The organism is Pseudomonas sp. NPDC087614 (assembly GCF_044743485.1).
Lineage (GTDB): Bacteria > Pseudomonadota > Gammaproteobacteria > Pseudomonadales > Pseudomonadaceae > Aquipseudomonas > Aquipseudomonas baetica_A.
The window spans coordinates 1-53392 of sequence record NZ_JBIUWN010000041.1; the positions used below are offsets into that span (position 1 = coordinate 1).

At 59.5% G+C, this 53392-nt stretch carries 41 protein-coding genes and 2 pseudogenes; 29 read left to right on the forward strand and 14 right to left on the reverse strand.

All coding sequences use genetic code 11. The features are described from left to right. The 7 genes and pseudogenes from ACIOWA_RS16360 to ACIOWA_RS16390 all read left to right on the forward strand — a co-directional run. Positions 1-84, forward strand: a pseudogene (locus tag ACIOWA_RS16360) (type VI secretion system tube protein Hcp); the annotation flags it as partial. 132 nt (positions 85-216) lie between these two features. Further along, entirely contained in the window at positions 217-2259 is a 2043-nt protein-coding gene (gene tssI / locus ACIOWA_RS16365) for a type VI secretion system tip protein TssI/VgrG (RefSeq protein WP_401160736.1), read from the forward strand. Then, positions 2249-2989: a DUF4123 domain-containing protein gene (locus ACIOWA_RS16370; protein ID WP_401160738.1), complete on the forward strand. Its 741-nt coding sequence runs from the start codon at positions 2249-2251 to the stop codon at positions 2987-2989. Before tssI ends, ACIOWA_RS16370 begins: the two co-directional genes overlap by 11 nt. Continuing rightward, complete coding sequence (locus tag ACIOWA_RS16375; RefSeq protein ID WP_401160740.1) at positions 2986-7992, forward strand: RHS repeat-associated core domain-containing protein; 5007 nt, start codon at positions 2986-2988, stop codon at positions 7990-7992. Before ACIOWA_RS16370 ends, ACIOWA_RS16375 begins: the two co-directional genes overlap by 4 nt. Beyond that, positions 7992-8303 (forward strand): hypothetical protein, encoded by a 312-nt coding sequence (locus tag ACIOWA_RS16380; RefSeq protein WP_339538879.1) that lies wholly within the window; start codon positions 7992-7994, stop codon positions 8301-8303. The genes ACIOWA_RS16375 and ACIOWA_RS16380 overlap by 1 nt, the downstream gene beginning before the upstream one ends. A gap of 484 nt (positions 8304-8787) precedes the next feature. Continuing rightward, positions 8788-9354: pseudogene (tnpC, locus tag ACIOWA_RS16385) on the forward strand (IS66 family transposase); the annotation flags it as partial. 379 nt (positions 9355-9733) lie between these two features. After that, positions 9734-10561 (forward strand): glycosyltransferase family 2 protein, encoded by an 828-nt coding sequence (locus tag ACIOWA_RS16390; protein ID WP_401160742.1) that lies wholly within the window; start codon positions 9734-9736, stop codon positions 10559-10561. A gap of 406 nt (positions 10562-10967) precedes the next feature. Here the strand turns inward: ACIOWA_RS16390 and ACIOWA_RS16395 are convergent, their stop codons facing one another. Genes ACIOWA_RS16395 through ACIOWA_RS16405 form a run of 3 tightly spaced genes read right to left on the reverse strand, consistent with a single transcriptional unit; the run spans position 10968 to position 15146 of the window. Then, a complete protein-coding gene (locus tag ACIOWA_RS16395) occupies positions 10968-12035 on the reverse strand; it encodes a lipocalin-like domain-containing protein (protein ID WP_339432502.1) in 1068 nt (355 codons plus the stop codon). Next, positions 12025-14496, reverse strand: a complete 2472-nt coding sequence (locus ACIOWA_RS16400) for an FtsX-like permease family protein (protein ID WP_401160744.1) — start codon at positions 14494-14496, stop codon at positions 12025-12027. The genes ACIOWA_RS16395 and ACIOWA_RS16400 overlap by 11 nt, the downstream gene beginning before the upstream one ends. Then, complete coding sequence (locus ACIOWA_RS16405; protein WP_339495840.1) at positions 14493-15146, reverse strand: ABC transporter ATP-binding protein; 654 nt, start codon at positions 15144-15146, stop codon at positions 14493-14495. The genes ACIOWA_RS16400 and ACIOWA_RS16405 overlap by 4 nt, the downstream gene beginning before the upstream one ends. Positions 15147-15305: 159 nt before the next feature. Between ACIOWA_RS16405 and ACIOWA_RS16410 the strand changes: the two genes are divergently transcribed. Beyond that, positions 15306-16247: a YncE family protein gene (locus tag ACIOWA_RS16410; protein WP_221729568.1), complete on the forward strand. Its 942-nt coding sequence runs from the start codon at positions 15306-15308 to the stop codon at positions 16245-16247. A gap of 16 nt (positions 16248-16263) precedes the next feature. Here ACIOWA_RS16410 and ACIOWA_RS16415 read toward each other — a convergent pair whose 3' ends face one another. Then, positions 16264-17961, reverse strand: a complete 1698-nt coding sequence (locus tag ACIOWA_RS16415; protein ID WP_401160746.1) for a sulfatase-like hydrolase/transferase — start codon at positions 17959-17961, stop codon at positions 16264-16266. 390 nt (positions 17962-18351) lie between these two features. On the opposite strand from ACIOWA_RS16415, the gene ACIOWA_RS16420 reads away from it, so the two are divergent. The 17 genes from ACIOWA_RS16420 (at position 18352) to ACIOWA_RS16500 (ending at position 37113) form a co-directional block, all read left to right on the forward strand. After that, complete coding sequence (locus ACIOWA_RS16420) at positions 18352-19704, forward strand: UDP-glucose/GDP-mannose dehydrogenase family protein (RefSeq protein WP_339432506.1); 1353 nt, start codon at positions 18352-18354, stop codon at positions 19702-19704. Next, positions 19701-20738, forward strand: coding sequence for an NAD-dependent epimerase (locus tag ACIOWA_RS16425; RefSeq protein ID WP_401160748.1), 1038 nt, complete (start codon positions 19701-19703; stop codon positions 20736-20738). The genes ACIOWA_RS16420 and ACIOWA_RS16425 overlap by 4 nt, the downstream gene beginning before the upstream one ends. A gap of 18 nt (positions 20739-20756) precedes the next feature. Next, positions 20757-21503 (forward strand): sugar transferase, encoded by a 747-nt coding sequence (locus ACIOWA_RS16430; protein WP_339432508.1) that lies wholly within the window; start codon positions 20757-20759, stop codon positions 21501-21503. Beyond that, positions 21503-22150, forward strand: a complete 648-nt coding sequence (locus ACIOWA_RS16435) for a CpsD/CapB family tyrosine-protein kinase (RefSeq protein ID WP_339465650.1) — start codon at positions 21503-21505, stop codon at positions 22148-22150. The genes ACIOWA_RS16430 and ACIOWA_RS16435 overlap by 1 nt, the downstream gene beginning before the upstream one ends. 21 nt (positions 22151-22171) lie before the next feature. Then, positions 22172-23197 (forward strand): polysaccharide biosynthesis/export family protein, encoded by a 1026-nt coding sequence (locus ACIOWA_RS16440; protein WP_221729562.1) that lies wholly within the window; start codon positions 22172-22174, stop codon positions 23195-23197. A gap of 17 nt (positions 23198-23214) precedes the next feature. Continuing rightward, complete coding sequence (locus ACIOWA_RS16445) at positions 23215-24810, forward strand: Wzz/FepE/Etk N-terminal domain-containing protein (RefSeq protein WP_339495844.1); 1596 nt, start codon at positions 23215-23217, stop codon at positions 24808-24810. Beyond that, on the forward strand, positions 24807-25898 hold the full coding sequence (locus ACIOWA_RS16450) for a glycosyltransferase family 4 protein (RefSeq protein WP_401160751.1): 1092 nt from the start codon (positions 24807-24809) through the stop codon (positions 25896-25898). The genes ACIOWA_RS16445 and ACIOWA_RS16450 overlap by 4 nt, the downstream gene beginning before the upstream one ends. Next, positions 25895-27265: an O-antigen ligase family protein gene (locus tag ACIOWA_RS16455; protein ID WP_339432512.1), complete on the forward strand. Its 1371-nt coding sequence runs from the start codon at positions 25895-25897 to the stop codon at positions 27263-27265. Before ACIOWA_RS16450 ends, ACIOWA_RS16455 begins: the two co-directional genes overlap by 4 nt. Then, on the forward strand, positions 27262-28230 hold the full coding sequence (locus tag ACIOWA_RS16460; protein WP_401160753.1) for a glycosyltransferase: 969 nt from the start codon (positions 27262-27264) through the stop codon (positions 28228-28230). Before ACIOWA_RS16455 ends, ACIOWA_RS16460 begins: the two co-directional genes overlap by 4 nt. Then, positions 28223-29359 (forward strand): glycosyltransferase family 2 protein, encoded by a 1137-nt coding sequence (locus tag ACIOWA_RS16465; RefSeq protein ID WP_221729557.1) that lies wholly within the window; start codon positions 28223-28225, stop codon positions 29357-29359. The genes ACIOWA_RS16460 and ACIOWA_RS16465 overlap by 8 nt, the downstream gene beginning before the upstream one ends. A gap of 13 nt (positions 29360-29372) precedes the next feature. Further along, the gene (locus tag ACIOWA_RS16470) at positions 29373-30374 is read left to right on the forward strand and encodes a polysaccharide deacetylase family protein (RefSeq protein ID WP_339432515.1); all 1002 of its coding nucleotides are present in this window, start codon (positions 29373-29375) and stop codon (positions 30372-30374) included. Beyond that, complete coding sequence (locus ACIOWA_RS16475; RefSeq protein ID WP_401160756.1) at positions 30371-31678, forward strand: oligosaccharide flippase family protein; 1308 nt, start codon at positions 30371-30373, stop codon at positions 31676-31678. The genes ACIOWA_RS16470 and ACIOWA_RS16475 overlap by 4 nt, the downstream gene beginning before the upstream one ends. Next, positions 31675-33597, forward strand: coding sequence for a hypothetical protein (locus ACIOWA_RS16480; protein ID WP_401160758.1), 1923 nt, complete (start codon positions 31675-31677; stop codon positions 33595-33597). Before ACIOWA_RS16475 ends, ACIOWA_RS16480 begins: the two co-directional genes overlap by 4 nt. Before the next feature lie 67 nt (positions 33598-33664). Then, a complete protein-coding gene (locus ACIOWA_RS16485; RefSeq protein WP_401160760.1) occupies positions 33665-34354 on the forward strand; it encodes an N-acetyltransferase in 690 nt (229 codons plus the stop codon). Positions 34355-34358: 4 nt separating this feature from the next. Further along, entirely contained in the window at positions 34359-35543 is a 1185-nt protein-coding gene (locus tag ACIOWA_RS16490; RefSeq protein WP_401160762.1) for a GNAT family N-acetyltransferase, read from the forward strand. Next, positions 35515-36306 carry a ChbG/HpnK family deacetylase gene (locus tag ACIOWA_RS16495; RefSeq protein WP_401160764.1) on the forward strand — a complete coding sequence of 264 codons (792 nt, stop codon included), beginning with the start codon at positions 35515-35517 and terminating at the stop codon, positions 36304-36306. Before ACIOWA_RS16490 ends, ACIOWA_RS16495 begins: the two co-directional genes overlap by 29 nt. 114 nt (positions 36307-36420) lie before the next feature. Further along, positions 36421-37113 (forward strand): N-acetyltransferase, encoded by a 693-nt coding sequence (locus tag ACIOWA_RS16500; protein WP_339432521.1) that lies wholly within the window; start codon positions 36421-36423, stop codon positions 37111-37113. Between the two features lie 41 nt (positions 37114-37154). Here the strand turns inward: ACIOWA_RS16500 and ACIOWA_RS16505 are convergent, their stop codons facing one another. Further along, positions 37155-37961: a class I SAM-dependent methyltransferase gene (locus tag ACIOWA_RS16505; protein ID WP_339432522.1), complete on the reverse strand. Its 807-nt coding sequence runs from the start codon at positions 37959-37961 to the stop codon at positions 37155-37157. A gap of 116 nt (positions 37962-38077) precedes the next feature. Further along, positions 38078-38977, reverse strand: coding sequence for a LysR family transcriptional regulator (locus tag ACIOWA_RS16510; protein ID WP_401160767.1), 900 nt, complete (start codon positions 38975-38977; stop codon positions 38078-38080). Between the two features lie 160 nt (positions 38978-39137). On the opposite strand from ACIOWA_RS16510, the gene ACIOWA_RS16515 reads away from it, so the two are divergent. After that, a complete protein-coding gene (locus ACIOWA_RS16515) occupies positions 39138-40157 on the forward strand; it encodes an alpha/beta hydrolase (protein WP_401160769.1) in 1020 nt (339 codons plus the stop codon). Positions 40158-40248: 91 nt separating this feature from the next. Here the strand turns inward: ACIOWA_RS16515 and ycaC are convergent, their stop codons facing one another. From ycaC to ACIOWA_RS16540, 5 genes are all read right to left on the reverse strand, one after another. Next, positions 40249-40875 (reverse strand): isochorismate family cysteine hydrolase YcaC, encoded by a 627-nt coding sequence (gene ycaC, locus ACIOWA_RS16520; RefSeq protein ID WP_339432525.1) that lies wholly within the window; start codon positions 40873-40875, stop codon positions 40249-40251. Positions 40876-40944: 69 nt separating this feature from the next. Next, the gene (locus ACIOWA_RS16525) at positions 40945-42783 is read right to left on the reverse strand and encodes an amidohydrolase (RefSeq protein ID WP_401160771.1); all 1839 of its coding nucleotides are present in this window, start codon (positions 42781-42783) and stop codon (positions 40945-40947) included. Between the two features lie 30 nt (positions 42784-42813). Then, entirely contained in the window at positions 42814-43440 is a 627-nt protein-coding gene (locus tag ACIOWA_RS16530; protein WP_339495856.1) for an antibiotic biosynthesis monooxygenase, read from the reverse strand. After that, positions 43433-43849: a DoxX family protein gene (locus tag ACIOWA_RS16535; protein ID WP_339432529.1), complete on the reverse strand. Its 417-nt coding sequence runs from the start codon at positions 43847-43849 to the stop codon at positions 43433-43435. The genes ACIOWA_RS16530 and ACIOWA_RS16535 overlap by 8 nt, the downstream gene beginning before the upstream one ends. Positions 43850-44085: 236 nt before the next feature. Then, positions 44086-45009 (reverse strand): LysR family transcriptional regulator, encoded by a 924-nt coding sequence (locus ACIOWA_RS16540; protein WP_221729543.1) that lies wholly within the window; start codon positions 45007-45009, stop codon positions 44086-44088. 357 nt (positions 45010-45366) lie between these two features. On the opposite strand from ACIOWA_RS16540, the gene ACIOWA_RS16545 reads away from it, so the two are divergent. After that, on the forward strand, positions 45367-45819 hold the full coding sequence (locus ACIOWA_RS16545) for an AraC family transcriptional regulator (protein ID WP_339432530.1): 453 nt from the start codon (positions 45367-45369) through the stop codon (positions 45817-45819). Between the two features lie 8 nt (positions 45820-45827). Here the strand turns inward: ACIOWA_RS16545 and ACIOWA_RS16550 are convergent, their stop codons facing one another. Next, the gene (locus ACIOWA_RS16550) at positions 45828-46397 is read right to left on the reverse strand and encodes a flavodoxin family protein (protein ID WP_339432531.1); all 570 of its coding nucleotides are present in this window, start codon (positions 46395-46397) and stop codon (positions 45828-45830) included. A gap of 357 nt (positions 46398-46754) precedes the next feature. On the opposite strand from ACIOWA_RS16550, the gene ACIOWA_RS16555 reads away from it, so the two are divergent. Next, the gene (locus ACIOWA_RS16555; protein ID WP_401160774.1) at positions 46755-49562 is read left to right on the forward strand and encodes an ATP-binding protein; all 2808 of its coding nucleotides are present in this window, start codon (positions 46755-46757) and stop codon (positions 49560-49562) included. Here ACIOWA_RS16555 and ACIOWA_RS16560 read toward each other — a convergent pair. Then, complete coding sequence (locus tag ACIOWA_RS16560; protein WP_401160776.1) at positions 49527-50996, reverse strand: ATP-binding protein; 1470 nt, start codon at positions 50994-50996, stop codon at positions 49527-49529. The genes ACIOWA_RS16555 and ACIOWA_RS16560 overlap by 36 nt on opposite strands. 90 nt (positions 50997-51086) lie before the next feature. After that, positions 51087-52037 (reverse strand): GlxA family transcriptional regulator, encoded by a 951-nt coding sequence (locus ACIOWA_RS16565; RefSeq protein WP_401160778.1) that lies wholly within the window; start codon positions 52035-52037, stop codon positions 51087-51089. Positions 52038-52256: 219 nt separating this feature from the next. Here ACIOWA_RS16565 and ACIOWA_RS16570 point away from each other — a divergent pair, with 219 nt between their 5' ends. Continuing rightward, complete coding sequence (locus ACIOWA_RS16570) at positions 52257-52979, forward strand: pirin family protein (RefSeq protein WP_401160780.1); 723 nt, start codon at positions 52257-52259, stop codon at positions 52977-52979. Positions 52980-53392: the final 413 nt, after the last annotated feature.

The following is a 53392-nucleotide window of genomic DNA, read 5'->3' on the forward strand; positions in this document are numbered from 1 at the left end:
CAGTTCACCTACCGCAAAATCACCTGGACCCACGAAGTATCCGGTACTTCGGGTTCCGATGACTGGCGTGCTCCAGTCGTTTAATTACGGCTGATCGTTACAAGCATCGGCCAGCTCTGCTGGTCGATGTTGTTTACGCCCCTCCAGAATTTCGCGTACGTTGACCCGCTTTTGCGGCCGTCGACGAGCGCCGCTGTACAGCACGAGGAACAAGGGATGTTCGCGCCGGCCAATGAAACTCACTTTGCCCTGACCATCGAAGGGCTCTCCGCCGATTTTCAGGTGTTTACCCTCACCGGCCGGGAAGCCATCAGCCAGCCTTTTGTCTTCGAGGTGGAGCTGGTCAGTGAAAAACCGTCGCTGGACCTCGAGACCCTGCTGCACAAACCGGCCTTCCTGCAACTGTCGCCCGACGGCAGCGGCATACACGGCCAGATCTACCGCGCAGCGCAAGGTGATTCCGGCAAACGCCTGACCCGTTATTCGGTGACCCTGCGCCCGCAACTGGCGTACCTCGCGCACCGCGTCAACCAGCGCATCTTCCAGAACCTCAGCGTGCCGAAAATCATCGGCATGGTTCTCGAAGAACACGGCATCCAGAGCAACGCCTACGATTTCCAGACCCACTCGATTTACCCCGAGCGCATTTATTGCGTGCAATACGACGAGTCAGACCTGCACTTCATCCAGCGCCTGTGCGAAGAAGAAGGCATTCACTACCACTTCCAGCACAGCGCCACGGCGCACAAGCTTGTTTTCGGCGATGACCAAACGGTGTTCCCGAAACTTGCGCCTGTGGCCTATCAGCAAGACTCCGGCATGGTCGCCAGCGACCCGGTGATCAAGCGTTTCGACCTGCGCCTGGAAACCCGCACCAGCCGCACCACACGCCGCGATTACGACTTCGAAAAACCACGCCTGACGCTGGAAAGCGAAAACCGTGGCGACGCCCTGCCCGACCTCGAAGACTACGATTACCCGGGCCGTTTCATCGACCGCGAGCGCGGCAAACACCTGGCCAAACGCGCCCTCGAACGCCACCGCAGCGACTTCCAACTGGCTGAAGGCAAGAGCGATCAGCCGTTGCTGGTCAGCGGCCATTTTCTGGCCCTGACCGAGCACCCAAAAGCCAAGTGGAACGACCTCTGGCTGCTCACCGAAGTCCTCCACGAAGGCAAACAGCCGCAAGTGCTGGAAGAATCGGTGACCAGCGACACCACCGCGCTGAAAGACGATTTCCATCAGGGCTATCGCAACCGCTTCCAGGCGACCCCGTGGGACCTGCCGAACCGTCCACCGCTGCGCCACCCGAAACCGCGCATCCTCGGCAGCCAGAGCGCCGTGGTCACCGGCCCCAAAGGCGAAGAAATCCACTGCGACCAATACGGCCGCGTCAAAGTGCAATTCCATTGGGACCGCGAAGGCCAGGCTGACGACAAAACCAGCTGCTGGCTGCGTGTCTCCAGCGCCTGGGCCGGCGCCCAATACGGCGGCATAGCCATCCCGCGCATCGGCATGGAAGTGCTCGTCACGTTCCTCGAAGGCGACCCCGACCAACCACTGGTCAGCGGCTGCCTGTACCACAAGGAAAACACTGTCCCCTACGCCCTGCCCGCGAACAAGACCCGCAGCACCTTCAAAACCCTGAGCTCAATGGGTGGCAGCGGTTACAACGAACTGCGTATTGAGGACAAAAAAGGTCAGGAGCAGATCTACCTGCACGCCCAGCGCGACTGGGACGAGAACATCGAGCACGACCAGAAGATTCGGGTCGGCAATGAGCGTCACGACACCGTCGAGAAGAACAGCTACACGGAATTCAAGGCCGAAGAACACCACACGGTTTACGAAGACCGAAAAGTTGAAGCTCGGGCCAACGATCACCTGACCGTGGGCGTGAACCAGCACATCAAGATTGGCACCGGCCAATTCTTCGACGCCGGCCAGGAAATCCACCTGAGCAGTGGCATGAAAGTGGTGCTTGAGGCAGGTGCGGAACTGACGCTGGTCGGCGGTGGCAGCTTCATCAAAATCGATGGCGGCGGCGTGACCATGAGTGGGCCGGTAATCAATATGAACTCCGGCGGCAGCCCCGGCAGTGGCACCGGCGCCGCGCCACTGATGCCCGGCATCCTGAAACAGGCCGACGCCGACAAGGCCGGCCAAGTGCTGACCCCGGCCCAGATCAACACCCTCAAACGCAACGCGCCATTCTGCGAAGAATGCGAAAAATGCAAGGCAGGTGCCTGTGCCATCTGATCGACTGACACCCAAGGATTGGCTGGCACAACAGCCGCTGCAGACTGGCGAGCGTTTGTATCTGGTCATCAGTGCGGCGAGTGATGCCGAGCCGCTCAAGCCGTTCTATCAGCAAGATGACGCACCACAACTGCAGCCTATTTGGAGTGGAACGCCTTACGCCGATTGGCTTCCCGTGATGCCGTATCTCGCCGAGATCACTCCCAATGCCAGTTTTCTGCAATGGATTACCGAAACCGATACATTGGATTGGGGTTGGCTAGCTGTATCCACCAGCCCGCCGGAAACGGTGCTGGAACATTTGCGCAGTCTGACTCAGGTAAAAATGCCGGACGCTACTGACGTGTTTTTCAGATTCTGGGATGGTCGACATCTTCATCCGATCATCGAAGGGTTAGGTGCCACGGCAGGTGAATTGCTGCCAGTGTTCCAACGCTACCTGATCAACGGACAGACTCTCGAAGTCGGCAGAAGAGCAGTGCCACCCGCAAAAGAGTGGCCCTGGTGGGAGATCCCCAAAACGCTATTGGATGCCCTCGCGAAAAAGGACCACACCACCGTCGTAGATAACCTGATGCAGTGGCTGTCAGAAGATTGCCCCGAGTTGTATTTCGAATTCCCCGAAGCCAACTTGCGCAGAAAGGTTGAGCGCTTCGTGCGCCAGAACCCAAACACAGAAGAAATGGCAGAGCGTCTCGCCGCACAGCTGACAAAGGAAGTCACGTCATGAATACCCCGATTGGTACCCTGGTCCTGCGTGTGCTGGACGCCAAAGCGCCTGACGTGAGCCTGATTCTCAAAGACTTCAAGAACTGTCTGAGTGAATACAAAGACTGGGCGGACGGTTTCTGGACCGGCTGGGCACTGGATGTCGACCAGACCTTCAAGGTCGGCAACGAAGTCAGCGTATCCGAGCGAAAAACCAAGACCGGCGCAGTGGAAACTTACGCGACCTGCCCGCTGGTGGGTGACTTCACGCTGATTCACATGTTCGAATCGGCGCGATTCGTGCCTATTGGCAATACCCCGGTGAAACTGGAGCCGGTCACCAAAGGCACCTTTTACGACGACGTTACCGGACCGGTCATCGAAACCATGATCGGCCCGAGCGGTATCAAAGTGATCGAGGGGGCCAAGAAGGGTCAGACCTATCGCATCACTTTTTTCCCCAACGTATCCCAGAGTGACGTCAAGGCGCTCTATGACTCCTATCAAGGCGTTATCGGCAAGCTTGATGGCTGGCTGCAGAGCGAATGGTCGAGCAAGTTTCAGCCGCAATGGGCCAGTTACTCTGCAGCGGATCGCACCGGGCGTTCGGTGATTTTGCTCAAACGAGCCCTGGAGGGGTTTGAAAAGGCTCTGTTGCAGCTGTGGGATGACATCAAAAGCCTGTTCGAGCTGCTCGCCAATCCGAGGAAAAATTACGAAAAGCTGAAAAAGTACCTTTCGGACGTCGAGATCGACAAACTCTATGCAGCCTCCAAGGAGTCGATTGCTTCAGGGCTGTTGATCCTCAGCGACGAGCCGCTGATGTTCGTCTACGTCTCCGCCATTGTTGCTTGGGTCGGCATGCTACCGCCGCAGGTAGTTGTCGACGTGATGACTGCCATTGCCTCGGAATTCCTGATCAACGTACTGGTGGGCATCTGCCTGACAGGTGGCGCCGGACTGGCCGTGAGAGCGGGCACCAAAGTCCTCTCCACCGTCAAATCCGGAGAAGCCATCAAGTATCTTGAAGACCTCGCGTCTACCTTGATGACACTCAGCAACAAACACGCCCTGCCCGCCCATGCGGAAGTGTCGAAGACAATCATCGCCAGTGCCAAAAATGTGCCAATGAAGCCTGCCAAAACCGCAGCGCTGAAAATCGATGAAGCTACCACTGAAGCGCCAAAGGCTGGCTCGCGCAAGGCTGAACCCAAAAGTCAGGTAGAAGGGTTACCGTCACAAAAACAACTGCCTAAAACTGCAGATACTCCGAAACAGGAAGTCAAAGACGCCTCTTCGTTCCCAAGGGACAAGAAAAAGAACCAATCCACTTTGCAACCTGAGGAAAAAGTCGACGACGTTCCCGATCAGTCCAAGACTCCCGACGATAAAAGCGCAACCTGCGCGAAGAAAACCTGCACCAATGGCTGCCCGGTCTCGATGGTCACCGGTGAAGAACTGCTAACCATTACCGACGGTGAACTCGGTGGCCTGCTGCCGTTCAACTGGACTCGTCTCTACCGAACCAGCGCAACTGAAATCGACTGTGGTCTAGGCTATGGCTGGAGTCACGCCCTCGCTCAACGGGTGGACATCAAAGGCGACGAGGTCGTGTGGACCGATCACGAAAATCGGGTCACCACTTTTCCGATGCCCAGCTTACAGCGCCCGGCGATCAATAATAGTCTTTCGGCAGCCGCCATCTTCATTGGCGATGATGCGTCCGAACTCATACTGACCCAGGCCGGCGAAAAGCCGCTGTTCTATCACTTCCGCTTCAGCAGCAAAGGCGCGACGTTGATCGCCATCAGCGACAACTACGACAATCGCCTGCACATCACGCGTGACATCCATGGACGCATCAAGCGCGTGGATAACGGCGCTGGTCGTGCCCTGCTTGTCCGATACAACCTCAAGCACATTGTCGCCATCGACTATCAGCAGTTCCTACCGGCGGACAATCTCGAGGACGGCTGGAACACAGTTCAGACGCTGACCACCTATGAATACGATGCTCAACATCGATTGATCAAAGCCACAAACGCTCTGGGAGAGTCCGAGCGTTATGCCTACAACGAGCAAAACGTCATTCTTGAGCGGCAACTCGCCGGGGGCGCAAGCTTTTACTGGGAGTGGGAAAAGGAAGGCAAGTCCGCACGTTGCATCCATCACTGGGCCAGCTTCTCTCAGATGGATGCGCACTATGCGTGGGATGACAAAGGCAGCGTCACCGTTACCAATGCCGATGGAAGCGAAGAGGTCTATACGCACGATGACAAGGCGCGACTCGTCGCCAAAGTTGATCCGGACGGTGCCGAGCACTTAAAGGCCTATGACGACAAAGGCCGACTGATCGCCGAAAAAGATCCGATGGGGGCGGTTACGGAGTATCAGTACAACGAAGCTGGTCGATTGATCGCGGTGATACCGCCAGAAGACGCGCCGACCACCTACGAGTACTACAAGGGCTTTGTCCGTGTGGCGAATCGCGGTACCGCCAAATGGATCTACTGGCGTAACAACCAAGGTGACATCACTGAGCAAGTCGACCCGGATGGTAACTCGACGCATTACACCTATGATCGCCAAGGACGCCTGCTGGAGATCCGCCATCCCGACGGCAGCCGCCACCAGCTGGGGTGGAATAACCTCGGTCAATTGCTGGAGGAGCGCCTGCCCGATGGCGGCCAGCGCAAGTACCGCTACGATGCGCTCGGTCGCCAGATCACACGTCAGGCCGAAACCGGAGCGATTACTCATTATCAATGGGATGCCGCCAATCGACTGGCACAGATCACTCTGCCCGGCGGTGCTACCCGTGCATTCACTTACAACCCATACGGCCGCGTCACTGCAGAACGCGACGAACTGGGGCGCATCACTCGCTATGAGTACGCCGACAATCTTCATTTGGTCAGCCGTCGTATCAATCCGGACGGCAGCCAACTGCGTTATCGCTACGACAACGCACGCCTGCTGCTCACCGATATCGAAAACGAACGCGGCGAACACTATCAGCTCGATTACTACTCGAACGGGCTGATCCAGCAGGAAACCGGGTTTGACGGGCGTCGCACCGCCTATGAGTACGACCTCAACGGCAAACTGTTGAAGAAAACCGAGTTTGGTGACGACGGCAGTGAGTTGGTGACCGAGTATCAGCGCGATGCCTCTGGCCGCTTGCTGGTCAAAATCCTCGCTGATGGCGAGGAAATCCATTACAGCTACGATGCCTTGGGTCGCCTGGTAAACGTCGACGACGGCCACTGGCCCCTCGCCTATGAGTACGACGTACAAGATCGCCTGATCACTGAGCACCAAGGCTGGGGCACCACGCGTTACGAGTACGACAGCATTGGCCAACTGAACCATTGCCGACTCCCTGATGGCAGCACACTCGATTACCGCCATCTCTCCGGCGGCCGGCTGAGCAGCATCGACCTCAACGGCTCGCGCCTGACTACGCACCAGTTCGACGCTGGCCGCGAGCAGCAGCGCCAACAAGGCGTACTGCTTAGCCAATATCACTACGATGAACAGGGAAGGCTTCAAGCGCACACCGTAAGTCAGCAGGCTCGCAATCTGTTCCAGCGCCGCTACGCCTACGATGCAAACGGCAACCTGGCCGGCATCGATGACAGCCGCAAAGGAAACCGCAGCTACCACTACGACCCTCTGGATCGTCTGGTCAGCGTACGTGGCGCGACTCCGGAAACTTTCGCCCACGACCCAGCCGGCAACTTGCTCGGCCAAAGCGATCTGCCCACTGCAAACCTCGCTAACGTCAAAGGCAATCGCCTGCTTATGCAAGGCGACCGACATTACGACTACGACGCCTACGGCAACCTGAGCCGCGAACGCCGTGGTACCGGCCAGCAACTGGTCACCGAATATCGCTACGATTGCCAGCATCGTTTGATTGGAGTCAGCCTTCCCGGTGGCAGCACCGCAAGCTACAAGTACGACGCGTTTGGCCGTCGTATCGAAAAAACCGTCGATGGACACACCACTGAATTTCTGTGGCAAGGTGAACGCCTTATTGCCGAGAGCGCTGAAAATCGCTACCGCACCTACATCTACGAGCCAGGCAGCTTCCGCCCATTGGCAATGCTTGATGGCGAAGGCCCGCTAAAGGCAACACCGTTCTATTACCAACTCGACCACCTTGGTACACCTCAAGAACTCACCGACTACAGCGGTGAAATCATGTGGTCGGCGAGATACCGTGCATACGGCAACCTTGCGGCGTTGAACGTCAGCGAAATCGACAATCCGCTGCGCTTCCAGGGTCAGTACTTCGACGCCGAGACGGGCTTACACTACAACCGGCACCGTTACTACAACCCAAACACAGCACGTTTTCTGACGCAGGATCCGATCAAACTTGCAGGTGGATTGAATAACTACCAATACGCACCTAACCCAACAGGATGGGTAGACCCTTTGGGCCTAGATACTTGTCCTGGGGGAGATGGATGCAAGCCCCCCACCGGCATTGAAGATCCTATATCCAATTCGAGAGTAGACGACCTCACCAAAGCCCCTGAGGTAGCACAGTCCAAACCGGATTTCTACGTAGGTCCCTCGGGCCCGGACTCCACAATGCCCTCAACTGGATATCGATATATCCGATACAAAAATGATGATGGAACTCTTAACAAATGGGGTCAGGACGCAATAGAGACGAAGAGCCAGGGGGTAACCTACTTCGGATTCGAAAAACATGAATCAGGTAAAGACGCACGAAATGCATTTCAGGTTAAAGGGCCTGAACATGGACCGGACGAAAATGGTCCAGGCTCATGGAGCGATGGGCGCATCCGGGCAGAATTTGATACTTTGCAGCTCTACACTGACGGGAAGCCGAGAGCACGTGTTCCTTTTTGGAAGGGTGATACTGACGAATCCCAATTAGAGCCTTTAGCTGAGGCCTATAAAAAATACGGCGATGGAGGAGCGCAACAACTTCATCTCGATGGTAAGAAAGTTAACTTCGATAAAGTAGATATACTCCCGGAGGAGTAATGAGGACCTTTTACATAATTGCAAAAAATGATATGGAACCTACTATTCCGCATAGCTCAAGCTGGCCGAAAGTTATAGGCTACTCATTTACGGATAAGTATTTTTATTTATCGGAGGGTAAAGGCCATGGATTCGCAGCGAACGACATGCCTGAATCAAAAGCGAGGAGACCAGAGTGGATTGAGATATTTTTAGCTCTAGATGCAATCTGGTTCTTAGATCTAATCGACAACACAAACTTCACAAACGAAAAAGATTTTTTTGATAGAATAACTACAATACTTGGCAGTGTAGACACGATAGCTTTCTGATAAAAACATAAAAAATTCCAGAGTCAATGCAACCATCGAAAAATTAAAACTCAAAGTTACCAACAGTAGCAACATAATAAGTCTTCAGAGTCTCTTCTGAACGCACTCGCCGGAGCCCTTTAGTCGAGAACAACTACTGGCTATTTTAGGTCGAAATCAGTCGCTCGTGTACGGTAGCAATCGGCCAGTGTTACTTGCCTGACTGCAAGCCATGTGCAATAACGGAGTTTATAGACTAAAAAGAGCCGCGGTCTACGCGACTCTTTTCTTCTAGCCAGCTAAAAATCAAAGTGATTGTAACGAAATACTGGCACTCGTTGAATCTTGTTGTGTTGCCGCTGATGCGATTTTGACCCAGGCTGCCTGAATTCATTGATCTATCCAAATATTCAGCGAACGATGTGTTTACGCGGGATTTCACAGGCCGCATATAGGTCAGTCAAAATCAGCAACCTGGGTCAAAATCGTATCAGCGCTAACAGGGTGTTGGGCGCATGCTCGTCGCAAGTTCGTGGAAGCACAAAAAGTGCAGCCTAAAGGCAAGACAGGACGTGCCGACATCGCGCTGAACTTGATCAACAAACTGTATGGCGTAGAGCGTGATCTAAAGGATGCCAGTGACGACGATCGTAAAACCGGCCGTCATGATCGGAGTCTGCCAGTACTGGCTCAGTTAAAAAGCCGGATGAAAAAGACGCAGCCATAAGTTACGTCTCAGAACGCCTTGGGCAAGGCCATCGGCTATCTGGCAAGTAACTGGAACAAACTGGAGCGGTATATCGAGGAAGGCTATCTGCCAATCGACAACAACGCTGCCGAGCGCGCGATCAGGCCCTTCGTCATCGGAAGAAAGAACTGGTTGTTTAGCGACACACCCAAAGGCGCGACCGCCAGTGCTCAACTTTACAGCTTGGTCGAGACTGCCAAAGCCAACGGCCAAGAGCCCTATGCGTGGCTGCGCCACGCATTAGAACGGCTACCACTGGCGACCTCGGTTGGAGATTACGAAGCGCTGTTGCCGTGGAACTGCTCGCTGGTATCGCCCAGCTAAGCGCTCTACCCATCTTGTAGTCGGTGGGGTTTATGGAGCGCTTACTCAGTTTTGAGGTGTGTTTGAGGTAGCGAAACAGCAAGCGCTCAACGGCGCCGGCGAGACGTGCATAGCGTTTGCGCGAGCAATGCCGGGCAATTTGGCGGAACAGTTTTTTTGGCCACACGCACAGCCATTACAGGACCAGGTGGTAGAGGGAAAGTGGGTTCATCCGTGAGGTAACGGCGCTGGCCTTCTCTTCCTTGAAGCTTAAATGGGCGCGCAGTTTAGCCTGTCACCCACGCGAACCCGGAAATTAAGCTTCGCCTAAGGTTGCCTCGCTACCGTTGCGGCTCATGAAACCACTGTTGCCCATGAATCGCGGATGAGTCCTTCAGATATGAAAGCCATTGATTTACCAGCCCAGCCACCGGCGAACTTCAGCCTTGTCTTGGTAAATTACAAAACCTTGGACATCACCAGGATGTGCCTTGAGCTTTTGCGTGAGCACGTCAAAGAGCAACGTATTGCGGTGTGGGTGGTGGACAACGATTCGGCGGATGCAAGCTTGGATTACTTGCGTTCTTTGGACTGGATCAATCTGATCGAACGGCCATCGCCTTGCAAAGAGGCCGGGCATATTGCGCATGGCAAGGCGCTGGATATGGCGCTGGAAAAAGTCGACAGCGATTATCTGTTTCTGCTGCACACCGATACCTTTGTCTACGACAAGGAAGTGTTTGCCATGATGATGCGCGAATGTACAAAGACGCCGGATATCGCCGCCGTCGGTTGTGTCGAGCAAATCAATCGTGGCGTGGTGAGAGATACCTGGCGTTTAACTTCGCGTTTCTGCAAGCATCATGTTCGACGCGCAAAGAATCACTTGGGCCTGCATTCAAAAGAGCCGAAGCCCTATAAGGAAACTCACCTCAAAAGTTTTTGTACGCTGTGGAATGTCCGCTTGATAAAGTCTCTGGGGCTGCACTTTTGCATGGATGACCGAGTGCCCGGTTATACGCTGCAGGACCGGATGGCAGGCTTGGGCTACGGCATCAAGTTCCTGTCGCCGCGCAAGATTTTCAGCTATCTGGATCACATTCAGGCAGGAACCGTCGCTGCGGCAGGCACCTACGGGAAAGATCACCGGCGCACGAAAATGTATCAGGCGACGCTCAAACGCTTTCAAGGGCAACACGGTAAATCCGGGATTCAAACGCCGGCCTGATTCAAGGGAACAAAAAAGGGGCGACTTCAAAGTCGCCCCTTTTTTATGTGAAATTGTATACAACTGCTCCTGCATGGTGTTCGCCCAGTGTTATGGCCTGGCAATCCATGCACCGGTAAAGAGCCCTGACACTGGGCGAACGGGGAGGATTTTAATGGAAGTTGGCGTATATGTCGCCATGGATAATGATGAAATTTATGTACTGAAAAGTTAAAAACTGTATCTCGCCGAAATTTACCGAGAAAGTTTCAACGCATACTTTCATATGTAGTGCCCTCATGCCTCAACCTGTACAAGAACAAACATCGATAGAGCTAATACTCAACTTTCACACTGACGGGTCACTTTTAATACATCCGTGTAAGTGACAATAACGCTCCGCCCGACTGTCAGTTCTTTAGGACGCTCAGTAACCTGTCATTTCCAGATACCCTTGCCCACCCTGGTTACCGCTGATGCGCACCGGGCCTTCCCAGTAAGGAATGCGCAAGTTCATCCACGCGTTGGGGTTGAGTGCGTCGAGGCGGATGTCGAGGTGTTTGTCAGGGATGCTGATCGACCATTTCACCGGCATCGAGCGGCCGGCCACATCGGCGGTGTCTTGCGCAGTGAGTTTGATCTGTTCGGCGCGCAGGGTTTGCGTCTGACCGTCGGCGGCGATCCAGGTGCCGGTCAGGTAGGGCGCACCGTCCTTCTGGCGCATGCGATAGAGCATCAGGTGTTCGCCGTTGTCCAGATGCAGCGAGAACCAGTCCCAACCCGTCTGGTTGGCCGTCAGTGGCTGGCTGCTCCACTCGCGGTCAAGCCACGCCGGGCCGCTGACGGTGTAGGTCTGACCGTCGACCTGCAAAGTGCCGCTGGCCTGAAAAAATGGCTGGCTGTAGTAGTACGAGGCCTGGCCCTGTTCGGACTTTTGGCTGAAGCCCTTGTCACCTTGCAGCACCAACGGACGGCTCGAAGTGAGGTGCAGTTGATAGGCGAATGACGTGTCACGAGCACTCAGCTGCATATCGCTGAGAGGGTCCGGCGCTTGACTGGCAAACCGCCAATCGTCGATCCACGCTTCGAACGGCGCCAGCCGCACGCCCGCCTGCCCCACACCGCCCCGCGCATAGCGCTCGGCCGCATGATGAACAGAACGGGAAGTCACTGCCGCATGCCCCAGCCAGATGGTTTGGTTGCCCCACCCCGCCTGCTCCGGCACAGGTTTCAACGCACTGCGAAATAACGTCCATTGCACACCGAAATCATTGCCCTGCTGATCCTTGAGATTGGCCGTCACGTACCACCATTCGATGCGAAAACCATCGTGCGCGCCATGATCGGCCGGAAAGCTGAACGCTCGCCCCGGTACCACCGGCTTAAACGACTGAGCCTGATTGCCCATTCCGGCAAAACCCTTCTGTTCGGGCGTGGACTGATCACATCCGCCCAGCAGCAGTGCGACACACAGCACAACCCGCTTAATCCTCATGTGCAAACGTCCTCAGCAGATCTGCCGGTTGCGTGCGGTACAGCGAATACAGAGGCCAGGCCGAGGCCAATAATGTCGCCAGCAACGCCAACCCCATCAGTTGCAGCAGTTGCCATGGGAAGACCCGCAGCGGCAGACGCCAGCCGAAAGCCTGCACGTTGATCACCGCATCCAGACACCACGCCAGCGCGATCCCCAGCGGCAACGCCAAGACCAGCGTCAGCACCGCCAGCAGCCAGGTCTGGCCGAGATTGAGCAGCATCAATTGCCGTCGTGTCACGCCCAATGCCCACAGCGGTGCGAGTTGGCCGAGGCGGCTTTGGCTCTGGGTCAGCAGGCTGATGAACAGCGCAACGCCAGCGACCGCAAGGGTCAGGCTGTTCAACGCCGCCGTCGCCGCAAAGGTGCGTTCGAACACCTGAACCGACCAGCCCTTGAGCTGTGCCTGATCGACGATACGGCTGTCATCGAGTTGGAAACGCGCCTGCAATGCGCTGAGCAACGGCGCAATATTCTGCGGGTCGATGCGCAGGTTGAAGCGGTTCGGCGTCAGTTGCGGCCAGTTGTGCAACAGATGATTGACGTTGACCAGCAGATGCCCCTTGGGATTGCCGTAATCGGCGTAAATACCCACGATGCGCGGTGACCATGGCCCGTTGGGTGTCGGGATCGTCATGTGATCGCCGGGGTGGACCTTCAAGCGTCGGGCCATTTGTTCGCTGAGCATCACCGCATCATCCGTCGCCAGATGCGCCCACGGTTCACCGCCAACCGAGTCGAGCAACGGCCAGTGCTGACGGTAATAGACATCGTCGATCACCCCGAACACCTCCGCCGGCCAGCCATGCAGCGTCACCGACACCTGCCAGTTGGGCAGTATCGCCGTGACCTGTGGCTGCTGTTTGAGCCAGTTGTGCATCTCGCGGGCCTGTGCCGGATTCGCCGGATTGATGTACAACTGCGCGCTCAGACGTTGTTCGAGCCAGTCGTTGAAGGTCTGGCGAAAACCGGCGGTCATGCTACCGGCGCCGATATTGGCGGCCAGCGCCAAAAGCAACGCCATCAACGCCAGGCTCAGCGCTGGCAGTTGTTGTCGGCAGTCGGCGAGAAACCATTGGCCGAGCACTGAACGACGGCGCCCCAGCAACTGATTCAATAGCGCACTGAGCAACACCGGCAAGGCCAGCGCGGCGCCGATCAACAGCCCGACCATCAGCACAAAACCGCTGGCCAGGCTGTCGCCCCAGATCAGTGCCAGCAGCGCGATCACGCCCAACACAAAAGCCAGCCAACCCTGGCGCTGCAGCCAGCGCGCATATTGCTGATGCCAGGCTTGCGGATCGGCCACCGCCAACAGCGGCAAACGCGCCGCCCGTATCAGGCTGTTGGCACCGGCCAGCAAGGCGCCGAGCAGGCTTAAGCCGATCCCGCTGAACCACCACCAAAGGCTCAGTTGCAACTGCCCTGCCACCTGCGCGCCATACAAACCGCGCAGGCTGGCGGCGACATCGGGCAGTAACACACTGGCCAGCCAATAACCACTGATGACGCCAAACACGCCACCGATCAGCGCCAGCACACCGAGTTCGACGATCAGGCAGCCAATCAACATCCGCGCGCTGACACCACAGGCTCGCAAGGTCCGCAGCAGGCCACGCCGTTGTTCCAGCGCAAGCCCGATGGCGGCGTGAACGATGAACAAACCGACGACGAACGAAAGAAAGCCCAAGGCATCGAGATTGAGGTGAAAACTCTCGGTCAGTCGCGCCAGATTGTTTTCCTCGCCACGGCTCTTGAGTTGCAACTGCCCCTTGAACGTGGCCGGCAACTCGCCGTGAAAATCCTTGGGCAACAACAAGCGTGACAGTTGCCCGGGTTGTTCGAGCAGGGTTTGCGCAACGCCGATGTCCACCAGCAACACGCCCGGCGCCATGTCTTTTTGCGCCAGCAAGGGCGGCAATTTCTGGCCCCCCGGGGTTTGCGGCGTGGCGCCTTCTTGCAGGTTCAGCGCCTGCAAGGTTTGCGGGGAAATCCAGGTGCTGCCCGGCGGCGTGAAAAACTCGACGACCCGCTCGATCGGCATCGCCTGCCCGGCCACCGCCGAATCTGCCGGCAGCGACACCGGTTCGATGCCCATCAACTGAAGACGTTGGTTGTCGTGATCCTTGAGGCTCAAGCGGCCCTGCAACAACGGTGAGACCGGCCAGCCCTGACGGCGCAGATCAATGAACCATTGCTGAGGGAATGTTGCGCCGCTCGGTGTGCTCAGACTGGCTTGCGGCTCGCCGCCAATCAACTGGCTGGCGCGCGCGTAACTGTCACGCGCCTGACTGTTCAGCGCCTCGACGCCGGTCAGCAGGCTGGTCGCCAGCCACAACCCGGTCAGCACACTGAAAAACTGCACCGGATGCCGCCGCCAATGGCTGAGCAGCGCGCGCAGGGTTTGTTTGAAGACGATCACAGCAGACGCCCGCTGGACAACACCGCACGCTGCGCCAACCGTTGCGCCACACGCGTGCTGTGGGTGACCATCAACAACGTCGTCGGCGTGTCGTCAAGCAGTTCGAGCAACAGTCGCAGTACTTCATCACTGGTCGCTTCGTCGAGGCTGCCCGTGGGTTCGTCGGCCAACAGCAATTTCGGCTGCGAGGCCAGCGCACGCCCCAGTGCAACCCGTTGCTGCTGACCACCGGACAGTTGCTCGGGATAACGCTTGAGCAAATCGCCCAGCCCCAGGCGTTGCACCAGATGCGCCAGCCAACGCGGCTCATGACGCCCGGCCAAACGCGCCTGAAACGCCAGATTGTCCTCGACGCGCAAACTGCCGATCAGGTTGAACTGCTGGAACACCAGACCGATTTCCGTTCGGCGCCAGTTCGCCAGTTGCGCTTCGTTCATCGCTTCAAGTCGATGCTCACCGCAGCGAATGCTGCCGCTGTCGACCTTGTCGAGGCCGGCCACCAGGTGCAGCAGGGTGCTTTTGCCACTGCCGGACTCGCCCATCAGCGCCAGGCTACTACCAGGTTCCAGCGTCAGGTCGACGCCTTGCAGCACCGGTAATGGGCCTTGGGGGGTGAGGTAACTTTTAAAGACATCCAGAACCTGAAGCATGCCGTCATCCAAAGTTTGCAAGTGGCTCTAGGATAGCGGCCGCGAGTGTTTTTTGTGTGCCGGTACCTGTCAACCCTGACAGTAGCGGAGCAAAGGGCACGGGTATCTAATAAACAGGCCGTCGAACAGAGGCAGTTGAATCCAAAAGGCCACTCCGCCATGAAGACAACAATCATGTATGAAACGCTCACTGCTCCGATCAAATGCACCTCCCAGGTCATCGAGGTCATCACCGTGGGGCGTGAACCCGGAGCCATCGCCCTGCACCCGAAACTGCCGGTTGCGTACGTGTGCAATACCGAAGGCCGCAGCCTGTCGATCATCGACCTGCACTTGCACAGGGTGAGCGCGGTGATACCGCTACCAATCCGGCCCATGGCAATCGTTATCGAAAACAGTGGTGTGACCGCATACATCACCGGCCTCGATCAACCGCTGATACTGGCCATCGATACCCGCCGCCAACGTATCCGTCAGACCATCAGCGCTGCCCAGGGACATTCGTTGGTGCTCAGCGCTGACGGCGCGCGGTTGTTTGTGCACAGCAACAGTCATGTGAACGGGCACATCCATGAAATCGATACGGCGAACGCCAAGGTCGTCGCCTGCGTCGATACCGGGCCGTTCACCAGTGGCGCGGCATTGAGTGCCGACGGTCGGTTGTACTACTGCGACTACATCCATCATGAACTGCGGTTCCTGAACACCCGCAATACCGAGACGCAGAGTGTTTTGACCCTCCCCAACTCCTTTGAGGAAGTGACGCTAAGCCCCGACAATCAGTTGGCCTACGTACCCTATCGCAACGCCGATAGCAGCACGGCGGTCATTGATCTGGGCGTAGGCAAACTGATTGACTTGATCCCGACCGCTCAGTTGCCTCACGGGTTTGTCGTCAGCGCGGACGGCCGCCTCGCCTGCTGCTGCAGTGCCGGCGAACGAACCGTCTCAATCATCGATACCGTATCGCGGCGCAGCATTCACACGTTTACGGCTGGCGAATATCCGCAAAGCCCTGTGTTCAGTCGCGACCGCCAGAAGCTGTATGTCTGTGACTCGTCAGCCGATGCGATCTGGGTGTTTGCCTTGCAAGCCGACTGAGCGTTTGCCTCGAAATCTACTGCCCCGCCGCCACACTGGTCGGTGCCTGCGACGGCGTGACAATGCTGCCCAGATCAATATGTTTCCACTCAGGCTTGGCCCCCAGCCGCGCGTTGAAGCGGTAGTTGAAGGTGAATTCATCCGCCGTCGGCACTGTCAACGGCTTGCCATACACCGCCTCGATCCCCGCCAGGTCGTAACCCATCAACTGCAACAGCGTCGGGAAGATGTTGTAGTGACTGGAGCGATCCTTGTTGGCCGCCAGTTGCGCCGACCAATCCAGCGTCTTCAAGTCGCGGCCCTGAATCACCACCAGCGGCACCAGGCCCTCCTCCTCCACCGGATCGCCGCCGCAATGCGTATTGAGCCCAGGGTTGCCACGTTCATGAAGATCCTGACCGTGATCCGAGGTATAGATCACCAGCGCATTGTTGAGATTGGCCTGGGCAAACACCCGCGCAAAAAACTCGCCGACGTTCCATAACACCGTGTTCTTGTAGGCATTGCGATACAGCACCCAGTCATCCGGTTGACCATTGAAGCCATCGCGTTTGCCGGTGTCGGCGACTTCGGTGAACTGTCCGCGCGGCAAGGTCGGACGGTAAGCCATGAACGCATCCGGGTATTTGTCGTGCACCGGAAAATGCGCGCCGACCTTGTTGATCAGGATCAGTTCGGGCTTGTCGTCGTTGAGCAAACCGATCAGTTTCTGCGCGGCCGCCATGTCGCGATCTCGCACGCTGGTGCGGTCGAACTGGACAAACTCGTCAATGTCCTTTTTCTCGGCGTCGGTCATCAGGTTCTGCAAGTGACCGCCGGTGCGCTGGGCGTCAATGTAGACCGTGCGCATCCCGGCCTTTTTTGCGTACTGCCAGATCGACGGAAGCGTACTGTTGATGCGCATGTAGTCGGCGCGGGTGCCGCCGTAGCGCAAGGTGACGTTGGTGTCGGCGCTGCAATTGGCGATGGACGCGGCGTAACCGTAATTGAAGATGTCGACGCCCGCGTGCGGTTGTTTGAGGTTGCTGTGCACACCGAATGGCGCGTTGATGTCCAGGTAATTGCCGGAGATGCTTTCATCGATGATCAGCACGATGTCATGCCCGACCGCTTGGCCATTGCGCGCCAGTGTGACGGGTTCACGCGGACCGACCGTGTTGTGCAGCGCCTCATAGGCGAACAGGTTCAGATAGGCCAGCGGCGTGTACATGATCGGCAAGCCCCGGGCGCCCTCACCGGCGCGCAGAAACAGCACAGCGCTGAGCACGATCACGCCACAGATCGGCGCCGCCACGCGCAATGCGTTGGGCACGACAAGCGAATGCCGCGGTTTGAGACCGATGCCCACCAACAACAGCAAGCCACTGAGCGCACCGTGGATGATCGCATCGCGATACTGGTAAGCCGCTTCCTGAATGAAACCGCCGGAATACACCAGCGAGACGAAGCTGCTGTAGCTCAGGTAATCGGCCGTAACCCGGGTGTAGACATCAAAAAACACCGCCGAAACAAACATCGTTATCGCGAATAAATGCCGAATGAGCGCCTGACGAATATAAGCCGTTAGATATAACGCTAAAGTAAGCGCCAAAAACATCGCGCCAAAAAGGAGTACAGCAAAACCAACACCGATAGCATTTAACCGATCAATGTAATATTCGGAATAAAGCAGCAGATAAACAACTAAAAGCAGTTCTTTCAAATATCGAAACATGGCAATCCCGGTCGTACAAAACGGTATTGGGTCAATAGTTTGTCGGTCAAAACCTGACACTAGCACCCGGCCATCAAACCGCAAGAAAAGACTGGTTTTTCCCTAAAGCGTCAAAAAAACGTTGACTCATTCCTGACACACTCCAGCGGCTACAAGTCTTTAATTTCAGGGCTCTCGACCGTTTATCGCTTTCTTCTCAACAGGGAAAAAGCGTCAAGAACGCGACAAACCCAGTAATAGCAAGCACTTGATGGCCAATAGCCTGAAAAAAGCCGGGTGTTATACACGTGCAACATGTCATTTTGCTGACACGCTTTGCGCACGCTGCGCTATACCCATTTTGACAGTTCAATTCTTAAGTTCTCATTTTGTTTTTGAGAGGTGCGCATTATGGACGTGAGTGTATTTGGCACGGGCTACGTTGGTTTGATTCAAGCCGCCGCACTTGCCGATGTCGGACATCGCGTTTTATGCGTTGATATTGATCCGAACAAGATTAAACAACTGCAACAAGCGGTGCCGCCCATTAGCGAACCGGGTTTGTCGAACACACTTGAAGAAAATATCAAGGCTGGTCGTCTGCTGTTCAGCACCCAGGCCAGCGACGCCGTCACCCATGCCGAGTTGATCTTCATCGCCGTCGGCACGCCAGCCGATGAGGACGGCTCCGCTGATCTCTCCCACGTGCTCAACGTCGCCCGGCAGATTGCGTCGCACATGGAGGCTGATCGCACCCTGATCATCAAATCCACCGTACCGGTCGGTACAGCGGATGAAGTGCTGGCCGCCGCCAACAGCGAACTGCTGCGTCGTGGCAAAAGCACCTTGACCGTACGCGTGGTCTCCAACCCCGAATTCCTCAAGGAAGGCAGCGCGCTCGCTGACTGCATGCGCCCGGACCGGATCATCATCGGCACCCTCGACGACGAGGCCCGCGAGCAGATGAGCGAACTCTACGCGCCGTTCTGCCGCAACCACGAAAAACTGATGTTCATGGACAACCGCAGCGCCGAGCTGACCAAGTACGCGGCCAATGCGATGCTCGCCACCCGCATCAGCTTCATGAACGAGTTGGCCAACCTCACCGAACTGCTCGGCGCCGACATCGAAGCGGTGCGCAAAGGCATCGGCTCTGATCCGCGCATCGGCTACCACTTTATTTATCCGGGCTGCGGCTTCGGTGGCTCGTGCTTTCCCAAGGATCTGCGTGCCCTGCTGCACACTGCCGAACACAACGGCATGCCGCTGAAACTGCTGCGCAGCGTCACCGACGTGAACGACACTCAGCGGCACATTCTGTTCAGCAAACTCAAAGCGCAATTCCCACAAGGTCTGGCCGGCAAGTCCATTGCCATCTGGGGCCTGGCGTTCAAACCAAACACCGATGACATGCGCGAAGCCCCCAGCCGTTATCTGATGGACGCACTGTGGGCCGAAGGCGCCAGCGTGCAGGCCTACGATCCGGAAGCCATGTCCGAATGCCGGCGCCTTTACGGTTATCGCAACGACCTGCATCTGTGCGCCACCCGCGACGACACACTGGAAGACGCTGACGCCCTGGTGATTTGCACCGAGTGGAAAAATTTCCGCGTGGTCGATTTCGAGTTGCTGGCCAGCAAACTGCGCTCGCGGGTCGTGGTCGACGGCCGCAACCTCTATAACCCGCAACACCTGGCGGCGGCCGGCCTGCACTACAGCGGCATCGGCCTGCGCCATGTCGCCCCTGAAGGGCTGCGGCCATGAAGATTCTGGTCACCGGTGCGGCCGGGTTCATTGGTGCCCATTGCGTGTTGCGGCTGATGCGCGACGGGCAGTCGGTGGTCGGTCTGGATAATTTCAACGCCTACTACGACCCGCAACTCAAGCACGACCGCGTGCAATGGGTGCGCGAGCAGGTCGGCGATTTCCAGCTCGCCACGGTTGACCTGGCCGATGCGCTGGCCATCGAAGCGCTGTTTGTCCGCGAACGCCCGCAAGTGGTGGTCCACCTCGCGGCGCAGGCCGGCGTGCGTTATTCGCTGGACAATCCTCGGGCGTATCTGGACAGCAACCTCAACGGTTTCCTGAATATCCTGGAAAGCTGCCGTCACCACCCCGTCGAGCATTTGATCTACGCCTCGTCGAGCTCGGTGTATGGCGCCAACCAGCACACGCCCTACTCCGTGAAGGACGGCGTCAATCATCCGCTGTCGCTGTACGCCGCGACCAAGAAAGCCAATGAGTTGATGGCCCACAGTTACAGCCACCTGTTCGGCATTCCCTGCACCGGGCTGCGCTTCTTCACTGTGTACGGCCCTTGGGGTCGGCCGGACATGTCGCCGATCCAGTTTGCCCGCGCAATCACTCAAGGCACGCCGCTCAAGCTGTTCAATTACGGCGAACACCAGCGCGACTTCACCTACATCGACGACATCGTCGAAAGCATCGCCCGCCTCACCGACCAGCCACCGCTGGCCCGTCCTGAATGGGATCGCGAGCTACCCGACCCGGCCAGCAGCATGGCGCCGTGGCGGCTGTTCAACATCGGCGGGCAACACCCGGTGGAGCTGAAAACCTACCTGGCCCTGATAGAAAAACACCTTGGCCTCAAAGCCATTGTCGAGCTGCTGCCCCTGCAACCGGGCGACGTACTCAACACCTGCGCCGAGGCCAGCGATCTGGCCCAGGCCACCGGCTTCCAGCCGCGGATAGAACTGGATGAAGGACTGGGGCGTTTCATCGCCTGGTTCCGCGACTACTACCCCACTGCCTATCGCCCACGCGCCGCTCGCGGCTGAATTTATGTGGAGGACTCCATGACTGGACATGAAAAAGGTGTGCCGATCCAAGAGATGCGGCGTGACAAGCGCGTCGACCCCGAGCACCGAATGCGCCTCGATGCGGCGATCCACCGCCAAGGCCGCGGGTGGTTCACAGGGCGCGATGGCGGTCGTCCATGGCAACTGTCGCGCACCAATCGGGTGGTCGCCTGTTTCGGCGCGCTGCTGATTCTGCTGCTGATTTCCCCCGTGCTGCTGGGCCTGGCCCTGGCCATCAAGTTCACCAGCCCGGGGCCAGTGATGTTCGTGCAGCAACGCACCGGCTATCGCGGCCGCAAGTTCGGCATGTACAAATTTCGCACCATGGTCGCCAACGCCGAAGAGTTGAAGGAGTCGCTGCGCCATCTCAACAAGCACGGTGCCGAAGCCATCGATTTCAAGATCGACAAGGACCCCCGCATCACCGGCATCGGCGGTTTCCTGCGGCGTACCAGCCTTGACGAGTTGCCCAACCTGATCAACGTGGTGACCGGTGACATGCGCCTGGTCGGCCCTCGTCCGACTTCGTTCAACGCCTATCGCTACAAGGACAACCACCTCGCACGTCTGGCGATCTACCCCGGCATGACCGGTCTGTGGCAGATCTCCGGACGCAGCAACATCGACTTCGACCAGCGCGTTGAGTTGGACCTCAGCTATATCGCCGAGCAAAGCCTTTTGCTTGATCTGAAGATCCTGTTGAAAACCCCCTTCAAAGTATTCAGCGGCCACGGAGCAAGCTAATGGACGGTTCAACCAACAAAAGCCTGAGCATCGCCAGTCCCAGCGAATCGAACCTGACCTCGACCGTGCTGGATCTCAATCTGCGGATCCTGTTCCTGACCGCCGCCAACCCCGGTGCCGGCACCACCACCAGTGCTCTGGCGCTGGCCAGTCAACTGGCACAAATGAGCAGCGGCCAAGTGCTGCTGGTCGATGCCAGCCAGTCGGCGAGCAACCTCACCCAGCAGTTGAACCTGGGCAAGGAGCGCGGCCTGCGGGATTTGCTGTTCAGCCCGGACAACCCGCCGCTGTTGCAGGACTGTGTGGTGCAGGTCTCAAGCCTGCCCTTCCATGTGCTGCCCAACGGCCGGCCGATTCGCACCATGGAACACCTGACCGCCGAGCGCCTGAGCCCGTTGCTCGACCAGTTGGGCAGCCAGTACCGCTTTGTGGTGATCGATGGCGACGCGGTGTACTCCGCCGCCGACACGCTGGTCATCAGCACTCAGGTCGATGGCGTGGTGTTCGTCGTACGCGCCGAAGACACCCGCTGGGAAGTCGCCCAGGCCGCCGTGCAACGCCTGACCCAGGCCGGGGCGAAAGTGGTCGGCAGCGTGTTTAACCGGCGCAAGTACTACATGCCCAAATGGCTATACAAAAACCTCTAGGCCACCGCGAAGGATGACGCCATGAACGCCAGAATGCTTGTCCTGCTGTTGCTGCCGCTTGCAGGTTGCTCCAGCACTTCCGAAGTCCAGACCATGCCGGTGAATATTCTCACCGCCACTCCGGCCAACGCCCAGGCCACCGACATGCCGAAGATCGAGCAGACCCTGCGCCCGCAGGATGTGCTGGACGTGATCTTCCACATCAGCACCAGCGGCTCGGACGCTTACCGCGTGCAGTCAGGTGACCAGATCGGCCTGAACTTCACCGCTGCCAGCCAGCTCAACGGCAATCAACTGGTGCTGCCCGACGGTACCATCGAACTGCCGGGCGCCAACACCTCGGTGAAAATCGCCGGGCTGACCAGTGATGAGGCCCGTCAGGAAATCCAGCGGGCCTATCAGCGCAAACAACTGTTCCAGCCCAACCGCAATCAACTGACGGTGCAGATCATCAGCCCGTTGACTAACGAGCAGAACCTGAAAAGTGCGCTGAACCACCCGGCCACCGGCATGAGCCGCGAGATCACCGTGGGCACTGACGGTTACGCGAGTTTCCCGGAGATCGGCGCCGTGCCCCTGCAAGGCATGACCGTCAATCAACTGGAAACGTTCCTTAACCAGAAATACGCACAACTGCCGGGGCGGATGACCGTGGATGTGCTGCTCAAATCCACCGCCGGCAACGAGATTTACGTGCTGGGTGAAGTCGGCCAGCCGGGTTCCTACCCGATCCGTCGGCCGGTATCGGTGCTAGAAGCGCTGACCCTGGCGCGCGGCACCAACGTCAAGGCGCGCCTGGATTCGGTGGTGATCATGCGCCGCAACGGCAATCAGGTGCAGGCCGTGCATTACGACGTGGAAAAAGCCCTGGCCGGCGACGCCTCGCAGATCGCGTATTTGCAACCGGACGACATGCTTTTCGTACCGAAAACCAAACTGGCCAGCGCCGGCGAACTCGCCCGGCAATTGGCCGACGTGGTGTTGTTCCAGGGCGTCGGGTTCAGCTTCGGCTACCGCGTCGACAATAAAAGCAGCAGCAGTAACTGACTCCCAGGTGAACGATCATGAATCCAAAGGAAAACTACCTGCATGAGTTCTTCAGGATCTTCTTCGCCAACAAGCAACTGGTGAAACGGGTCTTCCTGATCTTTGCAGTCATCGCCCTGCTGCTGCCATTGGTGCTCAAACAGAGCTTCGATATCACCGCACAGGTGATCGTGCAGTCGAAAAAACTCTCCCAGGGAGACGCCACCACGTCACTGACGGTCGATAACGCCACGTTCATTCCGCCGTCGCTGGCGGACATGGAAACCGAGAGCAACATCCTCCGCTCGCCGGCGCTGATCCGTCAGACCATCAGCGAACTGCGCGACAAAGGCGAATACACGCCCTCGCCCGGCATGTTCAACAAACTGGTGAGCGAGCCCTTCAAGCGCTACGTCACCTCGCCACTGCGTCAATACGTGATCAACCCGACGCGCAACATGCTCGGGCTGGAAACCGATCCGGTGCGTGACACAGCCCTAGATGCGCTGACCCAACAAGCCATCGACAGCCTGAAAATCGAGACCCTGCCGGGCTCCAACGTGATCTCGATCATCTACAGCTTCCCGGACCCGCACCAAGGCACGACCTTTGTCACGGCCCTGCTGCAAAACTATCTGGTGAGCCGTCAGGCGCTGCAATCGATCGACCTGCCGCAGTCCTTCTACGAATCCAAAAAGCACTTGTATCAAGTACGGCTCGACGGCCTGGAAGGCAACCGTCAGGCACTGCTCGAAAGTGTCGGTGCGGCGGATCCCAAGGAAGAAATCACCTTCCGCCTGAACGCGATCAACACCGAGGAACAGGCACTGAACCTGTATCGCGATCGCCTGCTGCAAAGCCAGCGCTGGCTCGAATACCTGAAAACCGCGCTGGCCGCCGCCAGCAGCAACAACAAGCTCAACGACTACACCTTCCCCTTCACCTTCACCACGACCGTCGACAATGTGGCGTTCGAAGATCGGGAAATAAAACAACTGGGCGAGCAACTGACCACTCAGGTCAGCCGCTACATGAACGACCTTGCGGTGTTCCAGCCTGGCAGTGAACCCATGTTGCTGACCCGCGAGCAAATCGGCCGCACCCGCCAGCAGTTCCTCAAGGTGGTGAGCAACCGGATTCAGGAGCGCACCAACGATCTTTCGGTGGTCAAGCAGGTGATCGATCAGAAAACCGCACGCATCGCCGAATTCAAGAACCGTATCCGTGACCTGCAGCAAACCCAAAGCAAGCTGCGGCAGATGGACACCGAAATCGACGCCATGCACGCCGCGTTCTCGACCTACGCCCAGCGTTTCGCCGAGAGCAGCACCGTCGGCGCGCTGAACGACGATCTGTCCAACGCCCGGGTGCTCAGCCCGCCGTTCGAACCCACCGAAGCGGCGTTCCCGAAACCGATGCTGATCATTCCATTCGGCCTGTTCACCGGTCTGCTGCTGGCCATTGCCCTGGTCTATGTGCGTGAGTTCTTCGACCATCGCTTCAAACACCCGGCGCAAATCAGCCACGAGCTTGGTCTGCCGGTGTTGCTGGTGATCAACGACGAGAACGTGCTACCGAGCAATCCGCACAAAAACTGGACGGTGCCGAGCTTCCTGCACTGGGTGCGCAATTGAACACCGTGTCCACCCCGAAGACCTCGCTGCCGATCATTCATTTGCTCAGCAGCGGCGGTTTCTATGGGGCCGAGCGGATGTTGCTGGATCATTGTCTGGCGACGCCGGGGCAGCATCAGGTGCTGTTTCTCGACGCGCCGCCAGAATTGATCGAGCGCTTTCGCGAAGCCGGGGTGGATGGCCGTGGCTGCGGCGGGCTTGGGGAGTTTTTGCGGCACCTGCGTCAGCGTCGCAGTGAAAAGCCGCTGATCAACACGCACAACTTCAAAGGCCTGCTGTTTGGCTGGATGGGCGCGACACTGTTGCGCCTGCCGCTGGTCATCACCCAACACGGCTTCACGCCGCGCAGTCGCAAGCAGAAGTTCTACACCTGGCTCAGCCTGCAACTGTGCCGCACCGCGTCGGTGGATCGCGTGGTCTGCGTGGCAGAAAGCATCGCGGTGTTGCACCGCGAAGCCAGCGTACAGGCCGAGAAGTTGCAGGTGATCCCCAATGGTTTGCCGGCGGCTGCGGCGATGGTTCCCGATGCGGGTCGGCAACGCTGGCTGGCCGGTTACGTTGGCCGATTGAGCAGCGAGAAAGGCCCGGATCTGTTTCTCGATGCGCTGATCCCGCTGTGTCATCAGCACCCGCAACTGGACGCCGTGATGCTCGGCGACGGGCCGGAATGCGAGGCGTTGCAGGCACGCATCGACAACGCCGGTTTGCAGCAACGGATTCGTTTACCGGGTTATCAGACGGCCATGCAACCGTGGTGGCAGCAGTTCGATGCGCTGGTGATCAGCTCGCGCACCGAAGGCACACCGATGATTTTGCTGGAGGCAATGCAGGCCGGCGTGCCGGTGGTGGCGTTTGGTGTCGGCGGGATTCCCGATGTGCTGGAACATCGGCACAACGGCTTGCTCGCCGCTCCGACCGACAGCACCGCCCTCGCCCATCAGCTCGAAACGTTGTTGAGCGAGCCCAAACTGGCGCGACAACTGCGCGACAACGCCAAACGCACGCAACAGGATCGCTACGACCTCAAGGCCCTGGCCGAACGCTGGTCGCAGCTCTACATCCGCACGGCACGGGAGGCACGCGCATGATTTTCCCGCTCTCGATCGTCAGTCTGCTCGGTCTGGTCTGCATCGCTTTGCTGGCCAGCCCCTATCCGTATCTGGCACCGGGAGCGGTGCTGGGCCTGGTGGGTTTCACGGTGTTGTACCGCAAGCCAACCTGGGGCCTGCTCGGTATCGCCGCACTGGTGCCGTTCGAAGGTTTCTTCAAGGACAGTTCGCTGTCCGGCAGCAAACTGCTCGGTGCCTCGCTGGCGGTGATTCTGATGCTGCAACTGGCGCTGCATCAGATTCCCTCCGAACGCCTGCGCAGCAATATCTGGCGTTACCTGATCGGGTTCATGGTTCTGTACTTCCTCAGCCTGCTGAACACCGATGACATGGGCATGTCGCTGGAGCATCTGCGCGAGCTCAGCGTCGGGCTGATCCTGTTTGTCATCACCCTGTTGATCGGCCGCGAGCTGAACCTCGACCTGTTCGCCCGACTGGTCACCCTTGCCGTCAGCAGCACCTGCGCGATGGCGATGTTCTCGACCAGATTCCAGGATCAGGGCCGCGCTGCCGGCCTGCTCGAAGACCCCAACGCCTTCGCGATGCTGATCGCCTTCGCCATCCCGCTGGGGCTGCTGCTGGTGATTCGCGGCCCTAACCTGCTGCATCGGTTGTTCTGGGGCGCGTGCTGCCTGCTGTTGCTCGGCGGCATGACCAAGACCGAATCGCGCTCAGGGTTGGTGGTCGTGGCCTTGAGTCTGTTGATCGGCGGCTGGCATTACCGCGCGCAAATGACACGAATTCGCCCACGGCACCTGGGCTTCGCCATGCTCGGCGCGGCCATCGTGATTCCGCTGGCAATCTATGCGATGCCCGCCGGTTACCTGGCGCGCATTCAATCCTTGAGCGTATTAAGTGCCGGCGCCAAGGGCCATAACGACGAATCCCTCGGCCGCCGTGCTTCCTACATCGTTGTCGGTACGCAGATGATCCGCGAGAACCCGCTGCTGGGCTCCGGCCCCGGCACCTTCGCGCTGCACTACGCGACCACCGGCTACGCCAAGGCGTTTTCGGCCAACCGCAAGATCGGTGACCTCTATCGCCGCGCTCACAACACTTATCTGGAAATCTTCAGCGAACTGGGGATTCCCGCCGGCCTGATGTTCGTCGGCATGCTCGGGCTCGGCTTGTACAACCTGATCCGCGCACGCGCCGTGTGGATGCGCCGACGCGACTGGCAACAGGCGGACCTGATGACCCACCTGAGCGTGAGTTTCCTGTCGCTGACGTTGTTCCTGATGTTCCTCAGTGCGCCGAACCAGAAATACGTGTGGATCATGCTTGCCATGACCTGGGTGCTGCGCCTGAAAGCCGAACAAGAACCGATCACGGAGGCCGTTGCATGAGCCGAATCAGCATCATCATCCCGATGTACAACGAAGCCCGGCACATTGGCCGCACCTTGCTGTCGGCAGAAAAAGCCGCCCACGCCGCCGGCGTCGAGTGCGAACTGATCGTGGTCGACAACGGTTCAAGCGATGACGGCCCGCACATTGCCCGCCAGTTTGGCGCACAAGTGCTGGTGCATCCGGGTTTGCTGATCGGCGCCCTGCGCAATCGCGGTACGGCGGTCGCAACCGGTGATTGGCTGGCCTTCATTGATGCCGATGTTGAGATGCCGCAAGACTGGCTGCAGCCGCTGTTCGATCTGCACGCCAGTGGTCAGGCCGATGTGTTTGCGCTGGACCTGGGCATCCCGGCACAAGCGCCGTGGTACGCCATCGCGTGGCAGCGTCGCACCCAGCGTGTTTGCGCGCAGGCCTCGCACGTCGTGGACTGGCTGCCCAGCTCCAACCTGCTGATGCGCCGTGACTGGTTCGACAAGGTCGGCGGTTTCAATGAAAGCCTGCGTACCGGCGAAGACAAGGAGTTCACCCTGCGCCTGCGTGAAAACGGTGCGTTGCTGCTGTCGATCAACGACAACGAAGCCCTGCACTGGGGTTACGAAATGAACTGGCGCGAGTGGATGGGCAAGGAGATGTGGCGTCAGGGCAGTCATCTGCAACTGCTGCGCACCCACGGTTACAGCCTGCGTCTGCTGCGTTTCCCGATGCTTTCGCTGCTGGTCTGGCTCCTCGACTTTCTGGCGATCTCGGCCCTGCTCGACAATTTTCCTCATCACGCGGCGGCCATGCTGATATTGACCCTGGTGCCGGGGTTGGTGCTGAGCATTCGCCAAAGCATCAAGCATCGTGACCTCTTGCTGACCCTGCAACTGTGGGGCCTGCACTGGGTACGCCTGCACCTGGCCGGCGCCGCGTTCATTCTCAGTCTGTGTCATTGGAATGCCAGGAGGCCTGCCCGTGGCTGAGTTCATTTTCTGGATGTGCCTGTTGCTACCGGTCTACGCGTATGTGGGTTACCCGCTTTTGCTGACGATACTGGCGCCTCTGTTCGCGGCCAGCCGGCATGGCCCAACGCCGCCGCTGAACATCAGCATCGTGATTGCCGCCCACAACGAGGCGCGGCACATCGAGCACAAGTTGCGCACGCTGCTGGCCCAGGATTATCAGCCTGCCCGTTTGCAGATCATTCTCGCCAGCGACGGCTCGACGGATGACACCGTGGCTTGTGCACACAACGTCGTCGATCCGCGCATTACCGTGCTCGACCTGCCGCGCCAAGGCAAAGCGGCGACGCTTAACGCCGGCGTGGCCCTGAGCACGGGCGACATTCTGGTGTTCACCGATGCCGACAACCAATGGTCACGCGACACCCTCGGACATTTGCTGGCGCCATTGAGCGACCCGCAAGTCGGCGCCTGTGCCGGGCACATGGTGATCCCGGTCACCGGTGGCGGCTTGAGCGTCGGCGATAGCCTGTATCGACATTACGAAGGCTGGCTGCGCCGGGTGGAAAACCGCACCGGTTGCATGGTGTCCGCCGACGGTGCCCTGCTCGCGTTGCGCCGCGAGTTGTTCCAGAACGTGCCAGCAGAGGTTAACGACGATTTCTTTATCAGCACCTGCGCGCCGGTCGCGCACAAACGCATCGTCTATGTACCGCAAGCGCAAGTCATCGACCAAGGCGTCGATGAAGCCGACAAACAGTTCCGTCGTCGTCAGCGCGTCACCGTCGGCGGGCTGCAAAGCCTCGCTCAGCGCCGCGAACTGCTCAATCCGCTGAAATATGGCCTGTATTCGATCGCGCTGATCAGCCACAAACTGATCCGCCGCCTGGCACCAATCCTTTTGCTGCCATTGTTGCTGAGCAACTTCTGGCTGTGGAGCGAGCACGGTTTCTATCGCCTGAGCCTCATTGCACAACTGTTCGGCTACGCGGTGGCGATAGCCGGATTGATGGATTCGCAACACCGCTTGCCCAAACCCTTCCGCCTCGCCGCCTTTGTGCTGGTCACCCTCGCCGGGATGAGTCTTGGCTTGTGGCAGTTCCTGCGCGGCCAGCGCTATGCCCAGTGGAATCCTGAACAGAACCGCTAAAAGGACCGAAGCCATGGCGATCAAACAATTGATAAAAAGCACCAGTGGCTGGCTCTATCTCAACTCGTCCGTGGGCCGAAACCAGTTGCAGGGCGCCGGGGTGATTCTGATGTTGCACCGGGTGCTGTCCAACGACCGCGCCGCCGACCTGCCCCACCGCAATGAGCTGTGCGTCGGGCCCAAGGCCTTCGAGCATTGGCTGGTGTGGCTGCGTCGCCACTTCGAATGCGTACCGCTGATGGAAATCCTTCAGCCCAACTCCCTGCGCACCGAACGCCCACGGGTGGCGTTGACCTTCGACGACGGCTGGCGCGACAACGCGGTCAACGCCTTCCCCCTGCTGCAAAAACACCAGGTGCCGGCGAGCATTTTCCTTTCGACCGATTTCATCGGCAGCCGTCAACGTTTTTGGTGGGAGGCCGTGGGCGAAACCCTGTGGGGCAGCCACGGCGACAAGGCACGGATGCATTTGATCGAGCGCTTGCATGCCACGGGCCATCCGCTGCCCGTGTTGCTCGATGACATTGATGTCGATCGGCGCAGCCTGGCACTGCTGCATTACCTGCAAGGGCTCAAGACACTGGCACCGCAAGAACTTGAACGCCTGACCGATGAGTGCCCGCAAGAATCGCAACCGCAGGCACTGGACTGGCATCAGGTGCGCGCGATGGAAGCCTCAGGTCTGGTGCGTTTCGGCCCCCACGGCGCCAGTCACGCGATCCTTACCGGCCTTGACGATGTGCGCCTGAGCGAAGAAATCAGCCGCAGCCGCGATGCCTTGCACAACGGCTGCAACCGGCCGCTGCCGGTGTATTGCTACCCCAACGGCGACAACGACGAGCGCGTGCGCAAGCAGGTTGCCGATCACGATTATCCGTTTGCGCTAGGCACCAGCACCGGCCTCTATCGCGGTGAAGGCGATCCGCTGAACCTGCCGCGTTTCGGTGTCAGTCAGCGCACGGCGCGCAATCCGCAACTGCTGTCGTGGCGGATATTTCGCGGAGCACGACCATGAGCCGAGGCCGCTACCTCAAGCACTTGGCGCTGAGCATGGGCACCAAACTGGCGATGATCGCCCTGCGTTTACTGCGCAACGTGCTGCTGGCGCGGATCCTCGGGCCGAGTGAACGCGGGCTGTTTGCATTGCTCAGCACCTTGCCCGACCTGATCAGCGCGGCCACCAGTGGCGGGCTGAATTCGGCGGTCGGTTATCAGGCCGCCAAACAAAGGCCGATGGGGGTGTTGCTCAGTCAGGTGCTGGTTTTCGGATGCTTGCTGGCGGCGCTGTTAACCCTGCTGGTGGTCGCGCTGGTGCGCGAGTTTGGCGGTGAACTGGATGTGACCACGCAGCTTGGCCTGCTCGCCTGGCTGTTGCTGTTGGCAGTGCCGCTGACGGTGTTGAAAAGCGGCTTGCTGACGTTGCACAACGCGTCCGGCGGCGTGGTCGCATTCAATGCCTTGCGCCTGGTGGAGTCGCTGGCACCGCTGCTGATGTTTCTCGGGCTTTTCTGGATGTGGAAAAGCGCCGCCCTTGAAGCGGCACTGATCAGTTGGCTGGCCGGGATCAGCCTGGTGGTGCTGGTCGGTTGGGTCTGGCTCAAACGGGCGCAACCGTTGCAACTGCAATGGGATCGCGCCAGCCAGAAAGAGCTGCTGCGTTACAGCGCCCGCAGCCATCCCGACCTGTTGTTCCAGCAAGTGATTTTGCGCTCGGATTATTTGTTCATCGGCGCCCTGCTCGGCAGCACCGCGCTGGGTCATTACGCCATGGCCAGCGCCGCCGCCGAACTGCTGCTGATCGTCCCGGAAGCGGTGACCACGCCGTTGATGAAACGCCTGCTGCAACAGGACGAAGGCATGGACAAAGTCACCCCGCTGGCGCTACGCCTGACCGCAACGGTGATGCTCGGCGCATGCCTGAGCATGGCGGTGATCGGCAATTGGCTGATCGTCACCCTGTTCGGCATCGCCTACCAACCGGCCTATCCGGCGCTGCTCGCGTTACTGCCGGGGCTGTTGGGTTTGTGCTATGCGAGCATTCTGCGTCTGGACTTGCTGGGCAAAAATCGCCCCGGCACGGTGTCCTTGCTGATGGGGCTGGGGACCTTGCTCAATCTGGCGCTGAACCTGGTGTTGATTCCGGCCTACGGGATTGTCGGCGCAGCGGCGGCTTCGTCGATTGCCTATCTCGCCGTCACGGTGGCGATGCTGGTGTTGTACTGCCGTCTGAGCGGCGTGCCGTTCTGGCAAACCCTGATCATCCTGCCCAGCGACATCACCCCGATGTGGTTGATGCTGCAACGTCGCAAAGCCGCATGAAAGGCCTGGCCCTGCTGTTCGGTCTCGGCCTCTCGCTGGACGCCTTCGCGGCGTCGATGCGTTGGGGCGAAATCCGCGACGCCAGCCTGTACCTGCAAACCGATCAACCCGACAACGTGATCGTGCGCTGGACCCCGGCGTGGCAAGCGGATGCCAACGAAGAGCATCTGTACCTGCTCGACGGCCAAGGCAAACTGCAAGGTGACAGGTTCATCAAGGCCAGTGAAACCCGTGGTAGCCAGCGCTGGAGTCTGGCGCCCGGCGCCGCCAGCTATCGACTGGAAATCCCCGGCTACAGCTTCCGCAATTACCGGATAGAACACGATGAACACACGGTCGCGCTGTTCGCCCCGGCCAAAGTGCACTTCAGCGTTCAAGCCCAGAACGGCGATATGTTGTATTTCAAAGTCGCGCCCGGTGAGCGCGCGGTGCTGGCCGGTAAATTTCATGGCGGCGTCAGTGCGCTGCAGGCGCAACGGGTGGGTGATGGTCAGGCACTGACGCTGGCCCTGAAACCGTACCGCGCCTATTGGCAGTTCGATCAGGTCGCGCTGCCGGTCAGTGAGCGTGAACAAGTCTGGCGCCTGCGCCTGCAAGGCAGCGGCAAAGCCGCGTTCTGGCTCGACGGCACGGCCAATCTGTTTGCACAGAATCCACAACAGCTCAAACCGCTGCGCGAAGACGTCGGCCAGACCCGCTTGACCCTGCACGACAAAGTGCTCGGGCGCACGCCGGATCTGGGCATCGCCCTGCCCTATGTGATGCCGCCCACCACCAGCTATGCCGCCCTCGATGCGCTGAAACCCACTGCCGCCAGTTACTACAGCTTTGTTGATGTGACGGCGAGGAACCGGCATTTCGAGGACGCGTTCCGTCAGTTCTATCAGGATCGTTTCGGCATCCAGCAGGACATCACCTTGCTCGCCGGCAGCCAGCGTCAGGCTGATCTGCGCGCCGACGTACAAAGCAACAGCGGCCTTGATGCGTGGCTCGCCAGTACCCGCACGCTCGGCGGCAAAGCCACCCACTACATCGGGTTTGCCGACGAACCGAACCTCAACTACTCCAGCTACGCGCAGTATCAGGCGATCTTCGCCAGCATGGCCCGGCAGGTGCGCAGCGACCCGGCGAACGCCAAGGCTGGCGTGCGTATCGCCATGCCGGCCAGTTCGCGGCTGGTCAACGGGCCGTTCGCTGACAACGCGGCAGACAAGCGTGGTATCGATTGGGCGCGACGTTTGCTGAGCGAATCCGGCGATCAGGTCGACGCCTTGGCGTGGCACGAATGGATGATTCGCGACCTGCTCGCCACCCGCGTCTACCGCGACAGCGTACGCCGCGCCGCCGAACTCGTTGGCCTCGACGACAAAGGCCGGCCACGCAAAGCCTTGCTGCTCGATCAGACCAATATGTCCAGCGGCTCCAGCCTCAGCCCCTACGATCAGGAAACCCATTACGCCGCGCTGTGGTGGGCGTCGGTGGTGATCAACGCCTCCCAGGACGGCTTGCTGAGCATGCTCAACTGGTTCCAGGCCGCCGATGAACCGCAGTACCCCAAAGGCATGCTGCGCGTCTCGGCCGATGAACAACGCTTCGAACTCAAACCGGTGGGTCTGGCCCAGCAATTCATCGCGCAACACTGGCTGCATAACGTCCTGGCGCTGGACAACGATGGGTTTGAAGTCGACGTGCTGGCGATGTCCAGCGATGAGCAGCGTGGCTTGCTGGGCGTCAACAAAGGCACCCGCCTGCAACGTGTAGACCTGAGCGGCACCCAGTGTCCGCTGAACAATGGCGCCTTGCGCTACTTCGGCGCCGACAACCGCAGCCGCGATGCGCCGTTTGCCTGCAAGGACGGACGCGTGCGCTTCGACCTGCCGGGGCAAACCCTGTTCTCGCTCCGCTGGAGAGCGTCATGAACCGTCCTTTGATGTTCCGCCGCGTTGGCCTGGGCCACGCGATGCATCGTCATCAGGAGTCAAGACCATGAACATTGTGCAAAAACTCAGCGAACACATTAGACAAAAAGGCCTGCGCGCCACCTTCGGCAAGGCCTGGAAGCACTACGTATTCTTTCATCAGGAATTGCTGTGGATGGAGCGTGATCTGGTCAGTCCCGTCCCCCCGCACAACCTCAAACCCTACCCGCCGCTGCGGGTGGTGAAAATCACGCCGGACAACACCAGTGCCTTTGCCCGCTACTTTGGCGACCGCGTCGGCACCATGGCCGAACTGGCCAGAGAAGGCCACACCGGGCACATGCACCTGGACGATCAGGGCGACGCCGTGGCGTTCATCTGGGGCACCGCGCGGGACTATCTCGACCGGCATTACTACGGCTGTCTGTTCCCGGTGAAACCCGGCGAGTTCTTCGAATTCGGCGGCGAACTGACCCGAGCCTACTGGGGCAGCGAACTGTCGGTGGATCTGCAACTGGCGCTGTGGAAAGCCATGGCCGCCCAGGGCTGCAACAAGGTCGTGGACGTCTGCGAATTCCACAACATCCCGGCGCTCAAGCTGCACCTGCGCATGGGCTACACCGAGCAACACCGGATCATGAACATTTACACCCTGTTCGGTCGCTGGAACTTCTACCGCGAAACCCGCTACAGCGGTTCGCGCCTGGAAGCGCTACGCAAACCTTCCCGTCCACCCGTCACAGTAACGGTGGCCTGAGCCCATGGCGACGCGATTCGAATGGCGTACTTCATTGTGCGCCGCCGACTTTCCGGCAACAGCGTATGAAGCGCTGCGCCTGCGCGTGACGGACCACACGCCGTTCAACAACCTTGGCTGGTTGTGTGCGGCCGAGCAGGCCCTCGGCGAGGGTGAGCGCCTGCACATCCTGCTGGGATGGGAGGCGGATCAATTGCGTCTGTGCCTACCGCTGGTGGCGAGTCGTGAGCGCTTCGCCGGGTTGCGGTTTCGGGTGTTGCACCACTTGGGGTATCCGTTGGCTGATCGCTTGGCCCTGCTCTCTTTGCTGGCCGGCGAGGACATGCGCAAGGCCCTTGTATTGATTCGCCAACGCCTGCCCCATGCACTGCTTCAGCTCAACGAACTCTCGGAGCCGGCCGGTGAGGAAAGTACCCTCACCGAATGGATGGCACACAGCTCTGCGGGCGAGCGACGGCTCAGTTGTCGGGCGCCTGTGCACCTGATCAGCGAGGCGGATCATCAGGAAGTGTCCGGCGATCCACGCTACAAACTGCGCCGGGCTCGCAAGCGCATCGCCGCGTGCGGGGCTCAGGTACGGCGGATCATTCCGGACGCGATCAGCATGGGTCCGCTGTTGCAGGTCATCGGCGAAGTCGAAGCGGTCAGTTGGAAAGGCGACGAAGGCGTCGGGATCTTCGCCAGCGAACGCAGTCGCCATCTGATCGAGCGCGCTTTCATTGCCCTCGCCGGCCAAGGCTTGGTGCGGGTGGTGACGCTGGAGTTGAACGGGCGCTGCATCAGCTATCGCCTGGGCTTGCTCGAACAGGGCCGGCTCTACGATTACAACCTCGCCTTCCTGCCGCAATACGCCGATCTGGGCAGCGGCCGGGTGCTGCTGGAGGAATGGATTCGCTGGGGCCTGGACGACCACTGGCGCTGGATCGATGCCTCACGGGTCAGCCTGGAAAACTCCAGCCACCAACTGCACGAACGCATGACCGGGCAACTGGAACACTGGCGCTGGAGTTTCTATTCCTGGCGCCCGAGTGGCCTGGCGCTGGGTCTGGCATTACGCGTCTGGCACCGGCTCAAACCGCCATTGCAACGGTGGCGGGCAAAACGTGCGGCCAAACCTGCACCTGTCGTCAAACCTGTCGCGATCACCACGGAGGGCGAACATGCCTCGCCAAGTCATAGTCAACGCTGACGATTTCGGCCTCAGCCCGAACGAAAACGCGGTGATCTTCGCGGCGTTTCAGGCCGGGGTCATCAGTTCCGCCACCGCCATGGCCAACATGCCAGCGTTCGAAGCCGCGTGCACCATGGCTCGGCAGCCCTTGCTTGAGGGCCGGGTCGGGCTGCACTTCAACCTGACTTACGGGCGACCGCTGAGCCGGACGATTGTGGAGCGCCGAACGTTCTGCGACAGCCATGGCGTATTCGACCTCAACCTGCCGCGCCACCGTTTGTGGCTCAGTCGCGAAGACCGTGAGGCGGTGCATGAAGAATTGCAGGCGCAGTGGCAACGCTGCGTCGATCATGGCGTGCGTCCCAGTCACATCGACTCGCACCAGCATGTGCACAACATTTTGCCGATCGGCGAGATCGTCGCGCGCTTCGCTGCGCATCACGGTGTACCGATTCGGTTGGCGCGCAATCTGGGGCAAAACCTCAATCTGCCCAAACGCGTTTTCAAAGGTTGGCTCAATTGGCGTTTGCAGCGTCTGGCCGGCGCAACGGCGGACTACGTGTGCACCCCCGTGGATTTGCGCAACGGCAGCTCGCCGACCGACGGCGTACTGGAAATCGTCGCCCATCCGACTCAACTCGGGGCCGACTTTGGTGACGCGTATCTCAACCCCGGCGAATCCCTGAGCCGCGTGTTAGCGCAGCGGCTGATGGGCGTTCCACGGGTTTGCTACGCCGACCTGAACAAGGACTTTCTACGCGGTGCCACGGCACTCGATTGACTTGCATACGTTGCAGCATTTTCGAAAATGGCACTCTGATAGGCATGTAAAGGCTTGATCTATAAACACAAAAAGCGACATCCACAACACTGGGCTTCGGCCATAGAGGGCATCATGAACGTTATCGGAAAACTGCGTGAACGCATCAAGCAAAAAGGCCTGAGCCACACCGTCGGCACGTTGTGGAAACGCTACGTGTTCTTCCATTGGGAACTGTTGTGGATGGAACGTGACCTGGTCAGCCCGGTGCCGCCGCACAAGCTGCGCCCCTATGAGGGCCTGCGCAAAGTCGATATCACACCGCACAATGCCGGCGCGTTTGCCAAGCATTTTGGTGACCGCGTGGCGACCATGGCCGAACTCGCCGCCGAAGGTCACACCGGGCACATGTACCTCGACGCCGACGGTCACGCGGTGGCGTTCATCTGGGGCAGCATTCGCGACTATCACGACCGCCACTATTACGGCTGCAACTTCCCGGTCAAACCCGGCGAGTTCTTCGAATTCGGCGGCGAAATGACCCGCGCCTATTTCGGCAGCAGCCTGTCGGTGGACGTGCAAGTGGCGTTGTGGGAAGCCATGGCCGCCCAGGGCTGTAACAAAGTCGTCGACGTCTGCGAAACCCGCAACATCCCGGCAATGAAACTGCACATTCGTATGGGCTATCAAGAACAGGGCCGCGTGACGCACCTCTACTGCTTGTTTGGGCGGTGGCGGTTCTTCCGTGAGACCCGCTACGAGGGCTCACGCCTTGAGCTACTGCGCAAACCGGGGCGGCCAGTGGTGAGTGCGGCGGCGCAGACTTGAATCAACCCCAAAAGGTGTGGCGGCCAGTGGCTGCGACAGCGTCAGCTCTTGCTGGCAACCAGGGTGAAACACAACGGCAACTGCGCCTCTTGATTCAGGTACCGGTCGTACAGTTCTTCCCGATTCGAATGCGCATACTCCTTGAAGTGCGCGATGTTCAGCCCTGCCCCGATGGCGCCGCTGAAGATCGCGCCGAGGGTGTGCACGAACCAGTACGACTTCGCCGCCGGTTGCTCGACCTTGCCGACGTAGACGATGGGCTCTTGCTGCACAAACGGTTCGGCGCGGAAGTAGGAGCTGGCGAGGCGGAACGGGTCCTCGGCGTCAGGATCGACCATTTCCAGAAACGGATGGGTTTCGTAGATCACCAGTTTCCCGCCCGGTTTCAGGGTCTGCGCAACGTGGCGCAAGAATTCGCCGATGTCCGGCATCCAGTTCAGTACGCCGATGGTGATCAACGCTACGTCGAAGCGGTTTTGCAACGACGCCGGCAGGTGATGGATATCGCATTCAACGAATTCGGCGTTGTGCGCTGAACGGCTGTTCAGCTCGCGGGCCTGATCGAGAAACGCGCTCGACTGATCCACACCCACCACATTCCGCGCACCGAGGGCGAACAGCGAGAGACTTTCGCGACCGTTGTTGCAGCCCAGTTGAATCACATCTTTACCGTCAACGCCGACCTGTTCCAGCAACCCGCGCAGTGTGTCGTCGAGGCACGAGAAACCTGCCTGTGCGACGTCAGTCAGCAGCGCCTGCCAGTCAGGGGAGTCCTGATGGTGGCGGGCGGAATCGTTCCACGCCTGACGATTGCTTTCGATAGCGTTCTTATTGTTCGGCACTTCCATGGCGTACTCCGCACGATGCGCTTGATTGAGCGGTCGGAGTCTAGATCAGCCAGGCAATTGTGGTTGTTGCGACTTTGTAAGCCGTCGCCCGCTCCCACATTTCCATTTGCGTGGGCTTAGAGAGCGACGTTGCCTTGATTGAGGCGCTCACGCAAAAACTCGATCAGCGCCTGCACTGGGCGCGAGGCCTGACGATGCTGAGGATACACCGCTGACAACGTCAACGGCTCGGGCCGCAGGTCATCCAGTACGGGCACCAGTCGCCCGTCCTTCAGCGCCGCGCCGACAATGAACGTTGGCAGGTAAGTGATCCCCATCCCCTGCACCGCCGCGTCCCTGAGCAACTCGCCGTTGTTCACGCGCATCCGTCCGGTGACGTTGACCAACACCGGCTTGCCTTGCCCGGCATTGAACCGCCACTGCACCGAGCGGCCGTGCCCATAAGGCAGGCAGTCGTGGCAGTGCAAATCTTCAGGGCTGAGCGGCGTGCCACGTTCGGTGAGGTACGCGGGGCTGGCGCAGTACACCCGTTCGATGGAGGCGATGCGACGGGCGATCAGGGTCGAGTCTTCCAGCACGCCGATGCGCAGCGCCAGATCGTAACCCTCGCCCAGCAAGTCAACGGGGCGATCACTCAGATCCACTTCCACCGTCACTTCACGATAGCGCTGCAAAAACACCGGCAGCAGGCATCCAAGATGCGCCACGGCAAACGACAGCGGTGCACTGAGGCGAATCGTCCCGCGTGGCTCGGCGGTTTGTCCGGCGATGCTCTGCTCAACGTGTTCGACTTCCCCGAGCAGCCGCAGCGCCGACTCGTAATAGCTCTGGCCCAGCGGCGTGACGTCCAGGCGCCGGGTCGAGCGGTTCAACAAGCGCACGCCAAGGCGCTCTTCCAATTGCATCAATCGACGGCTGACGAACTGCTTGGACAGGCCCAATTGATCGGCCGCTGCGGTGAAGCTGCCGGAGTCCATGACCTGGCAAAAAATACGCATGTCTTCGAACGGGTTCATTGTCACTCTCTGGTGGACAGTTAAACGCTTTATAGCCGCTTTTTCGCTGTTCGGCACCCCACTAATCTGTGCTCACGGTGTTGCTGAGGCCTGAACCCCAGTGCCACAGCAGCCCGCCATCAAGGCACAGACCCTAAAAACATTCAAAAGGATTTCCACCATGACCCTCGTCAAGAAAACCCTGACCGCTTCGCTCCTCGCTCTTTCCATCGGCAACGCGTTTGCCGCGGGCAGCCCCGGCGTCGAACACAACACTCAAGCCTTCCTCGAAGCCCTCGCGGCTGGCGGTGGCAAACCGCTTGAGCAACTGAGCCCGAAAGACGCCCGTGCCGTGCTGACCGGCGCACAGGCTTCGGTGAAGGTTGATCTGTCCGGCGTGGAAGTCAGCGACAAGGCCATCAACGTCGACGGTCAGACCATCAACCTGAAAGTGGTGCGTCCGGCCAACGTCAAAGGCGAGTTGCCGGTGTTCATGTTCTTCCACGGTGGCGGCTGGGTGCTGGGGGACTTCCCGACGCACCAGCGCCTGATTCGTGACTTGGTGGTGGGCTCCGGCGCCGTCGCGGTGTACGTCGATTACACGCCGTCGCCGGAAGCGCAGTACCCGACCGCAATCAACCAGGCGTACGTCGCCACGAAATGGGTGGCTGAGCACGGCAAGGACATCGGCGTCGACGGCAAGCGTCTGGCGGTGGCCGGCAACAGCGTCGGCGGCAACATGGCGGCGGTCGTAGCGTTAATGGCCAAGGAACAGAAAACCCCGGCCCTGCGTTTCCAGTTGCTGATGTGGCCGGTGACCAACGCACAATTCGACGACGGTTCGTACCAGCAGTTTGCCGAGGGCCACTTCCTGACCAAAAACATGATGCAGTGGTTCTGGGACAACTACACCACCCACTCGGCCGAACGTGCACAGATACACGCCTCGCCCTTGAATGCCAGCGCCGAACAACTCAAGGGTTTGCCCGCTGCATTGGTGCAGACTGCCGAATTCGACGTGTTGCGTGATGAAGGCGAAGGCTATGCGCGGCATCTGGATGCAGCGGGTGTGCCGGTGACCGCCGTGCGTTACAACGGGATGATTCATGACTTCGGGCTGCTCAACCCGCTGAGTCAGATTCCTGAGGTGAAGGCTGCAGTACGTCAGGCAGCGGCTGAACTCAAGACTCATCTGAACTAAGCGAAATCTCTCGCCACAGCGTTTGCCAACGCAGTATTGCGGCGGCGAAGAGACAAAAATGCCCGCAAATTTGCGGGCATTTTTCAGTTCATCACTTGGCCGTGAACTTGGTATAGCTGTTGATCAAGTTGCGGTAGTTCGGCAGGCGTTCCGAGAGCAAATGTGCCAAGCCTTCCATATCGTTGCGCCAGTCACCTTGCAGCTCGCAAGCCACGGCGAACCAGTTCATCAGGTGTGCACCGGCCGCCGACATGCGTGCCCATGCCGCTTGCTGCACGGTGGTGTTGAAGGTGCCGGACGAATCGGTCACCACAAACACTTCATAGCCTTCAGCAATCGCCGACAGGGTCGGGAATGCCACGCAAACGTCGGTCACCACGCCAGCGATGATCAGTTGCTTGCGACCGGTGGCCTTGATCGCCTTGACGAAATCTTCGTTGTCCCAGGCATTGATCTGGCCTGGACGCTGAATGAACGGCGCATCCGGGAATTGTTCAAGCAGTTCAGGCACGAGCGGGCCGTTGGGGCCGGCATCGAAACTGGTGGTCAGGATGGTCGGCAGTTTGAAGAACTTGGCGATGTCGCCCAGTGCCAGCACGTTGTTCTTGAATTCGTTCGGCGAGAAATCCTGCACCAGCGAGATCAGACCGGTCTGGTGATCGACCAACAACACGACGGCATCGTCTTTGTTCAGGCGCGAGTAAGGAACGTTGCTCATGTGAAACTCCTCGGTGGATGGTTGTTGCGTGAGACGCCGACCGTCGGGGTCGGCGCTTTGTTGTAAGGATCAGAACGCGAAGCAGGAACAACCGAACGCGCCCCAGAAACCGGCGAAATCGCTGACCGGTGCGTTCGACAGGCGGGCCTTTTCATGGCTGTGCGAGTGCACGGCGCACGCGCCGACGCACTGGTGTACTTGCGCCTGCAATGGCGCGTTCTGGCGCCAGTGGCCCGGGACTTTCGCCACCGGCGACCAGTCCGGCAGCACCGGCACGCTGGCCGGGCCGAGGTCCTGGAAGTCGCCTGCGGCGTAAACGATCTTGCCGCCGACCACGGTCAGCACTGACTCGATCCACTTGATGGCTTCTTCTTCGACGTGGAAGAAGTCGGCGCTCAGCGCCGCCAGATCCGCCAGTTGTCCGACCTTGATCTGGCCTTTCTTGCCCTGCTCGGACGAGAACCAGGCGCTACCGTGGGTGAACAGCTCCAGCGCGGTGGTGCGCGGCAAACCTTCCTCGTACAAGGCCAGGCCACCGACGGTGCGACCGCTGACCATCCAGTACAGCGACGTCCATGGGTTGTAGCTCGAAACCCGTGTTGCGTCAGTGCCCGCGCCAACCGGCACACCTTCGGCGAGCATGCGTTTGATCGGTGGTGTGGCTTCAGCGGCCTGCTTGCCGTAGCGGTCGACGAAATACTCACCCTGGAACGCCATGCGATCCTGAATCGCAATGCCGCCGCCCAGCGTTTTTACGCGTTCGATGTTCTGCGCGGTGATGGTTTCGGCGTGGTCGAAGAACCACGGCAGACCATTGAACGGAATGTCGCGGTTGACCTTCTCGAACACGTCGAGCATGCGGCTGATCGATTCGTTGTAGGTGGCGTGCAGACGGAACGGCCAGCGCTGCTCGACCAGGTGACGCACCACCGGTTCGAGTTCCTGTTCCATGGTTTGCGGCAGGTCCGGGCGCGGTTCGAGGAAGTCTTCGAAGTCCGCTGCCGAGAACACCAGCATCTCGCCGGCGCCGTTGTGCCGCAGGAAGTCGTCGCCCTGGTGCAACTTGACGCTGCCGGTCCAGTTCTGGAAATCGGTCAGCTCTTCTTTCGGTTTCTGGGTGAACAGGTTGTAGGCGATGCGCACGGTCAGTTGGTCGTCTTTGGCCAACTGCTCGATCACTTGGTAATCGTCCGGGTAGTTCTGGAAACCGCCTCCGGCATCGATGGCGCTGGTCAGGCCGAGGCGATTGAGTTCACGCATGAACTGGCGGGTCGAGTTGACCTGATATTCCAGTGGCAGCTTCGGCCCCTTGGCCAGGGTCGAGTACAGAATCATCGCGTTGGGTTTTGCCACCAGCATGCCGGTCGGGTTGCCGTTGGCATCGCGCACGATCTCGCCACCCGGCGGGTTGGGCGTGTCGCGGGTGTAACCGGCCACACGCAACGCGGCGCGGTTGAGCAAGGCGCGGTCGTACAGGTGCAGGACAAACACCGGGGTGTCCGGCGCAGCCTGGTTGAGTTCTTCAAGGGTCGGCATGCGTTTTTCGGCGAACTGGAATTCGTTCCAGCCGCCGACCACGCGTACCCATTGCGGGGTCGGTGTGCGGTCGGCCTGCTCCTTGAGCATGCGCAGCGCATCGGCCAGCGATGGCACGCCCTCCCAGCGCAGTTCGAGGTTGTAGTTCAAACCACCACGGATCAGGTGCAAGTGCGAGTCATTGAGACCGGGGATAACACAGCGCCCGTGCATGTCGACCACTTGTGTGGCCGAGCCGCGCAGGGCCATGGCTTGGGTGTCGTTACCGACGACCACGAAGCGACCGTCCTTGATCGCCACGGCGCTGGCCAGCGGTTTGGTTCGGTCTACGGTATGAAATTGGCCATTGAACAGAATCAGATCGGCGTTCATCGCAGTTCCTTCGACAAAAGTGAATGGGGTTCAGCGTGACGGGTGTTCGTCGGGGTCAATGTGTTCATGGGCCTGACTGGCTTCCAGCCACGGCGCGAACAAACGGGTCACGCGGGGCATGAACACGTACACCACTGACACGACGATGGTCAGGGTGATCAGGAACGTGGCCACCACGTAGTTGGAAAGCAGCGGATGCAGCTTGAGCAGCGGCCCCCAGATCAGCGGCACGAGCAAGGTGTGCGGCAGAATCACCAGCAATGTGATGACCGCTTGTTTCCAGCGCGGTGGCGGTGACGCGGCATCGGCCAGTGGGGAGAACCAGAACTCGTTGATCGGTGCGACTTCGGTCTGGTCGCCGTCGGCGAGCATCGGTGCGGCTTCATTGATCAGGGCCTGGCGTTGCTCAGAGTCGAGCCAGCGCTGCATCGCCTCGGTCGAGCAAAACCGCAGCACGCAGGTGAACAGATCCAGCCCGCCATGCTTGCTGCGCATCACATCGACCCCCAGATGCCCGTCGCTGCGCCCCGCCACACTGACGATATTGCGCAACCAGGCCTCATAGGGCTTTTCAAAACCGGCCTTGACCCGATGCTTGACGATCAGCGTGACAATCTCATCGCTCCCGGGTGCATTCTGAAATGGGCTATCAGGCATAACGCAGCACTCCGGGCAGGCGAACATTGAGCGCCAGCCGTCCCGGCCCGGCGATAAACACAGTGGCAAACACGATCAACAGCAACCAGCCGAACTGCCCTTGGGCCACACTCCATTGCGGATGCACGACCAACAGCGCGACCAGCAGCACAAATAGAATAGGCAAGCAGGCCAATCGCGCCAGGACACCGGCGACGATCAACAGCGGACAGAGGACTTCGGCGAAGATCGCCAGAATCAGCGTGAGGTGGGCACCGAGGTGGAATGGGTCTTCGATCAGTTGCAGTTGCGCGGTGAAGTCCAGCAGCTTGGGCAAACCGTGCACCCACAGCAGAAACAGACCGCCGCTGACCCGTAGAAACAGTAAACCGACGTCGCGCGCCCGTTCGTCGCGTTGCAAGGCATTCATGACCCGACCCTTTAAATGTCATTGAGCTCAATAATGCCAATGCGGGGCGGGGCGAAATTGGATGGATGTGCTCTCTTCTCAGATCGAGCAAAAACCAAAAGGAACTAAAGAGACCTTTCGGAGCTTGCTCGCGAAAGTGCTGTGTCATTCAACGATGATGCTGGCTGATCCGACGTCTTCGCGAGCAAGCCCGCTACCACAGGGTGTTGTGTCATTTTCAGGAAAGGTGTGCAGCGTCAGGCGGGCGGGATGTCCAGCGATGCCGACATGAACTGACTGATCCTGGATCGCAGCCAGCGCTCCGCCGGGTCGTTGTCATGCACCCCGCTCCAGGCCATCGACAGTTGCGCGGCATCAATCGGGAACGGCGGGTCTTCAGCGCGTAGAGCGCAGCCATCGACCAGCGCGCACGCGGCGTAATCGGGCACGGTGGCGATCATTTCGGTGCCGGCGAGCAACGCGCGCAAGCCGCTGAATTGCGGCACGCCGAGCACCACGCGACGGCAACGGCCGAGCTTGGCCAGATCCAGGTCGATGTTGCCGCTCAAATCGCCAGAGAACGACACCATCGCATGCGGACGCTCGCAGTATTCGTCCAGCGTCATTGGCCCCGGGCGGTCGTCGCCGCGCAGGACTTTGCAAGGGATGTCGCGCAGCTTCTTGCGCTTGGCGTTGGCCGGCAGGTCGGTGGTGTAGCTGACGCCGACGGAGATTTCGCCGGAGGCCAGCAACGCCGGCATCAGCAGGTAGTTGGCACGCCGTACGACCACAACGATCCCCGGCGCCTCTTGTTGGAGGTTACGCAACAGCGGCGGAAACAGACCGAATTCGGCGTCGTCCGACAGGCCGATGCGGAACACGTCGCAACTGCTCGCCGGTTCGAACTCCTTGGCCCGGCTGACAGCGCCGGAAATGACGTCCATCGCCGGTTGCAATTCCTTGAGAATGGCCAGGGCGCGGGCGGTCGGCTCCATGGCGCGACCGTTGCGCAGCAGCAGCGGATCATCGAACAGATCACGCAAACGACCAAGCGCCGCGCTCACGGCGGGTTGACCCATGAACAGTTTTTCCGCGACCCGGGTGAGGTTTTTTTCGAACATCAGGGCTTCGAAAATCACCAGCAGGTTCATGTCGACGCGACGCAGATCGTTACGGTTCATGAGCATCTGTTCCTTACTTGGAAGTCTTGTTCAGTCAGGCGCGAGTGCGACTTACTTTACTCGATCAACGGCACTTTGGCGGCGGGTTTGTCAGGGCCTTACATCCCCGACAGCCACTCTGCGTGCCTCCAACATCAGCGGACACGCGGACGCGCCCGGCGTCTTCATCATCTTCGCTGATCTGCCACAGGCTGACTTGCAGCGATGTGCTGAGTTCAACGCTTCGCGGCGCAATTAACAACGTTTAACTCGTCAGCCCTCTGGCCCCGCCCAACAATGAAACCCTCAGCGAAACGTTGTTTTTTTGACCTGGGGAAAGTGCCGAACGTGCGTTCCCCACCGACACGGACATTGGCCATGGTTCACGTACAACACAGCGTCGCCCTCGCCCCTGCCAGCGAACCTCACGCACCGCGCCTCGGCGGTCTCAGTCCGCAACGCGAACGGCGAGTCAAACAGTTGATTCTCGAGCGTCTGGACGACAGTCTGGAAGTCACGGAACTGGCGCAAGCGTGTTCGCTGTCGCGCAGTCACTTTTCCCGGGCGTTCAAGTGCAGCACCGGGCTTTCACCGCAAGAATGGATCCGCACCCAACGCATCGCCCGCGCCAAGCTTTTGATCCTGCACACCGACTTGAGCCTGACGCAAATCAGCCTGGAATGCGGTTTCTGCGATCAGGCGCACTTCTGTCACATCTTCACCCGCAGCGAGGGGATCAATCCGTTCGCCTGGCGCTGTCGTGAGGCGCAAGGCAGCAAAATCAAACGATCGCAGCCTGCGCCAGTCGCAAGCGTTTGCATCGCTTTGTAGGGTGGGGCTCACGTTTGCGCCATGCGCTGCGCCAAACGCGCGACCCGCTCGCCCAAGTGCGCCGCTGTGCACCGGTCTTCAGGCGGTGGCGCCTGGTCGGGCGTCTGTTCGACATTGGATTGCGACATGGCGCCAAGTGAGCTGCCGAGACGATTCAATTGCCCATCAAAGCATCCGGCCGCTGAACGCGCCGGAAGCAGGTCGAGACCGACCCAGATCATCGAATGTTGCGCGGCAAACACCGCCATTTGCAGCAGCGTGTTGAGCTTGTCGCCACACAGGCTGCCCGAGTTGGTGAACCCGGCGGCGATTTTGTCGCGCCACGGTTTGGCCAGATAGAACGCCGCGCTGGCCTCCATGAATTGCTTGAACCCCGCCGAAGCGCTGCCCATGTAGGTCGGCGCACCGAAGATGATCGCATCGGCGTAATGCAACTCATCCCAATGGGCATCCACTTCCTCTACCGCAATCAACCGACAGGTGCTGCCCAAATGCCGTTCGACGCCTCGCGCCACGGCTTCGGCCATGACCCGCGTGTGCCCATAGCCGCTGTGATAGACAACCACCACGTTGCTCATTGCGCCGTCCTCCGGACGTGTGCATTCCATTGCAGCCAGCAGGCCGGTGCCTGTCGCTGAACTTGTCTGACTGGATTTTTGGGGCTAGACCGAACACAGACGAGTTAATCGTTGTTAATTGTGGCGCGCCTGAAGACGCGGCTTGGAACATGGCAGTCCGTAAAAACGGGGGTTACGCCGCTTCGCGTTCATCGAGGCCGTCCTTCTGCACGTTGCACGCAGGCAAGAACCTGAGGAATATGTCCCGATACTGCGGATTAGAGGGCTTGCGTGCGCTGTTCTCTTCCTCCGCCCTGCTCGTCACAAAGGCTTCGCACAGTACGGTCAGGATCATAAAAACATTGCAGGAGTGAGGTGTTGAGTCTTTCCCCGAATCAGGCCATCGGTTTCGGCCCCTATCGGATCCATCCCGGACAACGGCTGGTGCTTGAGGGCGACCAGCCGTTGCGTCTGGGGCGACGTGCCATGGACATTCTGCTGATCCTGCTGGCGAACGCCGGCGAAGTGGTGAGCAAGCAGCAGTTGATCGCCGAGGTGTGGCCGAACAGTGTTGTGGAAGACATCAACCTGCGTGTGCACATGGCGGCGCTACGCAAAGCCCTTGGCGACGGCCAGGCCGGCCAGCGCTACATCATCACGGTGGCGCAGCGTGGCTACAGTTTTGTCGCGCCGACCCTGCTGGAGTCCATCGGGCAGCGCCCGCTCGCCGATAGCGGCACCCGGCATAACCTGCCGCTGCGCCGCACACGGATGATCGGCCGTCAGCCACTGGTCGACAGCTTGGTGGCCCAACTGCCACGTCAGCGCTGCATCACGTTGGTCGGCCCCGGCGGGATCGGCAAAACCACCGTGGCCCTGCGTGTGGCCGAACAGATGATCGGCCGCTACCAGGACGGTATCCGGCTGCTGGACCTGGCGCCAATCAACGACCCACAAATGATCTGCTCGCACCTGACGACCTTGCTCGACCTGTCGCTGCACGATGGCGAACCGCTTAACAGGTTGATCGACGGCTTGAGCAAACGGCAAATGTTGCTGGTGATCGACAACTGCGAACACCTGATCGATGCCGTAGCGCTGCTCAGCGAGCACATTTTGCGCGGCGCGCCGCAAGTGCACATTCTGGCCACCAGCCGAGAGAGCCTGCGCGCCGAAGGCGAGTATGTGCAGCGCCTGGAATCCCTGGATTACCCGCCGCCGATTGCGGTGCTCGATCGTGCGCAAGCCTTGAGCTTTTCGGCACTGCAACTGTTTGTCGAACGAGCCCTTGCCGCTCACGAGAGCTTCGAATTGCAGGATGCCGAGTTGCCTCATGTCATTGAAATCTGCCGACGGCTGGATGGCATCCCCCTGGCATTGGAACTGGCGGCGGCGCAGGTCAACGAACTGGGGCTGAGCGGTTTGCTGAGCCAATTGCAGGGGCGCCTGCCCGCCTCGCCAGCAGGTAATCAGAGCAGCCTGGAACGCCACCATACCCTGCGCGCGACGCTGGACTGGAGCTTCAATCTGCTCACGCCTTGCGAACAGACTTGCTTGCGACGATTGGGCGTCTTTCGTGGCGGTTTCACACTGGAGTCCGCTGCCGCCGTGATTGTCGGTCAGCACATTGAACCCGACGAGGTCTTTGGCTCCGTCACACAACTGGTCGCCAAATCTCTGCTCAACGTCGAGGTCGGTGATGAAGAGGTGTTCTACCGCTTGCTCGACACCACCCGGCGCTACGCCCTGGAAAAACTCGACCACTGCGCGGAACTTGCCGACACCCGCAAACGCCACGCCGAACGCTGCCTGGCGCTGATGCATCAAGCGCAAAGTGATTGGGAGAGCACCTCGACCGCTTTGTGGATCGAACGCTATGCACGCGGTCTCGAAGACTTGCGTGCTGCGCTGGACTGGAGCCTGAACGGTGCCGGGCCCGATGAAGTGGGGATTTATCTGGCCGCGACCTCGGCACCGTTGTGGCAAGAGTTGTCGCTGCTCAAGGAGTACGGCGGTTACGTGCGTCGGGCGCTGGCCCTGCTCGACAAGGCCGCCGAACCTTGTCCGCGTGTGAAAATCGCTCTGAAACTGGCGCTCGGCAGTGCCTGCTACCACACCTGGGGCGGCACCCCGGAAACCATCGCAGCCTTCGTCGACGCCCGTACGCTGGCGCAAGCACACGACGATATCGCCGGGCAACTGCGGGCGGTGTCCGGACACATGGCGGTCAATCTCAGTTGCGGTCATTACCAGGCAGCGCTGGAGCAGAGCGAGCAGTTCGACCGCATTGGCCTGCATGGCGACCCGCTGCTGTCGCTGAGCATGCACCGGTTGCGGGTGCTGGCCTTGCACTACGCTGGCGACCAGACGCAGGCGCGCATTCATGCCGAGCAGGTGATCGAACGTATGGCACACAGCGGCCACCTCAACCGTTTTACCCACGGTTTTGGCGTGCAGTACGACCAGAGCGTCGCCTCGCTGACAGTGCTCGCCCGTGTGCTGTGGCTGCAAGGTTTCCCGGAGCAAGCCTGGCGCACCGCGCGACAGGCGCTGGATATTGCCGTGCAGATCAACCACGGCACCTCGATCTGTTACACCTTGGCGCTGGCCAGTTGTTTGATTGCTCATTACAACGGTGACCGGCAAAACGCCCGCGCGCTGCTGCATCTGTTGCTGGAGCAGGCGCAGAAGCATTCGGTCATGCTGTTCTATACGTGGGCGCGGCACTACGCGCAGGTGATCGACGCGGATAGCGCCACGCCAATGCCGTTGGACAGCAGCGGTCTGGTCAGAGAAGTCATGGTGACCCTGGACAGCGGATTTGTTGATGATGCATTGCTTGAACGCGCGCAAAGCGGCGCAGCGGGTTGGAGTACAGCGGAGATTTTGCGCGCTCGCGCGGATCGGTTGTTGGCTGAAGAATCAGGGTGTTCGGGCGGCAATACCCGCCAGGCAGAAGAAGTATTGCAACAGGCACTCTCGATCGCCCAAACCCAGGGCGCCCTGGCTTGGGAACTGCGCAGCGCCACGTCGCTGGCCCAACTGTGGCAACGGCAAAACCGCTGCCGCGAAGCGCTGGATCTGCTGAACCCGATCTACCAACGCTTCACCGAAGGCTACGCCACGCCGGACTTGCGCAAGGTGCGCTCGCTACTCGACGAGTTGAGCAGTCAACTGCGAGTCTGAAGGCCAACAGCTGCGGCTTAGGCTGCGTGCATGGCGGTGTTCGAAATCACTCGACTCACCACTGCGTTCCAGTCGTTCGCGAGCATAACGCCGGGTGGTGTTGAGCATGCGATAGCGCAGCCCGCCGGTGCCCCGCACCACCACCAGCCACGATTTCTGCGCCAACCGCTCAATCATCAAGGCCAGCATCGAGGGCGGCAGTTGTGCGCAACTGATCACACTCAACGCGGCATCAAGGGCAAAAGCCGTTTGGAACACCGACAGTCGGTGCAACACCCGTTGTTCCTGCTTGCTCAGGTGCTGATAACTCCAGTCCAGCGCGGCCGTCAGGGTTTGATGACGAGGCACGGCGGTGCGCCGACCATGACTGAGCATCTGTAGACAGTTGTCGAGTTGGGCCTGCAACCCGACCATCGCCAAAGCATCGATGTGTGCCGCTGCCAGTTCAATCGCCAGCGGCAAACCATCGAGTCGCCGACAGATGTCACGCACAGCGTTGAGATCCTGTTCGCGCAGAGTAAATCCCTGCTGCCGCGCGCGGGCACGACTGACAAACAACTGCACCGCCGAATAACCCATGACTTCTGCAACACTGTTCAGTGCCGTGGATCTGGGAATGGCCAGCGGCGGCAGTTGTTGCACGGTCTCCTGGCTGGCGTGCAAGGCTTCACGACTGGTCGCAAGAATCGACAGCCTGGGCGCTGCGTCCAATAAGCGTTCAACCAACGCCTTGCAAGCGTCGAGCAGGTGCTCACAGTTATCCAGCACCAGCAAGGTGTGGCGGCGAGATAGCGCGTCGAGATCGGTTTCGAGTGTTTGCAGCAGATGATCGAGCAGCAACGCGGGCTCGTCGATCACAGACAGATCCACCAGCCACACGCCGTCACCAAAATGCTCCAGCAACAACTCTGCCGCGCGCAACGCGACCGTGGTTTTGCCGACGCCCGCCGGGCCGGTCACGGTCATCAGCCGGCACAGCGGCAATTGCCGCACCATGGCGCCCACCAATGAATCGCGACCCGTGACCGGAGTCAGTCGCGCCGGCAAGTTGTGCAGGGGCGCTTGCAGACCTTCGAACACCACTTGCCCGGCGCTGTCACCGTGCACCGGCGCCGCGAAGCGATAGCCGCATTGCGGCACATTGACAATGTAGCGATGCCCCTTCTCACCCTCACCCAATGCTCTGCGCAGCGCCGCGATGTGAACGCGAAGGTTGATTTCCTCAACCACTGACGTCGGCCAGACCCGCGCAATCAACTCTTCCTTTCTGACCACGCGCCCCGCTCGCTCGACCAGCACCTGCAGAATGTCCAGCGCACGCCCGCCCATACGCAGTGGCCGATCCCCTTCCAGGATCAACCGTTGGCGCAAATGAAACGCGTAGGGGCCGAAATACAGCACCGACGCCGGGTTCACATCGTGGCGGTTGTTCATACCCGCTATCTTGGCAGTCCCGGCTGACGGTACAACCACCACACAGGGCGCATCACGGACATACGAGTGCGCGTGACGGACACAATGGCTCTAGCTGAACTGTTCGCGGTACTGCACAGGCGTCAGACCGAGCTTTTCAGCGAACAACAAGCGCATGTGCCGCACGCTGCCGAAACCGCTCTTGTAGGCCACGGTTTTCAATGGCAGGTCACTGGTTTCCAACAGGTTGCGCGCACAGTCGATGCGCGCACTCTGCAGGAATTCCATGGGAGTCATATTGATGTCACGGGAGAAAATCCGCGCGAAGTGCCGCGTACTCATGTTCGCCAAATGGGCCATGCGTTCGACGCTGAAGGCTTCGTCGAGGTGTTCGAGCACGTAATTCTGCACCCGTGTGATCGGGGTTTCCTGGGGCGCCACTGCCGCCATCAATGGGCTGAACTGCGCCTGCCCGCCCTGACGTTTCATCACCACCAGCAACACTTTGGCGACATCCTGAGCCAGCTTCTTGCCGTGATCCTGGGCGACTAACGCCAGCGCAAGGTCGATGCCGGCAGTGACACCCCCCGAGGAAATCAGGTTGCGATCCTCAATGAAAATCTGATCGGTCGCGACGCTCGCCTTCGGGAATGCCTTGATCAGGCGTTCGGTGTAATTCCAGTGCGTGGTGACGCGATAACCGTCGAGCAATCCGGCATGCCCAAGAATGAACGCGCCGGTGCAGATCGAGCCGTAGCGCTCGGCGCGCGGGACGGCCTCTTTTAGCCAAGCGAGCAATGCGGGAGGCTTTTCGTTGTAAGCGCCGGGACCACCGGGCACCAGCAACAAGTCGTAGCGCTGCGGTGCGTCTTCGATAGAGCAGTCGGCCAGCACTTGCACACCGTTGGATGCGCGTAGAGGGCCGCGTTCAGTGCCAAGGGTGGTCAATTGATAATGCAGTTGCGGTTTCAAATACCGGTTGGCAACCGAAAACACCTCCAGCGGCCCGGCCATGTCGAGCAGAAGAAAGTCGGGGAACAACACCATTGCCACGGTTTTCATGGGGAGACTTCACTGAGAGCAAAAATGAAAGGCATGAGGCAGAGTGAGCATTATGGCCAAGTACAGCGAAGTCGTTAAAAAAGAATGCGTGAACTGAACCGCAAAACTGTCAACCTGAGAGGGACAGTATTTCAATTTTCATCTACTTATTGCATCGCAAAGTAACCAGTAACCTTCTCCTCACTCGGACGAATTCACGTCCCGCAAGGAGATTTCATCATGCTGACTCTTCGTAAAGCCTCCGATCGTGGCCTCGCTAATCATGGCTGGTTGAAGTCGTACCACACCTTTTCTTTCGCCAGCTATCGCAACCCGCGTGAACAGGGTTTTTCCGATCTGCTGGTGATCAACGATGACCGTGTTGCCGCCGGCAAAGGCTTCGGCCAGCACCCACATCGCGACATGGAGATATTCTCCTACGTGCTCGAAGGCGCGCTGGAACATAAAGACACCCTGGGCACAGGCTCAGTGATTCGCCCCGGCGATGTGCAGCTAATGAGCGCCGGCAGTGGCGTGGCGCACAGCGAGTTCAACCACTCGGCGACCAAGCCTGTGCACTTCCTGCAAATCTGGATCGTGCCGGACGTCGGCGGCGCCAAACCGCGCTATCAACAGGAGCATTTCAGTGCGCAGAAAAAACGCGGTCGCCTGCAACTGATCATCTCGCCGGATGGCCGTGATGGTTCGCTGACCGTGCGCCAGGATGCGCGAATCTTCGCCGGGCTGTTCGATGGCAAAGAGAGCGCCACGCTGGAATTGCCGGCCAACCGTTACGCCTATGTGCATGTGGCGCGTGGCAGCGTTGAACTGAACGGCCAGCGGTTGCAGGAAGGTGACGGCGTGCGGGTTCGCGAGGAGCAGGTGCTGACCTTGAGCAATGGCGTGGATGCCGAAGTGCTGGTGTTTGACTTGCGCCCGCAAGAGTTGCCGCAGATGCCATAAACGAGTGTTTAACGCCCACAAAAACGGCCTTCTTTTGAAGGCCGTTTTTTAGGGTGGCGTAATCGATAATGGCAACATGGCAGGGTTAGGTGGAGGGGTACCCTTGCCTGCTTGAACCGCCGATAGAGTCGTTTGAATCGCTACAATGACGTTGGCCTGATTGGCGTAATAAGTCGCAACGACGATGCCGACGATGCCAAGAAAATACACCGCGGTTGAAGCCCAATAATTGTAACCGTCCGGCCAGCACCCTCTCCTGACAGCCCCCGGTGTCAGGATAGTTGTCGCCTCTCCGGTTTTTCCAAAAAAAGCATATCGGGGGGCGGAAAGAGACTGGTCGTGCCGTACTATTCACCTGAACGCAGAGCCGCATTACTTAAGATGCTGCTTCCCCCGCTGAACCTGTCGATGGC

What these genes read in the sequence shown, in the direction of transcription:
- tssI (WP_401160736.1), top strand. Translation starts at nt 217, where the DNA reads ATGTTCGCGCCGGCCAATGAAACTCACTTTGCCCTGACCATCGAAGGG.
- ACIOWA_RS16375 (WP_401160740.1), top strand. Translation starts at nt 2,986, where the DNA reads ATGAATACCCCGATTGGTACCCTGGTCCTGCGTGTGCTGGACGCCAAA.
- ACIOWA_RS16380 (WP_339538879.1), top strand. Translation starts at nt 7,992, where the DNA reads ATGAGGACCTTTTACATAATTGCAAAAAATGATATGGAACCTACTATT.
- ACIOWA_RS16390 (WP_401160742.1), top strand. Translation starts at nt 9,734, where the DNA reads ATGAAAGCCATTGATTTACCAGCCCAGCCACCGGCGAACTTCAGCCTT.
- ACIOWA_RS16395 (WP_339432502.1), bottom strand. Translation starts at nt 12,035, where the DNA reads ATGAGGATTAAGCGGGTTGTGCTGTGTGTCGCACTGCTGCTGGGCGGA.
- ACIOWA_RS16405 (WP_339495840.1), bottom strand. Translation starts at nt 15,146, where the DNA reads ATGCTTCAGGTTCTGGATGTCTTTAAAAGTTACCTCACCCCCCAAGGC.
- ACIOWA_RS16410 (WP_221729568.1), top strand. Translation starts at nt 15,306, where the DNA reads ATGAAGACAACAATCATGTATGAAACGCTCACTGCTCCGATCAAATGC.
- ACIOWA_RS16415 (WP_401160746.1), bottom strand. Translation starts at nt 17,961, where the DNA reads ATGTTTCGATATTTGAAAGAACTGCTTTTAGTTGTTTATCTGCTGCTT.
- ACIOWA_RS16420 (WP_339432506.1), top strand. Translation starts at nt 18,352, where the DNA reads ATGGACGTGAGTGTATTTGGCACGGGCTACGTTGGTTTGATTCAAGCC.
- ACIOWA_RS16425 (WP_401160748.1), top strand. Translation starts at nt 19,701, where the DNA reads ATGAAGATTCTGGTCACCGGTGCGGCCGGGTTCATTGGTGCCCATTGC.
- ACIOWA_RS16430 (WP_339432508.1), top strand. Translation starts at nt 20,757, where the DNA reads ATGACTGGACATGAAAAAGGTGTGCCGATCCAAGAGATGCGGCGTGAC.
- ACIOWA_RS16435 (WP_339465650.1), top strand. Translation starts at nt 21,503, where the DNA reads ATGGACGGTTCAACCAACAAAAGCCTGAGCATCGCCAGTCCCAGCGAA.
- ACIOWA_RS16440 (WP_221729562.1), top strand. Translation starts at nt 22,172, where the DNA reads ATGAACGCCAGAATGCTTGTCCTGCTGTTGCTGCCGCTTGCAGGTTGC.
- ACIOWA_RS16445 (WP_339495844.1), top strand. Translation starts at nt 23,215, where the DNA reads ATGAATCCAAAGGAAAACTACCTGCATGAGTTCTTCAGGATCTTCTTC.
- ACIOWA_RS16455 (WP_339432512.1), top strand. Translation starts at nt 25,895, where the DNA reads ATGATTTTCCCGCTCTCGATCGTCAGTCTGCTCGGTCTGGTCTGCATC.
- ACIOWA_RS16460 (WP_401160753.1), top strand. Translation starts at nt 27,262, where the DNA reads ATGAGCCGAATCAGCATCATCATCCCGATGTACAACGAAGCCCGGCAC.
- ACIOWA_RS16470 (WP_339432515.1), top strand. Translation starts at nt 29,373, where the DNA reads ATGGCGATCAAACAATTGATAAAAAGCACCAGTGGCTGGCTCTATCTC.
- ACIOWA_RS16475 (WP_401160756.1), top strand. Translation starts at nt 30,371, where the DNA reads ATGAGCCGAGGCCGCTACCTCAAGCACTTGGCGCTGAGCATGGGCACC.
- ACIOWA_RS16480 (WP_401160758.1), top strand. Translation starts at nt 31,675, where the DNA reads ATGAAAGGCCTGGCCCTGCTGTTCGGTCTCGGCCTCTCGCTGGACGCC.
- ACIOWA_RS16485 (WP_401160760.1), top strand. Translation starts at nt 33,665, where the DNA reads ATGAACATTGTGCAAAAACTCAGCGAACACATTAGACAAAAAGGCCTG.
- ACIOWA_RS16490 (WP_401160762.1), top strand. Translation starts at nt 34,359, where the DNA reads ATGGCGACGCGATTCGAATGGCGTACTTCATTGTGCGCCGCCGACTTT.
- ACIOWA_RS16495 (WP_401160764.1), top strand. Translation starts at nt 35,515, where the DNA reads ATGCCTCGCCAAGTCATAGTCAACGCTGACGATTTCGGCCTCAGCCCG.
- ACIOWA_RS16500 (WP_339432521.1), top strand. Translation starts at nt 36,421, where the DNA reads ATGAACGTTATCGGAAAACTGCGTGAACGCATCAAGCAAAAAGGCCTG.
- ACIOWA_RS16505 (WP_339432522.1), bottom strand. Translation starts at nt 37,961, where the DNA reads ATGGAAGTGCCGAACAATAAGAACGCTATCGAAAGCAATCGTCAGGCG.
- ACIOWA_RS16510 (WP_401160767.1), bottom strand. Translation starts at nt 38,977, where the DNA reads ATGAACCCGTTCGAAGACATGCGTATTTTTTGCCAGGTCATGGACTCC.
- ACIOWA_RS16515 (WP_401160769.1), top strand. Translation starts at nt 39,138, where the DNA reads ATGACCCTCGTCAAGAAAACCCTGACCGCTTCGCTCCTCGCTCTTTCC.
- ycaC (WP_339432525.1), bottom strand. Translation starts at nt 40,875, where the DNA reads ATGAGCAACGTTCCTTACTCGCGCCTGAACAAAGACGATGCCGTCGTG.
- ACIOWA_RS16525 (WP_401160771.1), bottom strand. Translation starts at nt 42,783, where the DNA reads ATGAACGCCGATCTGATTCTGTTCAATGGCCAATTTCATACCGTAGAC.
- ACIOWA_RS16530 (WP_339495856.1), bottom strand. Translation starts at nt 43,440, where the DNA reads ATGCCTGATAGCCCATTTCAGAATGCACCCGGGAGCGATGAGATTGTC.
- ACIOWA_RS16535 (WP_339432529.1), bottom strand. Translation starts at nt 43,849, where the DNA reads ATGAATGCCTTGCAACGCGACGAACGGGCGCGCGACGTCGGTTTACTG.
- ACIOWA_RS16540 (WP_221729543.1), bottom strand. Translation starts at nt 45,009, where the DNA reads ATGAACCGTAACGATCTGCGTCGCGTCGACATGAACCTGCTGGTGATT.
- ACIOWA_RS16545 (WP_339432530.1), top strand. Translation starts at nt 45,367, where the DNA reads ATGGTTCACGTACAACACAGCGTCGCCCTCGCCCCTGCCAGCGAACCT.
- ACIOWA_RS16550 (WP_339432531.1), bottom strand. Translation starts at nt 46,397, where the DNA reads ATGAGCAACGTGGTGGTTGTCTATCACAGCGGCTATGGGCACACGCGG.
- ACIOWA_RS16560 (WP_401160776.1), bottom strand. Translation starts at nt 50,996, where the DNA reads ATGAACAACCGCCACGATGTGAACCCGGCGTCGGTGCTGTATTTCGGC.
- ACIOWA_RS16565 (WP_401160778.1), bottom strand. Translation starts at nt 52,037, where the DNA reads ATGAAAACCGTGGCAATGGTGTTGTTCCCCGACTTTCTTCTGCTCGAC.
- ACIOWA_RS16570 (WP_401160780.1), top strand. Translation starts at nt 52,257, where the DNA reads ATGCTGACTCTTCGTAAAGCCTCCGATCGTGGCCTCGCTAATCATGGC.